The sequence below is a fragment of the Thermovenabulum sp. genome (assembly GCF_049723235.1).
Classification (GTDB): Bacteria; Bacillota; Thermosediminibacteria; order Thermosediminibacterales; family Thermosediminibacteraceae; genus Thermovenabulum.
On record NZ_JBNARB010000001.1, the window covers coordinates 57,672 to 115,342 of the forward strand.

The 57,671-nt window shown below is 41.2% G+C and carries 55 protein-coding genes, 1 tRNA gene, 1 pseudogene and 1 riboswitch (1 of these 58 only partly in view); of the genes and pseudogenes, 43 read left to right on the plus strand and 14 right to left on the minus strand.

The window, feature by feature from the left end; translation table 11 throughout:
* The first annotated feature begins 89 nt into the window (after positions 1–89).
* Positions 90–1,514 (plus strand): transcription termination factor Rho, encoded by a 1,425-nt coding sequence (gene rho / locus ACPLOV_RS00280; RefSeq protein WP_424908503.1) that lies wholly within the window; start codon positions 90–92, stop codon positions 1,512–1,514.
* 19 nt (positions 1,515–1,533) lie between these two features.
* On the opposite strand, the gene ACPLOV_RS00285 is transcribed toward rho, so the two are convergent.
* Genes ACPLOV_RS00285 through ACPLOV_RS00295 form a run of 3 tightly spaced genes read right to left on the minus strand, consistent with a single transcriptional unit; the run spans position 1,534 to position 2,784 of the window.
* Positions 1,534–1,863, minus strand: a complete 330-nt coding sequence (locus ACPLOV_RS00285; RefSeq protein WP_424908483.1) for a MazG-like family protein — start codon at positions 1,861–1,863, stop codon at positions 1,534–1,536.
* Positions 1,860–2,324: a nucleoside recognition domain-containing protein gene (locus tag ACPLOV_RS00290; protein ID WP_424908484.1), complete on the minus strand. Its 465-nt coding sequence runs from the start codon at positions 2,322–2,324 to the stop codon at positions 1,860–1,862. The genes ACPLOV_RS00285 and ACPLOV_RS00290 overlap by 4 nt, the downstream gene beginning before the upstream one ends.
* 19 nt (positions 2,325–2,343) lie before the next feature.
* Positions 2,344–2,784 carry a nucleoside recognition domain-containing protein gene (locus tag ACPLOV_RS00295; RefSeq protein ID WP_424908485.1) on the minus strand — a complete coding sequence of 147 codons (441 nt, stop codon included), beginning with the start codon at positions 2,782–2,784 and terminating at the stop codon, positions 2,344–2,346.
* 172 nt (positions 2,785–2,956) lie between these two features.
* On the opposite strand from ACPLOV_RS00295, the gene ACPLOV_RS00300 reads away from it, so the two are divergent.
* The 4 genes from ACPLOV_RS00300 to ACPLOV_RS00315 all read left to right on the plus strand — a co-directional run bounded on the left by ACPLOV_RS00300 (position 2,957) and on the right by ACPLOV_RS00315 (position 5,882).
* Positions 2,957–3,145: a ferredoxin gene (locus ACPLOV_RS00300; protein WP_068747522.1), complete on the plus strand. Its 189-nt coding sequence runs from the start codon at positions 2,957–2,959 to the stop codon at positions 3,143–3,145.
* Between the two features lie 245 nt (positions 3,146–3,390).
* The gene (locus tag ACPLOV_RS00305; protein WP_424908486.1) at positions 3,391–4,038 is read left to right on the plus strand and encodes a bifunctional 2-keto-4-hydroxyglutarate aldolase/2-keto-3-deoxy-6-phosphogluconate aldolase; all 648 of its coding nucleotides are present in this window, start codon (positions 3,391–3,393) and stop codon (positions 4,036–4,038) included.
* A gap of 27 nt (positions 4,039–4,065) precedes the next feature.
* Positions 4,066–5,091, plus strand: a complete 1,026-nt coding sequence (locus ACPLOV_RS00310) for a PfkB family carbohydrate kinase (RefSeq protein ID WP_424908487.1) — start codon at positions 4,066–4,068, stop codon at positions 5,089–5,091.
* A gap of 17 nt (positions 5,092–5,108) precedes the next feature.
* Entirely contained in the window at positions 5,109–5,882 is a 774-nt protein-coding gene (locus ACPLOV_RS00315) for an IclR family transcriptional regulator (protein ID WP_424910261.1), read from the plus strand.
* A 19-nt stretch (positions 5,883–5,901) separates the two neighbouring features.
* On the opposite strand, the gene ACPLOV_RS00320 is transcribed toward ACPLOV_RS00315, so the two are convergent.
* Positions 5,902–6,993 carry a D-alanine--D-alanine ligase family protein gene (locus ACPLOV_RS00320; RefSeq protein WP_424908489.1) on the minus strand — a complete coding sequence of 364 codons (1,092 nt, stop codon included), beginning with the start codon at positions 6,991–6,993 and terminating at the stop codon, positions 5,902–5,904.
* A gap of 177 nt (positions 6,994–7,170) precedes the next feature.
* Between ACPLOV_RS00320 and ACPLOV_RS00325 the strand changes: the two genes are divergently transcribed.
* The 11 genes from ACPLOV_RS00325 to ACPLOV_RS00375 all read left to right on the plus strand — a co-directional run bounded on the left by ACPLOV_RS00325 (position 7,171) and on the right by ACPLOV_RS00375 (position 17,440).
* On the plus strand, positions 7,171–8,037 hold the full coding sequence (locus ACPLOV_RS00325; RefSeq protein WP_424908490.1) for an amino acid ABC transporter substrate-binding protein: 867 nt from the start codon (positions 7,171–7,173) through the stop codon (positions 8,035–8,037).
* Positions 8,038–8,128: 91 nt separating this feature from the next.
* Positions 8,129–8,779, plus strand: coding sequence for an amino acid ABC transporter permease (locus ACPLOV_RS00330; protein WP_424908491.1), 651 nt, complete (start codon positions 8,129–8,131; stop codon positions 8,777–8,779).
* A gap of 4 nt (positions 8,780–8,783) precedes the next feature.
* On the plus strand, positions 8,784–9,509 hold the full coding sequence (locus ACPLOV_RS00335) for an amino acid ABC transporter ATP-binding protein (protein ID WP_424908504.1): 726 nt from the start codon (positions 8,784–8,786) through the stop codon (positions 9,507–9,509).
* A gap of 151 nt (positions 9,510–9,660) precedes the next feature.
* Positions 9,661–10,893, plus strand: a complete 1,233-nt coding sequence (locus ACPLOV_RS00340) for an MFS transporter (RefSeq protein WP_424908492.1) — start codon at positions 9,661–9,663, stop codon at positions 10,891–10,893.
* Positions 10,890–12,047: an iron-containing alcohol dehydrogenase gene (locus tag ACPLOV_RS00345; RefSeq protein WP_424910262.1), complete on the plus strand. Its 1,158-nt coding sequence runs from the start codon at positions 10,890–10,892 to the stop codon at positions 12,045–12,047. Before ACPLOV_RS00340 ends, ACPLOV_RS00345 begins: the two co-directional genes overlap by 4 nt.
* A 42-nt stretch (positions 12,048–12,089) precedes the next feature.
* A complete protein-coding gene (locus tag ACPLOV_RS00350; protein ID WP_424910263.1) occupies positions 12,090–12,590 on the plus strand; it encodes a methylated-DNA--[protein]-cysteine S-methyltransferase in 501 nt (166 codons plus the stop codon).
* A gap of 210 nt (positions 12,591–12,800) precedes the next feature.
* Positions 12,801–12,965: riboswitch (cyclic di-AMP (ydaO/yuaA leader) on the plus strand.
* 91 nt (positions 12,966–13,056) lie between these two features.
* Positions 13,057–14,184 (plus strand): NAD/NADP octopine/nopaline dehydrogenase family protein, encoded by a 1,128-nt coding sequence (locus ACPLOV_RS00355; protein WP_424908495.1) that lies wholly within the window; start codon positions 13,057–13,059, stop codon positions 14,182–14,184.
* The gene (locus ACPLOV_RS00360) at positions 14,184–15,815 is read left to right on the plus strand and encodes a cobalamin B12-binding domain-containing protein (RefSeq protein ID WP_424910264.1); all 1,632 of its coding nucleotides are present in this window, start codon (positions 14,184–14,186) and stop codon (positions 15,813–15,815) included. Before ACPLOV_RS00355 ends, ACPLOV_RS00360 begins: the two co-directional genes overlap by 1 nt.
* Before the next feature lie 302 nt (positions 15,816–16,117).
* A complete protein-coding gene (locus ACPLOV_RS00365; RefSeq protein WP_424910265.1) occupies positions 16,118–16,540 on the plus strand; it encodes a PaaI family thioesterase in 423 nt (140 codons plus the stop codon).
* A 19-nt stretch (positions 16,541–16,559) separates the two neighbouring features.
* Positions 16,560–17,312, plus strand: a complete 753-nt coding sequence (locus ACPLOV_RS00370) for a prolipoprotein diacylglyceryl transferase (RefSeq protein WP_424910343.1) — start codon at positions 16,560–16,562, stop codon at positions 17,310–17,312.
* A 50-nt stretch (positions 17,313–17,362) separates the two neighbouring features.
* Positions 17,363–17,440 (plus strand) — tRNA-Arg (locus ACPLOV_RS00375).
* Between the two features lie 63 nt (positions 17,441–17,503).
* Here ACPLOV_RS00375 and oxlT read toward each other — a convergent pair.
* The 6 genes from oxlT to ACPLOV_RS00405 all read right to left on the minus strand — a co-directional run bounded on the left by oxlT (position 17,504) and on the right by ACPLOV_RS00405 (position 25,037).
* Positions 17,504–18,760 (minus strand): oxalate/formate MFS antiporter, encoded by a 1,257-nt coding sequence (oxlT, locus tag ACPLOV_RS00380; RefSeq protein ID WP_424910266.1) that lies wholly within the window; start codon positions 18,758–18,760, stop codon positions 17,504–17,506.
* A 153-nt stretch (positions 18,761–18,913) separates the two neighbouring features.
* The gene (locus ACPLOV_RS00385) at positions 18,914–19,852 is read right to left on the minus strand and encodes an oxalate oxidoreductase subunit beta (protein ID WP_424910267.1); all 939 of its coding nucleotides are present in this window, start codon (positions 19,850–19,852) and stop codon (positions 18,914–18,916) included.
* Between the two features lie 24 nt (positions 19,853–19,876).
* Positions 19,877–21,064, minus strand: a complete 1,188-nt coding sequence (locus tag ACPLOV_RS00390; protein ID WP_424908501.1) for an oxalate oxidoreductase subunit alpha — start codon at positions 21,062–21,064, stop codon at positions 19,877–19,879.
* Positions 21,065–21,084: 20 nt separating this feature from the next.
* A complete protein-coding gene (locus tag ACPLOV_RS00395) occupies positions 21,085–22,032 on the minus strand; it encodes an oxalate oxidoreductase subunit delta (RefSeq protein ID WP_424910268.1) in 948 nt (315 codons plus the stop codon).
* A 216-nt stretch (positions 22,033–22,248) separates the two neighbouring features.
* Complete coding sequence (locus ACPLOV_RS00400) at positions 22,249–24,354, minus strand: CDC48 family AAA ATPase (RefSeq protein WP_424910269.1); 2,106 nt, start codon at positions 24,352–24,354, stop codon at positions 22,249–22,251.
* On the minus strand, positions 24,351–25,037 hold the full coding sequence (locus tag ACPLOV_RS00405) for a GntR family transcriptional regulator (RefSeq protein WP_424910270.1): 687 nt from the start codon (positions 25,035–25,037) through the stop codon (positions 24,351–24,353). The genes ACPLOV_RS00400 and ACPLOV_RS00405 overlap by 4 nt, the downstream gene beginning before the upstream one ends.
* Before the next feature lie 154 nt (positions 25,038–25,191).
* Here ACPLOV_RS00405 and ACPLOV_RS00410 point away from each other — a divergent pair, with 154 nt between their 5' ends.
* The 14 genes from ACPLOV_RS00410 to ACPLOV_RS00475 all read left to right on the plus strand — a co-directional run bounded on the left by ACPLOV_RS00410 (position 25,192) and on the right by ACPLOV_RS00475 (position 42,111).
* Positions 25,192–25,329, plus strand: a complete 138-nt coding sequence (locus ACPLOV_RS00410; protein WP_424910271.1) for a hypothetical protein — start codon at positions 25,192–25,194, stop codon at positions 25,327–25,329.
* A complete protein-coding gene (locus tag ACPLOV_RS00415) occupies positions 25,316–26,437 on the plus strand; it encodes an S-layer homology domain-containing protein (RefSeq protein ID WP_424910272.1) in 1,122 nt (373 codons plus the stop codon). The genes ACPLOV_RS00410 and ACPLOV_RS00415 overlap by 14 nt, the downstream gene beginning before the upstream one ends.
* A 32-nt stretch (positions 26,438–26,469) precedes the next feature.
* Positions 26,470–27,891, plus strand: coding sequence for a stalk domain-containing protein (locus tag ACPLOV_RS00420; protein ID WP_424909855.1), 1,422 nt, complete (start codon positions 26,470–26,472; stop codon positions 27,889–27,891).
* A gap of 81 nt (positions 27,892–27,972) precedes the next feature.
* Positions 27,973–28,779, plus strand: coding sequence for an Asp23/Gls24 family envelope stress response protein (locus tag ACPLOV_RS00425; RefSeq protein WP_424910273.1), 807 nt, complete (start codon positions 27,973–27,975; stop codon positions 28,777–28,779).
* Between the two features lie 115 nt (positions 28,780–28,894).
* A complete protein-coding gene (gene nuoE, locus ACPLOV_RS00430) occupies positions 28,895–29,419 on the plus strand; it encodes an NADH-quinone oxidoreductase subunit NuoE (protein WP_424908758.1) in 525 nt (174 codons plus the stop codon).
* 20 nt (positions 29,420–29,439) lie between these two features.
* Entirely contained in the window at positions 29,440–31,191 is a 1,752-nt protein-coding gene (gene nuoF, locus ACPLOV_RS00435) for an NADH-quinone oxidoreductase subunit NuoF (RefSeq protein WP_424910274.1), read from the plus strand.
* 16 nt (positions 31,192–31,207) lie between these two features.
* Complete coding sequence (locus ACPLOV_RS00440; protein WP_424910275.1) at positions 31,208–34,768, plus strand: NAD(P)-binding protein; 3,561 nt, start codon at positions 31,208–31,210, stop codon at positions 34,766–34,768.
* A gap of 142 nt (positions 34,769–34,910) precedes the next feature.
* A complete protein-coding gene (locus ACPLOV_RS00445) occupies positions 34,911–35,870 on the plus strand; it encodes an acyl-CoA dehydratase activase-related protein (RefSeq protein WP_424910276.1) in 960 nt (319 codons plus the stop codon).
* Positions 35,867–36,994 carry a CoA protein activase gene (locus tag ACPLOV_RS00450; RefSeq protein WP_424908762.1) on the plus strand — a complete coding sequence of 376 codons (1,128 nt, stop codon included), beginning with the start codon at positions 35,867–35,869 and terminating at the stop codon, positions 36,992–36,994. Before ACPLOV_RS00445 ends, ACPLOV_RS00450 begins: the two co-directional genes overlap by 4 nt.
* Positions 36,972–37,928: an acyl-CoA dehydratase activase gene (locus tag ACPLOV_RS00455; RefSeq protein ID WP_424908763.1), complete on the plus strand. Its 957-nt coding sequence runs from the start codon at positions 36,972–36,974 to the stop codon at positions 37,926–37,928. Before ACPLOV_RS00450 ends, ACPLOV_RS00455 begins: the two co-directional genes overlap by 23 nt.
* Positions 37,929–38,152: 224 nt before the next feature.
* Positions 38,153–38,578, plus strand: a complete 426-nt coding sequence (locus ACPLOV_RS00460; RefSeq protein WP_424908764.1) for an FHA domain-containing protein — start codon at positions 38,153–38,155, stop codon at positions 38,576–38,578.
* Positions 38,562–39,788: an FtsW/RodA/SpoVE family cell cycle protein gene (locus ACPLOV_RS00465; RefSeq protein ID WP_424910277.1), complete on the plus strand. Its 1,227-nt coding sequence runs from the start codon at positions 38,562–38,564 to the stop codon at positions 39,786–39,788. Before ACPLOV_RS00460 ends, ACPLOV_RS00465 begins: the two co-directional genes overlap by 17 nt.
* Positions 39,752–41,209, plus strand: a complete 1,458-nt coding sequence (locus ACPLOV_RS00470) for a peptidoglycan D,D-transpeptidase FtsI family protein (protein ID WP_424910278.1) — start codon at positions 39,752–39,754, stop codon at positions 41,207–41,209. Before ACPLOV_RS00465 ends, ACPLOV_RS00470 begins: the two co-directional genes overlap by 37 nt.
* 20 nt (positions 41,210–41,229) lie before the next feature.
* Positions 41,230–42,111 (plus strand): DMT family transporter, encoded by an 882-nt coding sequence (locus ACPLOV_RS00475; RefSeq protein ID WP_424910279.1) that lies wholly within the window; start codon positions 41,230–41,232, stop codon positions 42,109–42,111.
* Here ACPLOV_RS00475 and ACPLOV_RS00480 read toward each other — a convergent pair.
* Positions 42,108–43,385, minus strand: a complete 1,278-nt coding sequence (locus ACPLOV_RS00480; RefSeq protein ID WP_424908768.1) for an MFS transporter — start codon at positions 43,383–43,385, stop codon at positions 42,108–42,110. The two genes, ACPLOV_RS00475 and ACPLOV_RS00480, sit on opposite strands and share 4 nt — an antisense overlap.
* Positions 43,386–43,518: 133 nt before the next feature.
* Here ACPLOV_RS00480 and glp point away from each other — a divergent pair, with 133 nt between their 5' ends.
* The 8 genes from glp (at position 43,519) to groL (ending at position 51,299) form a co-directional block, all read left to right on the plus strand.
* Positions 43,519–44,751 carry a gephyrin-like molybdotransferase Glp gene (gene glp, locus ACPLOV_RS00485; protein WP_424910280.1) on the plus strand — a complete coding sequence of 411 codons (1,233 nt, stop codon included), beginning with the start codon at positions 43,519–43,521 and terminating at the stop codon, positions 44,749–44,751.
* Positions 44,752–44,792: 41 nt separating this feature from the next.
* Positions 44,793–46,715, plus strand: coding sequence for a molybdopterin biosynthesis protein (locus tag ACPLOV_RS00490; protein ID WP_424908771.1), 1,923 nt, complete (start codon positions 44,793–44,795; stop codon positions 46,713–46,715).
* Positions 46,716–47,696, plus strand: a complete 981-nt coding sequence (gene moaA, locus ACPLOV_RS00495) for a GTP 3',8-cyclase MoaA (RefSeq protein ID WP_424908772.1) — start codon at positions 46,716–46,718, stop codon at positions 47,694–47,696.
* A gap of 4 nt (positions 47,697–47,700) precedes the next feature.
* Entirely contained in the window at positions 47,701–48,195 is a 495-nt protein-coding gene (moaC, locus tag ACPLOV_RS00500) for a cyclic pyranopterin monophosphate synthase MoaC (protein WP_424908773.1), read from the plus strand.
* The gene (locus ACPLOV_RS00505; RefSeq protein WP_424908774.1) at positions 48,183–48,620 is read left to right on the plus strand and encodes an MOSC domain-containing protein; all 438 of its coding nucleotides are present in this window, start codon (positions 48,183–48,185) and stop codon (positions 48,618–48,620) included. The genes moaC and ACPLOV_RS00505 overlap by 13 nt, the downstream gene beginning before the upstream one ends.
* Positions 48,613–49,098, plus strand: a complete 486-nt coding sequence (locus ACPLOV_RS00510) for a MogA/MoaB family molybdenum cofactor biosynthesis protein (protein ID WP_424908775.1) — start codon at positions 48,613–48,615, stop codon at positions 49,096–49,098. The genes ACPLOV_RS00505 and ACPLOV_RS00510 overlap by 8 nt, the downstream gene beginning before the upstream one ends.
* A gap of 284 nt (positions 49,099–49,382) precedes the next feature.
* Positions 49,383–49,667, plus strand: coding sequence for a co-chaperone GroES (gene groES, locus ACPLOV_RS00515; protein ID WP_068747487.1), 285 nt, complete (start codon positions 49,383–49,385; stop codon positions 49,665–49,667).
* Positions 49,668–49,688: 21 nt separating this feature from the next.
* The gene (gene groL / locus ACPLOV_RS00520; protein WP_424908776.1) at positions 49,689–51,299 is read left to right on the plus strand and encodes a chaperonin GroEL; all 1,611 of its coding nucleotides are present in this window, start codon (positions 49,689–49,691) and stop codon (positions 51,297–51,299) included.
* Positions 51,300–51,353: 54 nt separating this feature from the next.
* Here groL and ACPLOV_RS00525 read toward each other — a convergent pair whose 3' ends face one another.
* The 3 genes and pseudogenes from ACPLOV_RS00525 to ACPLOV_RS00535 form a co-directional block, all read right to left on the minus strand.
* Positions 51,354–51,971 (minus strand): ATP-binding protein, encoded by a 618-nt coding sequence (locus ACPLOV_RS00525; protein WP_424910281.1) that lies wholly within the window; start codon positions 51,969–51,971, stop codon positions 51,354–51,356.
* 167 nt (positions 51,972–52,138) lie between these two features.
* A pseudogene (locus tag ACPLOV_RS00530) lies at positions 52,139–52,885 on the minus strand (RNA-guided endonuclease TnpB family protein); the annotation flags it as partial.
* 58 nt (positions 52,886–52,943) lie between these two features.
* Positions 52,944–53,288, minus strand: coding sequence for an ArsR/SmtB family transcription factor (locus ACPLOV_RS00535; RefSeq protein ID WP_424908448.1), 345 nt, complete (start codon positions 53,286–53,288; stop codon positions 52,944–52,946).
* A gap of 306 nt (positions 53,289–53,594) precedes the next feature.
* Here ACPLOV_RS00535 and ACPLOV_RS00540 point away from each other — a divergent pair, with 306 nt between their 5' ends.
* From ACPLOV_RS00540 to ACPLOV_RS00560, 5 genes are all read left to right on the plus strand, one after another.
* Positions 53,595–54,317, plus strand: coding sequence for a GntR family transcriptional regulator (locus tag ACPLOV_RS00540; protein WP_424908449.1), 723 nt, complete (start codon positions 53,595–53,597; stop codon positions 54,315–54,317).
* 5 nt (positions 54,318–54,322) lie between these two features.
* Positions 54,323–55,063 (plus strand): glucosamine-6-phosphate deaminase, encoded by a 741-nt coding sequence (nagB, locus tag ACPLOV_RS00545; protein WP_424908450.1) that lies wholly within the window; start codon positions 54,323–54,325, stop codon positions 55,061–55,063.
* Between the two features lie 75 nt (positions 55,064–55,138).
* Positions 55,139–55,732: a 5-formyltetrahydrofolate cyclo-ligase gene (locus ACPLOV_RS00550; protein WP_424908451.1), complete on the plus strand. Its 594-nt coding sequence runs from the start codon at positions 55,139–55,141 to the stop codon at positions 55,730–55,732.
* A complete protein-coding gene (gene guaA / locus ACPLOV_RS00555) occupies positions 55,732–57,264 on the plus strand; it encodes a glutamine-hydrolyzing GMP synthase (protein ID WP_424910282.1) in 1,533 nt (510 codons plus the stop codon). Before ACPLOV_RS00550 ends, guaA begins: the two co-directional genes overlap by 1 nt.
* Before the next feature lie 117 nt (positions 57,265–57,381).
* Positions 57,382–57,671, plus strand: partial view of a phosphate ABC transporter substrate-binding protein gene (locus tag ACPLOV_RS00560; protein ID WP_424910283.1) — the start only. Its footprint extends 574 nt past the window's final position; 290 of the gene's 864 nt are visible here — the first part of the coding sequence; it begins with the start codon at positions 57,382–57,384; its stop codon lies off the right edge, out of view.

Consider the following 57,671-nt stretch of genomic DNA (forward strand, 5'->3'; position numbering starts at 1 on the left):
GCGGTTTTTTAAATGACATTTGAAGTATTCAAATAAAAGCCTTATACTATAAATATACATAAAAGGAATACCTTTCTTGGGATGGAGGGATATTTTTGCAGATAGAAAATTTAGAAGATATGACCTTGAGTCAGTTGCAGGAGATTGCAAAGGAATTGAAGATTCCGGGCTATTATAAGTTCAGAAAGGCCGAGTTAATAGAAAAAATTTACGAAGAGATTGGGAAGAAAGAAAAAGAAGGTAGTGAAAGACAAAATCCAAAAGAATCAGCAGGATTAAACAAAGTGGAAAGTACAAGTATTATGGATAATAAATCTATTGATTTAAAGGAAATTAACAACGGGTATTTTAATGAAGCTTCAGCAGTAATCAAAAAAGATGAAATCGAGTATTTCGGTGAGGGCGTACTGGAGGTAATGCCCGACGGCTACGGATTTTTAAGGGGCAAGAATTTATTACCTTCGGAAGAGGATATCTACATTTCTCCTTCCCAGATAAGAAAGTTCCACCTGAAAACGGGAGATTTGGTCAGCGGCAAGGTAAGGCTGCCCAAGGAAGGAGAAAAGTACAGGGCGCTTTTACAGGTGAGAGCCGTAAACGGGCTTCCTCCTGAACATGCCATTTCGAGAAAGGAATTTGACCTTCTCACACCTATTTTCCCTCAGCCCCGTTTCAAATTAGAATACGACCCTTCGGATATGCCCACCAGGATAATAGATATTATAGCCCCCATTGGTAAAGGACAAAGGGCACTTATAGTTTCACCTCCCAAAGCGGGTAAGACAATGATGCTGAAAAAGATTGCCAATAGCCTTTCCGTGAATCACCCCGAGGTAGAGCTGATTGTGCTTCTTATTGATGAAAGGCCCGAAGAGGTTACGGACATGAAGCGGTCGGTGAAAGGAGAGGTAATAAGCTCTACCTTTGACGAACTGCCCGAGAACCATATAAGGGTTGCGGACATGGTACTGGAAAGGGCGCAAAGGCTAGTAGAAAGCAAGAAGGATGTGGTCATTCTTTTAGACAGTATTACGAGGCTTGCAAGAGCTAATAACCTGGTGGTTCCTCCAACGGGCAGGACCCTTTCGGGAGGGCTTGATACCGCCGCTCTCCACAAGCCCAAGAGGTTTTTCGGAGCCGCACGGAACATTGAAGAAGGGGGCAGCCTAACAATTATCGCTACAGCCCTGGTAGAAACCGGGAGCAGGATGGACGATGTGATATACGAGGAGTTCAAAGGTACCGGAAACATGGAGGTCCACCTCGACAGAAGGCTTGCGGAAAGAAGAATATACCCTGCCATAGACATAAAAAAATCCGGCACGCGCCGGGAAGAACTTTTATTTTCAAAAGACGAGCTGGAAGCCATATGGATTTTAAGAAAAGCCCTGGCCAATTACGATACGGTGGAAGCGGCCTCCCTCTTAATAAACCGCCTGAAAAGAACCAAAACCAACTTGGAATTCCTGCAGAATATCGCCTCTTTTGTAAGCGAAATGGGATCGGAAAGGTAAAATTAATTTAAATATAAAATTAATTTACTATATAACCTTTTGCTTTCAGTTTTTCTATGTGCTGCCGGATTTTTTCATTGGTGTCTATGTTATAATTTTCTTCCAGAACGAACATCATGGAGACGGCTACCTGTGCCACGTCTAAAAGCTCTCGGGCTATTCTGTCAAGAACTTCTTTTTCTTCCATCGTGACCTTCTCGCCGCTTTGACCCCGGAATTTTCCTATTGCCTGGGCCAGCTCTCCCGCTTCTTCCATCAACTTTAATGCCGTAGATTCCAGGGTGGGTTTTAAGCCGTTAAGTTTTGGCAAACTTATCACCTTATAGGGGTTTTTATCATTTCCGTTCATAAATTCACCTCGTTTTGAGCCTTTTTATCAAACCATTTCGATGCGGCATAGGTAAGTAAAGCTGCTGCGATGAGCCTTACGGATAAAATCAAAAAACCGTTGGCGCCGATAGCAGCGATAATGGCGGTATCCTCGAATATGGCATGGGCGCAAATTAAAAAGTAGGTCACCAGGTATAAATCTTTTTTCGGCAGGGAAAATTCCTTGGATGCCTTGAAAATAACTCCCGCTCCGTAAGATATTCCTATTATTACTCCTATTACCAAAGGAAAACCCGATTCCTTCTTCATGCCGTATACCTTTACAAGGGGCGAAAAGAGTTCGGCTATCCTATCTATTATTCCTATGTCTTTTAGAATTTCTAAAAACATCATTATGGGGATGACGATTATTGCTATCTGCTTTACCGAAGACAGGGAACCGAGAAAGGCTTCTTTTAAAATTTTTAAAATAAAAAACATGAGACCACCTTCTTTATATTCATTTTAAAATAAGGTTAAACAATATTCCCGAAGCTATGGCAAGACTTGCCCGGACAAGGATGACGTTTAGAGGGGAAAGCCCTATTTTCTTTGCCAGAGCGGTTTCCACCGGCAGGCTATGGCAGAAGGATAGCATTATTCCCAGGATGGTTATTTCCTTTGGTGTTAAAGAAAGGGATACCATTGCACCGATGGCGGCGTACAAATTTACCAGGTTTCCCAGGACCAGTGCAATTGCGGCTTTTCCGGGAAGTCCAAATATACCCATTAATGGTGAAAAAATACTGGTAATAAAATTCATCAATGGGGTATACTTTAAAAAAGTGACAATAAAGTAAATCGGGACAACTATCCTGGCAAGCTGCCATGTAACCTCTAACCCGGAAAAAAATCCGCGCTTTATAGTGTCAGCGTCGAGTTTACCCCTGTAGATATTCATGGCAATATCCTCCCGAAAAACAATATTCTAAGCATAAATTTAAATCAATTCAAATCATTTCAATTATATCGTACGCCCGATTTTTTAAAAAGTATTGAACAAAAAACCTTTGCATAAGTTAAGGTAATTGTGGTAAAATATACGAGGAAAATTTTAGAAGGAGGTATTATCCTTGAAGGTATTTGTTGATCAAGATTTATGCATAAGCTGCGGGCTTTGCATTGATACCTGCCCGGAAGTTTACAGCTGGAATGATGACGGCAAAGCTCAGGCCATTGATTCGGAAGTACCTGCTGATTTAGAAGATGAAGCAAGAGAAGCATTGGAAAATTGCCCATCAGAGGCTATAAAGGAAGAGTAATTCGGAAAAAGTAAAATAGCAAAAAGCCAGGTGAATTAGCCTGGCTTTTTGCTTTGTAATGAGCCATTGTTTTTACCTGACTTTTATATAAATTTACTACTAAGTTTTTTTCCACATCAAATTCTAATTTAATTTTTATGCAATATACACAATAGAAAAAGAGGAATATCTTTTTGAGTGTCGTATATATATTATATCACAAAATAAAACTAAATTTCACAATATAAAACAAAGGGGTGATTTTGTTGGATAAGTGGGATGTAATTAAGAGAATTATTGATACGGGAATAGTGGCCGTGGTAAGGGCGGAAAGTCCGGAACAGGCGATAAAAATTGCGGAAGCGGTTAAGGCGGGCGGAATAGATGCCATAGAAATCACCATGACCGTCCCGGGAGCAATAGATGTAATAAAGGAAATGAAAAAAGCTTATCCGAATAATGAGATATTAATAGGTGCGGGTACGGTTTTGGATGCAGAGACTGCGAGACTCGCCATGCTTGCCGGTGCGGAGTTTTTCGTAAGCCCATACTTTAACCCCGATATGGTAAAATTGTGCAACCGCTACAGAAAGGTAACCATGCCGGGGGCGATGTCTATTAAAGAGATTGTAGAAGTTATGGAGTCCGGCGCGGATTTTGTGAAATTATTCCCCGGAAGTGCCTTTGGGCCATCCATGGTAAAGGCCGTATTGGGGCCCCTGCCCTATGCTCAAATAATACCTACCGGAGGCGTTAGCCTTGAAAATGCTGGGGAATGGATAAAAGCAGGTTGTCCTGCGGTGGGGGTCGGAGGAGAGCTTACGAAAGGGGCTAAAACCGGCAATTACAAAGAAGTAGAGGAGACCGCAAGGAAATTTGTGGAAGCTGTGAAAAAGGCAAAAGGGAAAATCTAAATATAAATAAATTTTGGAGGGGAGATAATGGCAAATAAGGTGGTTACTTTTGGCGAAATTATGTTGAGACTGACACCGCCTAATTTCTTAAGGTTTGTGCAGGCGGAGTCCTTCGATGTCACCTACGGTGGCGGTGAGGCAAATGTAGCGGTGAGTTTGGCCAATTTCGGTGAAGATGCTTACTTTGTAACAAAAGTTCCCGATAACCCGATCGGGCAGGCGGCGATAAATCATTTAAGGAGGTACGGGGTTAAAACCGATTATATTTTAAAGGGAGGAGAAAGACTGGGGATATATTTCAATGAGATAGGGGCATCTCAGAGGCCTTCGGTAGTTGTTTACGACAGGAGTCACTCCTCCATTTCTGAAGCAAAGCCCGAGGAATTTAACTGGGATAAAATTTTTGAAGGTGCAAAATGGTTTCACTTCACCGGTATTACGCCGGCACTTTCGGATAATATGGCGCAGGCCTGTTTGGATGCCGTAAAAAAGGCAAAGGAAAAGGGCATTACGGTAAGCTGCGATTTGAACTACAGAAAAAAGCTGTGGTCAAAGGAAAAAGCAAACAAAGTTATGTCCGAACTTATAAAATATGTGGATTACGCCATCGGAAACGAAGAGGACGCTGAAATGGTTTTTGGTATAAAAGCTTCTTCCTCGGATGTTACTAAAGGTGAACTAAATGAAGAAGGTTATAAAGAGGTAGCAAAGGAGCTTCTTGAGAGGTTTTCTCTTAAAGGCGTCGCCATTACCCTGCGCGAGAGTTTTTCCGCATTTGACAACGGATGGTCAGCCCTTTATTATGATGGGAAGGATTATTACAGATCCCGGAGGTATATGATACACATAATTGACCGGGTAGGCGGAGGAGATTCCTTTGCAGGAGGGCTTATTTACGCATTGCTGAATAACTATTCTCCAAAAGATGCGGTGGAATTTGCCGTTGCAGCCTCATGCTTGAAACACAGCGTGGTAGGAGACTTTAACCATGTTACTTTAAGCGAAGTCACCGCTTTGATGAAGGGTGATGCTTCGGGAAGGGTTCAAAGATAAAAAGATAGGGGTATTATATGGATAAAGAGCTAAGGGTTCAGTCGCTGGAGAGGGCGTTTAAAATTTTAGAAATATTATCGGAAGAAAAAGAGGGGCTGGGCGTAACGGAAATTTCCAGGATAACCTCCCTTCATAAGAGCACTGTACACAGATTTTTAAGGGATCTGGAAATACTAAATTACGTCGAAAAGGACGAAAAGACGGATAAATATAAGCTGGGGATAAAAATTCTTCAGTTAGCCGGAAGGTTCCTCGATCACATGGATATTCGAGATCAGGCCAAGGATTCCATTAAGGAGTTAGCGGATATTACAGGGGAAACGGTACATCTCGTGATATACAACAAAAAGGAAGCGGTTTATATAGATAAGATTGACAGCAAAAAAACCATCAGGATGCACTCGCAGATAGGGAAAACTATTCCAATGCATGCTTCGGCGGTAGGTAAAGCAATTCTGTCGCATCTTTCGGAAGAAGAAAAGGAGAAAATAATAAAAAGGGGATTACCTGCCTTTACACCGAACACCTTGGTGGACCCAGAAAGGTTGAGGGAAGAACTGGAAAAAGTAAGAAGACGGGGTTTTGCCTTTGACAATGAAGAGAATGAAGAAGGAATAAGGTGTATAGCTGCTCCGATTTTTGATTATACCGGAAGCGTCGTAGCTGCGGTGAGCATTTCGGGACCCAAATTTTCCATTACCCAGGACAGGATTGAGGAACTTTCAAAACTTGTTAAAAACTGTGCTGAAAGGATTTCTGAAAAATTAGGTTTTACTAAAAAAAAGCAGTAGCAAAAAGCTACTGCTTTTTTTAATAGAGTTTAAGCGCTTGTTTTTGCCGGTGTTTTTCAAAGGCAAGTTCTATCAGCCTTTCTATAAGTTCCTTATAGGGGATCCCGGAAATTTCCCATAATTTGGGATACATACTAATTTTGGTGAATCCGGGGATGGTGTTTAATTCATTGATATAAAATATTCCGTCCAACTTGCTGTAAAGGAAATCCACCCGGGCCATGCCCGAGCAATCCAAAGCCTTGAAGGCCTTTACCGCAAGGCTCATTACCTTTTCGGTTTCTTCTTTTGCTAAAGGAGCGGGAATTAATAGTTTTGATTTGCCGCCATCGAAGTACTTTGCCGTATAATCGTAAAACTCATTGCTGGGTATAATTTCCCCCGGTAAAGAAGCAACCGGATCCTCATTTCCCAGCACCGAAACTTCTATTTCCCTTGCAGGGATAAATTTTTCTACAATAATTTTGGTATCGTATTCGCCGGCTAAAAATAGGGCATCCTTTAATTGATCGCTGTTATGGGCTTTTGTAATACCGATACTGGAACCCAGATTGGCAGGTTTTACGAAGCAGGGAAATCCAAGGGCTTCTTCTACTTCCCTGACAATTGTATGTACTTTTAAAGGCAGGTCTTTTTTGTAATAAACCTTGAAGTCCGCTACCGGAAGCCCTTCGTGTTTTAATATTTTTTTAGTAAATACCTTATCCATGCAAAGGGCAGAAGAAGTGACTCCACAGCTAACATAAGGTACATTCATAAGCTCAAAAATACTCTGTATTGTGCCATCCTCTCCCCTGGGACCGTGAAGGACGGGGAAAAACACATCTACGGGGTAACGGGTTTCAATACCATTTTCCAGCGTAATCAGGAATTTCCGTCCGGGATCCGGAGAAATAAAAGCCGGTATGGACTTTTTAATCCATTCACCGTTTTCAATATTTTCCACTTCTCCAAAATAAAGATGCCATTTTCCTTCTTTGGTAATACCGATTTTCAAAATATCAAACTTCTCCTTATCTATAACTTTTATTATAGAGCTTGCCGACATCAGAGAAATTTCATGCTCTGCTGATTCTCCACCGAAAATAATCCCAACCTTCATTTTCTCCATTCAAATTCTCCCCTTTACCATCGCTTTATATATAATATTTATTACTTTATGACTAAATTATAATACTTTGAGAGAATTTTTTTATGCATTTAGTAAAAAAAATTATCAATTTCATTATTTACTAATTTAACAAATTAAAGTATAATATATTCAGACCAAAAATGAGGAGGAAGAGGGATGAAAGTATTTTTTAAAAAAACAATTGCCGTTATATTGATTTTATTTTTTATTCTAACATTGAGCGCATGCTCGAGCAAATCAAACAATATGGTTCAGCCGTCAAATAATAGCAACAAGGGCGATGCATCCGGAGAAACCGACGACTCCTGGGAAAGAATTAAAAAAACCGGTAAGATTACCATTGGTATAGATGATGCCTTTCCGCCTTTGGAGTTCAGGGATGAAAAAAACAATTTGGTGGGATACGATATTGACCTGGCGGCTGAGGCGGCAAAAAGACTGGGAATCCAGGTGGAATGGATTCCTACGGACTGGAACGGGGTAATCTTAGCTTTAAATTCCGGAAAATTTGATATTATCTGGTCCGGTATGAGCATGACGAAAGAGAGGGCACAGCAGGTGGATTTCAGTCCTGCTTATCTAAATGAATCCCAGGTAATAGTTGTAAGAGGAGATGAAGAATCCATTAAAACAAAGGACGACCTTAAAGGCAAGGTGGTGGGAACACAGCTGGGCAGTACCAGCGAAGAAGCGGCAAAGACCCTTGAGGGCATAAAAGAGCTGAAAAAGTATTCCAAGTTCACGGAGGCCTTTTTAGATCTGGCAAATAAAAGGGTGGATGCAATTGTGGTGGATGAACTGGTAGGGAGGTACTATATGACCAAAAGGCCGGGGCAGTTCAAGGTGCTGTTCCCTCTTGTAAAGGAGCCCGTAGGGATTGCCTTCAGGAAGCAGGACAAGGCGCTTAGAGAGGCGATTACTAAGGTTTTAAAGGAAATGAAAGAGGACGGAACCATGGCAAAGATTTCTCAAAAATGGTTTGGTGAAGATATATCGGTCTTTGAGGAGATCAAATTCGAATAACTGAAAAGAATTAAGAAAAAATTGAAGAATTAAATTAAGACGTGGAAAATGATAAAAATCTAAATAAAACAAAAGGGGAAAAAAATACAAAATGGATGCCAGGTATATGCTTTCTCTTGTTCCCGTTCTTACGAAAGGGGCAATTGTTACAATTGAGCTTACGGTTATATCGGTGGTTCTTGGTACCGCCTGGGGTTTAGTACTTTCTTTAATGAAAATATCTAAGAATAGTATAATCAAGGAAGTTTCCTCTTTTTACATTTACGTCATTAGAGGAACTCCACTTTTACTTCAGCTTTTTGCAATCTATTACGGCCTGCCCTTTTTTGGCATTAACCTTTCTCCTTTTTTGTCGGCAGTATGCGGAATGAGCCTTAATTCTGCGGCGTATATAGCCGAAATAATCCGTGCGGGCATTGAATCCATTGATAAAGGGCAGATGGAAGCAGCTAAAGCTCTCGGTATGACGTATTCCCAGGCTATGAGAAGGATAATCCTTCCTCAGGCTTTTAAGAGGATAATTCCACCCATGGGAAACGAATTTATTGCACTATTAAAAGATTCTTCGTTGGTTTCTTCCATAGCTATGACGGACTTAATGAGGGCGGCCCTGCAAATGTATTCAAACTCTTTCAGACCAGTGGAAGTATTTTTAACTGCGGGTATACTTTACCTCGTATTGACAACGCTTTTTACCTTGATTTTCGGAAGGGTTGAGAGGAGAATGTCCGTATATGAATAATGCGGTGCTTGAAATAAAGAGGCTTTATAAATCCTTTGGGAAGTTGAAGGTCTTAAATGATATTAATTTGAATGTAAAAAAAGGAGAAGTGGTTGCTGTTATAGGACCCAGCGGTTCCGGGAAAAGCACACTTTTAAGGTGTATTAAAGGGCTGGAAAGGTATGAAAAAGGGGAAATATACTTTAACGGCTGTAAACTTATGGAAAAGGACAGGAATTTTAGAAAAATGCAGCAGGATATTGGGCTGGTATTTCAGCATTTTAATCTTTTCCCGCATATGACCGCCCTCCAAAATGTGATGGAAGGTCTGGTTACTGTTAAAAGGATGGATAAAAAAGATGCTGAAAAAATTGCCCTGAGTTTACTGAAAAAAGTGGGACTTGAAGAAAAAAAGGATGAGTATCCTTCGCGTCTTTCCGGAGGACAAAAACAGAGGGTGGCAATTGCCCGGGCTCTTGCTATGGAACCAAAATTAATGCTTTTTGACGAGCCCACCTCGGCCCTGGACCCCGAGCTGGTTGGAGAAGTGCTAAATGTAATAAGGGACCTGGCCGGAGAAGGAATGACTATGATAATTGTTACCCACGAGATGGGATTTGCAAAGGAGATTGCCGATAATATCGTATTTATGGATAAGGGGGTTATACTGGAACAGGGGAAAGTGGAGGAGATCTTTAAAAATCCCCGTCACGAGAGGACTAAGATGTTCCTGGAAAAGATTATAGCATAAGTTTTAAATCAGTAAAAAATATACTCAAAGAATCCCTCTATTAAAGGGGATTCTTTTTTTATGCAGTAAATTTTTTACATTTTGTAATAAAAATATCGATATCCATTATTATATTGTGTTATAATGGTTTTTGCGGGGAGGGGGAAAGATTTTGATAAAGGAATATACAAATTTACCCAGGCCATTATACGTAATAATTTTTGCTTTCATGATTAATTCCTTCGGAAATTTTGTCAGGCCTTTTTTAACTTTTTTATTAACGGATAAATACGGATTTTCAAAAGATTATACGGGTTTTATAGTATCTCTGGTTACTTTTATAATTGTTCCGGGTTCGCTCATTGGCGGAAGGCTTGTGGACACCCTGGGAAGAAAGAGAATTATGATTATTTTTCACCTGATTTCCGCCCTTTGCTTGATTATCTGCGCTTTTATAGAAAAACCCCGGCTTATTATATACCTTCTTTTAGCTTCCAGCCTTTCCCTATCAATAGCCAGTCCCGGTTTTAATTCCATGATCACCGATATTTCTAAGGAGGATCTGAGAAAAACGGCCTTTTCGTTGAGCTATCTGGGAGTAAATTTTGGCTTTGCCTTGGGTTCCATGATTGCCGGTTTTCTTTATAAAAACTATACCAAACTGCTTTTTCTCGGGAATGCAATAACCACAATTATAGCAATGATATTAATATACTTTTTTGTAGAGGAAACCCTGCCAAAAAAAGAAGATTTAAAAATGCTAAAACTTTCACCGAAAGAAAGCTATGAGGAAGGCAGCACTTTAAAAGCTTTGATGAAAAGGCCCGTTCTCTTAGCCTTTGGTTTTATCTACATAATATTCAGCCTGGTTTACAATCAATGCGCTTTTGCTTTGCCGATTCATTTAAATCAGCTTTTTAATTCCGAAGGAGCCAAATTATACGGCATGGTGATGGCCCTGAATGCCTTTACGGTGGTAATTTTTACACCGCTTATAAATTCGTTTACCGAAAGATACCCGAGTCTATTTTGTGTGGGAATAGCGGGTATGCTTTTTGCGTTTGGATTCGGACTCAATTTTTTTGCGAGAGTGCCTTGGATGTTTTTTATTTCAACATTTATATGGACGATGGGCGAAATAATTGATGCTGTTAATAACAGGGCTTTTATAGCGGAAAATTCGCCGGTTTCCCACAGGGGAAGGTTTAATTCCGTGATGCAGATTATAATGGGCTCTGGGCATACTTTAAGCCCTTATATAGCTGGTAAGTTTTTAAGAAATAACAGTGTGGAAACCATATGGGTATATACTTTTTACCTTGCACTGGTAGGGTCGTTTATGATGTTTGCCTTGAATTACTATTACTGTAAAGGAAAACTTATAAAGTGGAGGGCAAAGATATGAAAATGGACTTCCAGTATTTTTTCCCTTCAAGGTTGATCTTTGGAACCGGAAAAGTTAAAGAAGTGGGGATTTATGCAAAGGAATATGGTAAAAAAGCTTTAATTGTAACTGGAAAATCCAGTGCAAAAAATTCGGGAGCACTGGACAAGATAACGGAGAGCCTCAGGCGGGAAGGTATAAGCTGGGAAATTTACGATAGGGTGGTATCCAATCCGACTTTTGAAGATATTGAAGAGGCGGCGGCTTTTGTTTTAGATTTTTCCGCCCAGGTTATAATAGGATTGGGCGGAGGAAGCGCTATGGATACCGCCAAGGGAATAGCCCTGAGGATAAAAAATGAAGGAGAACTGGAAGAATACTTTGAAGGCAAGAAATCCACAAAGGAAGCAGCCCCGTTGATTTTAATTCCTACAACCTCGGGAACGGGAAGCGAGGGAAATAACATTGCCGTAATGACCAACACTAAAAATGGGGTGAAAAAAGGATTGAGAAGCCCCCACATTTACTCTAAGGTATCCATAATCGATCCCGAACTCACAGTAACCTTACCGAAGAGAATCACCGCTTTTACGGGTATGGATGCTTTCTTCCATGCACTGGAATCTTTTATCGGCCTTCGGTGTCAGCCTTTCACCGAGATGTATTCTTTAAAAGCCATTGAGTTAATCGTGAAAAATATCGAAGACGCATATAAAAACGGGGACGATATAGAAAAAAGGGCTAATATGGCCCTTGCAAGCACCCTTGCGGGGATTTCCATTGGAATTTCCGGAGTTTGCGCCCTGCACGCAATGGAACATCCTTTAAGCAGTTTCTTCGGAGCAAATCACGGAGAAGGGCTGTGCCCTATTGCGGTACCCTTCTTAAAATATATAAAACCCCATGTGACAAAAAAATTAGCCTCCTTGGCTCCAATTTTTAATATCGATGATTTTCTTTCCGAGGAAGAAAAGGCAAAAAGGGTTATAGAATGGATCGTTGAGATAATAGATAAACTGAATCTCCCTAAAAGCATCGGCTATTTTGGAGTGAAAAAGGAGGATATTGAAACTCTGGCAAGACATGTGGAAGAACACATGACCCACAATTTATCCACCACTCCGGGGCACTTAAAATACGAAGATATCTACTCAATTTACCTTGCTTCCCTTTGATTTGGGCGGCGGAAAGTATAAAAAATATAAAGGAGAAGGGTTATGAAAATATATTATGATTATTTCGATTCCCCTGTAGGGCAATTGACCATTTTTTCTTCAGGAGAATATATCGTAAAAATCTCCTTTGAAGGAGAAGATTTTGACGAAGGATTTTTCGGCAAATATTTTCTTTCTCCTTCCTTTATAAATAAAGACGATGGGGTAATAAAAAGAGCAAAGGAGGAGCTTTACCTTTATTTTAAAAAAAGTCTAAAAAAATTTGATTTACCTCTTCTCCTTCTTGGCACCGAATTCCAAAAAAAGGTTTGGGAAGAGCTTTTAAAAATACCCTACGGAGAATTAAGATCCTATAAGGATATTGCAGAAAATATTGGTATTCCTGAAGGTGCAAGGGCGGTAGGGCAGGCCAACAATAAAAATCCCATACCCATTGTAGTTCCATGCCACAGGGTAATAGGTAAAAGGGGAGAGCTGGTAGGATATGGAGGGGGCTTGAACATAAAAAAATATCTGATTGAACTGGAAAAGGGCAATCCCTGAATTAATTTTAATAGACAAAAAAATTTATGAATATTTGTCATTGGAATTAATTATAAATTAACTATAAATAATTTTAACAGTAATAAAGCTTTTTCGGAATATTATAAAATTATTAGAAAAAAATAAAAATTTTTTAGAATATATTGTTGACAAAAGCCGGTATTTTATGTATAATTAATTTTACAATTTAACATTTTTTCTGGGCTATTATCCTTTGGAACGCTGAATTCCTTCTGCAGATTCAAGCAGAAGGAAACGGGGGACCCAATTTTTGGGGTGAATCCCCTTCTGAATTGATTTTTGAGTAAGAAGGGGTAGGGTCACCTCACGACCCGAACCCGTCAGCTAACCTCGTAAGCGTGGTAGAGGGAGGTAATGGCTTGTGAGTACTTTTGTCTAATGAAAACAAGCTATGGACCTCCATAGCTTATTTTATTTGCCAAAAAAAGAAAGAGGGGGGTAATCGATGAAAAGAAAAGCGATTTCCTATGCGGTTATAGGAGCGGGTAACGGTGGGCTTGCAATGGCAGGTTATTTAGGGCTTAAAGGCTATAAGGTAAGCCTTTACAACAGGTCCCATGACAAATTGGTGGACCTTATAAAAGATCCGGTAATTTACCTGACGGGAGCTTACGAAGGTGAAGGAAGGCTCTACAGGGTTACGAGCGATATAAAAGAGGCCATAGAGGGGGTTGATGTAATTATGGTGACCACCCCGGCCACGGCTCATAAGGAGTTAGCTGTTTTGATGGCTCCGTATTTGCAAAAGGGGCAGATAATAATTTTGAATCCGGGAAGAACCTGCGGAGCCTTTGAGGTCCTTGAAATATTAAAGAAACATGAAGCGGATGAGGGTGTAATCGTTGCAGAAGCTCAGACCTTCATTTATGCCTGCAGGGCCTTATCCGGCAACAGAGTGAAAATTTTCAGTGTAAAAAATGAGGTAAAGCTGGCTGCCATACCATCGGAAAAAACCGAAAAAGTTATTAGGACAATTTCCGATGCCTTCCCTCAATTCAAAAGAGCGGCGGATGTCTTAGAGACCAGTTTAAACAACTTCGGGGCAATTTTTCACCCGGCGCCTACTCTTTTAAACAGCGGTCATATTGAAAGATGCCAGCCTTTTGAGTATTACCTGGAAGGCATCACTCCTACCATTGGTAAAATGCTGGAAAGACTTGATGAGGAACGAATGAGGGTTGCAAAAGCTCTTGGAGTTAAAACCCTTTCTGCTATAGAATGGTTATTCGAGTCTTACGGGGCTACGGGAGATACCCTTTACGAAGCCATTCAAAATAATACAGCATACAAGGGACTTACGGCACCGAAGGGATTAAATACAAGATATATCTATGAGGATGTGCCTTATAGCCTCGTTCCCATTTCTTCGCTGGGTAAACAATTGGGAGTGGAAACTCCTGCAATCGATACAATAATAGGTCTTGCCTGCATGATGACCGGTGTTAATTTCTGGAAAGAAGGAAGAACCTCTGAAAAATTGGGTTTAGCAGGGCTAACACCTGCTGAAATCCATCTTTTCGCTCAAAAAGGGTATATTCTCAAAAAATCTCTGGAAGAGGGGGTGGTCGCTTGATGAAAAGGAAAATAGTGGCGTGCACCATTGGGAATTGCGTGCACGTGGCAGGGGTCATGAACTTTTTATCCATTGCTGAACAGGAAGGATACGATACGGAATTTTTGGGATTGACCTTATCGGTGGATGAGCTGTTAAAAGAGGTTAAAATTAAAAAGCCCGATTATGTCGGTGTGAGTTTTCGTTTAACTCCGGAACCACTCAATAATATTTTAAAGGAATTGAAGGAAAAAATAGAGAAAGAGGGTTTAAGGGACATAAAATGGATTTTTGGCGGGAATGAACCGGCAGCACTGGTGGCAAAGGAATCGGGAATTTTTTACAAAGTTTTTGACGGTACCGAGGATTTGGATGAAGTAATTGCCTTTTTAAGGGGTAATGAGAAAGAGGAATTTGAATACTATCCGGGGTATTTAATTTCAAGAATTAATTCCAAGTACCCCTATCCTATTATAAGGCATCATTTAGGGCTTCCCAGCGTAGAGGATACCGTGGAAGCTATTAAAAAAATTGCAGAATCAAAGGTTCTGGATGTTATTTCCATAGCCCCGGATCAAAATGCGCAGAGCTTTTTCTTTGAACCGGAAAAGATGGATAAACGATTGGATGGCGCGGGAGGCGTACCGGTGAGAAAGAAAGAGGATTTTATCAAAATGTATGAGGCAGCTCAGAGGGGGAACTTCCCTCTGCTTCGCTGCTACAGCGGTACCAGCAATTTAATAAAATTTGCCGAGCTTTTAAAAGAAACGATAAACAACGCCTGGGCTGCCATACCTCTTTGCTGGTACAGCGAACTGGACGGAAGGGGCCCGAGGAGCGTACGGGATGCTATTTATGAAAATCAGCAAGCCATGAAATGGCACGGTGAAAGGGGTATACCGGTAGAAGTAAATGAAGCGCACCACTGGAGTTTGAGGGATGCACATGATGCAGTGGGAGTAGCGGCCTTTTACCTTGCAGCGTACAATGCCAAGAAGGCCGGGGTTAAAGATTTTATTGGTCAATTCATGTTTAATGTTCCACCTACCCTTTCACCAAAAATGGATATTGCCAAAATGCTTGCAAAAATTGAACTCGTAAGGGAATTGGAGGACGCCAATTTCAGAGTTTACCGACAGGTAAGAGCCGGTCTTGCAAGTTTCCCCTCGGACCTTTTAATGGCAAAAGGGCAGCTCGCCTATTCGGCTTATATTTCCATGGCTTTAAAACCCCATATTTACCATGTGGTAGGATACTGTGAGGCACATCATGCTGCCGGGGCTGAAGAGATAATAGAAAGCTGTAAAATAGCCAGGCAGATAATAAAAAACTCCTTCCTGGGTATGCCCGATTTTGAAAAGGATAAAGAAGTAATTGACAGGAAAGAAAGATTGAAAGAGGATGCGATGCTGATAATCGATGCCATTAAGGAATTGGGGAAAGGCGTGGAAGACCCCCTTTCTTCTCCGGACTGCATCGCCGAGGCTATAAAAATTGGGATTCTGGATGCTCCTCACCTGAAGGGAAATAAAGCGGCAAAAGGCACTCTTGCTACCAAGATGTACAATGGCGCTCTTTATCCCTATGACCCGGTGGAAAAGAGGATTATATCGGAAAAGGAAAGGATAGAAAGATTATTCTGCAGAATTTGAGAAAATACCCTCCCTTCAATTCGATCCTGAAATTGTGAAGTTGTTTGTGGAAAAAGCTTAGAAAAATTTTTGATAGTATACATTGACAATAGGCTTTTTCTGGTAATACAATCAAAAGGTATATGCCAACACCGCATTAGTATTTATACTAATTGCGGTGTTTATTAATTTTATTAGATTGAAAAGTTTTTTGTAAATTGTTATGATATTTTTCATATAATTGTTAAAATCTAATTTAAATTTAAACCCTATAAGAGATTATGGTAAAATAAAAATAATAAAGTAAACAAGAGGTGACTTTTGTGGAAGTAATAAATAAGGGACTTGAAGATGAAATATTCCGGGAAATAATAGAAAACTTCTTATCCTCCCCTTTTATAAACTTGATGGGTTACAGGATTGTTGAGATTGGAAAGGGAGAAATAGTAATAGAATATAATCCCGGAAAAGAAATGCTCAATGCCCTTGGCATTGTTCATGGTGGGTCAACTGCTGCCCTTTGCGATACGGCAATGGGCTTTGCGGTAAGGAGCCTTGGGAAGATACCCACAACCGTAGAAATGAAAATCAACTATCTTTTCCCGGTGAATTTGAACGATAAAATTTTGGCAAGGGGAAAGGTAATTAAAGAAGGAGAAAACATCTGCGTAGCGGAATGTGATTTAATTAGAGGGGATAAAGTTGTGGTTAAGTCCATAGGAACCTATTTCAATCTAAAAAAATAAATTATCACTGGAGGTTGCAATTATGCTTCTTGATTTAAGTCCTTATGCTTTTAAAATTGGACCAATAGCAGTACATTGGTACGGAATATTTATGGCGATATCCTTTCTGGTGGGCACCTATTATTTATACGTTAAAGGGAAAAGCAGGGGTATAGATGAGGACTTTATATTAAACCTTGCGATGTTAGTAATCCTTTCGGGAATTATCGGGGCAAGGCTTATGTTTGTCCTTACAAATTATCCCGAATGGTTTATAAAAGAACCCCTGCAGGTGGTAAAGATATGGGAAGGTGGACTTTCGTGGCACGGTGCGCTCCTCGGAGGGTTTTTAAGCGGTTGGTGGTATTGCAGGAGAAATAACGTCAATCCAAATGAAATGGCAGATTTAACGGTACTGGGGCTTTCGTTTGGCTATATAATAGTTAGAATAGGGAATATCTTTAACCAGGAAGTCCTGGGAAGGATGACCGAGTTTTCCTTTGGAAGATGGCCTGCGCAGCTCGTGGGTTCCTCTATTGGGCTAATACTGCTAATAAGGTTTTTATATCTGGAAAAGAAAAATCTAAAAAAGGGTTATCAGTTCTGGTCTTTTATCTGGTATCATCAATTGCTGCGGGCTGTGTTTGAAGAGACGGTCAGGGATAATCCCCTTTATCTTGTGCATTATGTCAATACGCGATGGGGAATAGGATTTTTAACAATGACTCAGCTTATGACACCCTTTATCCTGCTTTTTGCCTATTTCATGTATAAAATTACCTCTGAGGATTAGACCATTTTTCTTGTGGAAAAATAATTGTTTATGTTATAATTAAATAAAACGCGCCTATAGCTCAGCGGATAGAGCACCGGCCTCCGGAGCCGGGTTTTGCGGGGGTTCGATTCCCTCTAGGCGCGCCATAGAAAGAAAAAAACCTGCAAAAATGCAGGTTTTTATATTATTAAGCTTTTAATTAAGCTATTTCATATAGTCACTTTTTTGTCGGGGGGCACGGGTTTTGGCATACGAAGGAGCACGAGGGCGCCACAACCTGCCAAAATAGACATTAGGGCACCGGTGAAGAAAACGGGGGACCAGCCGCTGAGCTGTGCTACCAGTGCCGCAACGAAACTGCCGATGATGCCCCCCACTCCTTTTGCACTGTACATAAAACCGTAGTTAGTAGCGGCGTATTTTGTTCCAAAAATATCGGCATTTACCGCAGGGAATAATGCATAAAGTTCACCCCATGTAAACATTATCATGGCAAACAGAAATACAAACATAAAAGGATTTTTACCTAAGTAAGGTACTAAAGCCATTGCAAGGCCGTTTAAAGTAAAGGCAAGAAACATAGTCTGATATCGTCCTAATTTGTCGGAAACGATTCCCCAGAAAATCCTTCCTGCTCCGTTGGCTATGGTGTTGATGGTAGCCGCCAGCACTATTATATTAGCCGGGATTCCCGCATCCTGTCCGAAGGGCTTGGTTTGAGCGGTTACCACCATACCGCCGGTTACTATAAAGAGGAACATTATATAAATTAACCAGAAATGCAGAGTTTTGAACATTTCCACAGTAGTGAACTGATGCTGCTGGGTGCCGGCGGATTTACCTGCGCCCGAATCTTTTTTCGAAGGAACCCTCATTAATTGGGCCGCTACTATTATTAAAATGCTTTGAGAGATGCCCGTTGAGACAAAAGCCATTTTATAACCTTGATTTTTTAAAGCTGAGGCAATGAAGGGAATAAAAAGGGCTGCTCCTGAACCGAAGGCTGCGGATACCAGTCCTGAAGCGAGTCCGCGGCGGGAAGGTTCAAACCAGCGCACACCGGCAGCTACGGCACCGCTGTATATAAACGCAGCACCGATACCGGCCAAACTGTAAGCGATGTATAGGCCGTTTAAGGTTTTTACAAGACCCATTGCAGTCCAGCCGATCCCAACCATAAATGAGGCAATGGTAAGAAGCAGTCGAGGGCTATATTGATCTATAAAAAAGCCTGCAATGGGTTGCCCCCAGCTTTCCAGCGCAATAAAGAGGGAGAACGCAAGCTGTACGGCTGCTCGAGAGGCATTGAATCCTTTTTGAAGTTCTGGTACAAATAGTGTCCATGCGTATTGAAGGTTTGCGATCATTATCATGCCCGTCATTGCTAATATTAATTGGGTCCATTTATTGTAAATTATCGAACCGTTAGTAGATTTTTCCGGGGTATCCGGTGTAAGGGATATCATGTTAACCCCTCCTTATTACTTTAACTTATTAATTTAAAAAATATGAAAAATCAGAAAATAAAATACAGAAAAATACTTATTTTGTTTATAAAACTGGACAAGTGAAACCTGCCCCAGGCTTAAAGCCTGGGGCAGAGGTTTTGATTGTTATTATTATAGAGTTACTACCGGTACGGTGATACCCACTTCGGCACAGCGGGCATCTACAAAGGCCTGCATTTTTTCAATATGTTCAGGTTTCAGATGTTTGAACCTGCCTTGCAGGCGCATGTATTCACTGACGGGTTTTCTCTTTTCAATTTTTACCGATAGCTTATATTCTCCATTTTCGTATTCATAAAGCTGGAACATTCCCGTTTCCACGGCCAATTTAGCCATTTCGACGGTTTTGTTGGCGGGGAACTGCCAGCCTTTGGGACACGGTGCATGGATGTGAAGGTAAGCAGGGCCTTTTTGGTTAAGACCTTTGCGTACCTTGTTCATAAGGTCTACGGGCCAGCCTATTGAAGCGGTTGCGACGTATTTTAATTCGGGGTGGCCGTGAGCAACTACTTTTGGATTGTCTTTCGGGAATAATTTTTTTCCTTCAGGCACTACGGGTCCCGGTGGTGTAAAGGTGGTGGCTGCACCGTAAGGTGTGCTGGGAGATGTTTGTATACCGGTGTTGGCGTAAGATTCGTTGTCGTAGCAGATGAATAACACATCGTGACCTCTATAGAGCATTCCGGATAAAGCCTGCAGGCCTATATCGACAGCGCCGCCGTCTCCGGCCATGACTATGATATTCGGGAATTCGGCATCGGCCTTTTTTTTGCGAATTAACGCTTTATATGCTGCTTCAATGCCGGAAGCTACAGCACCGCCGTTGGTAATCTGGGCGTGAATCCAGGGTACCTTCCAGGGACCGCACCCGTAACTGGTATTGGCTACATACATGCAACCGGTAGGACCTACAAAAATTGTATTGGGCCCGGCAGCTTTTGCTACTAAACGGTAACACAGGGCGGGACCGCATCCTGCACAGGTCCTGTGACCGGGAACATAATATTCTTCTTCAGGGGCTTTACGCAAGGATGTAATTGTTTCCAGCATTTTTCTCCCTCCTTCCAGACACTTTTATAACTCAAAGGGCAACCAGTAGGCGGTTTTTTCCACTTTACCGGTTTTGGAGATTTCTTTGATTTTTTGGAACATCCTGTAGAACTCATCATGGGTAACCACTTCACCGCCCAGTCCTGCGACGAAGCCTACGGTTTTTACCTTATCGCCCAGGTCATAAAGTGCGGCACGCACTTCGGAAAGCAGCACGCCGCCTCCGCAGGAAATACCGAAGTTGGTAGAGTTGTCAAGGACGCCTACAGCTTTGAAGCGAGACAAACGCTCTTTCACCTGTTCGGTGGGGAAGGGACGGAAGGTGCGCAGGCGAACTGCCCCGACTTTTTCTCCAAGATTGCGTAATCTTCTCACTACGGCCTTTGCAGTTTCCATGTGGGCACCCTGCCCGAAGATTACTACTTCAGCGTCATCGGTATAATATTCTTCCATGTAGGGATCGTAACGGCGCCCGAAAATTCGTGCAAAATCATCACAGGCTTCTTCCAGAACTTTAAACACGTTCTTTATTACCTGATAGCGCTGATACTGCAGAGGCGGACCCATAGCCGGTTCGATTTGTGGGCCAATTATTTGAGGCTTTCTGGGATCAAGAATGTGGTGGTTCTTATAGGGTGGCAGGAATTCTTTTACCTGCTCTTTTTCCGGTATATCCACTGGACCCAGAATATGACTTACAAAATAACCATCCATGCAGGAGAATTGAGGCAGCAATACCCTGGGATCTTCTCCCACACGGTAGAAAATGAGGGTATTGTCCAGGGCCTCCTGGGGTGTGGAAGCCCATCCCTGAATCCATCCCTGGTCTCTACAGCATTCGGCGTCGGTGTGCTCCGAACCGAAATCTCCAGGCGGGTCTAAGGTACGGTCTGCAATTGCCATCTGTACCGGCAAGCGTTCACCGGAGATGGGGGAGTAGACTTCAAAGGCGTAAGTAACGCCTACCCCGGAACTACCGGTAAATACGCGAGCCCCAGCTGCGGAAGCTCCGTATACTACACTCAGCTGAGCGTGCTCGCCTTCCCCGTGTACGAATTCGGCATCCAATTCACCATCGGCAACCATACGGGCAAGTTCGGACATAATCCCCGTATAAGGACGGATGGGATAGGAGCAGATGACATCCACATCCGCTAAGCGAACTCCATTGGCCACCGCTACGCATCCGGAAATATTTTTTACTTTACCCATTTTTTCACCTCCTGAAACTACTAATCCTCAAAATCTAATTCTGGCACCTGGGTAATGGCCCCGGTCGGGCATACCGCTGCACATAAACCGCATCCTTTGCAGTACTTCAGATTGAAGAGAGGTCCATCTTCACCTTTTTTAATGCAGGAGTCCGGGCAATAGATCCAGCAGGTCCAGCACTGGGTACAGGTGTCTGTATTTAAAACGGGTCTTTTCATACGCCAATTTCCGGTAATCATACCTTCGTTTTCTTCCTGAGGAGAAGGAACGGTTCCGGCAAAGGGCATCTGCTTTAAAAGTTCCTTGGCTTCTAATTTTGTCTCTTCTATGGCGGGTTTAGGAGGCAATGTCTTAACCTGAACTTCCTCGTATCCGCGACGCATTGCAGCAGGGTTTTTAACCACCTTAGCTAAATTTTCTACATCTACGATACCCGTGACTTTAGCAACAGCCCCAACTATAGGTGCGGCAATGCCCGCGCCAATACCCGTGGCATCGGTAGCACCTTCAGCACCGGAAAGGGTGATTACGGCTTCAGCCATGCTGCTGGCGTCTACCGTCGCGATCTGAGCCAAATTACCGGTGTCTCCTAAGAACTTTAATATGGTGTCTATGCTGCGGCGAGTATTTACTATTAATGTGCTCCCGGGTTTGATGCCTTTGAGTATTGGTACACCTTTGACCAGTGTCTCTTCCAGCACCACCACTATATCGGGGCTTTCGTTTTCATACACATACCTGCTGGCAATTGGATCACTGCTTATGCGCGCATAGGCGCGTACAGGTACATTGATTCGGTCCGGCAGGTCTACGTAATTTTCCCAGGCTTGAACGTATTTTCCTTCTTTTGCTGCTGCTTCGGTGAGGGCTACTACTACGTCCCTGGCGTCTTTATTCATAATGACGCCCCGGGACCATACGGTAATTTGTTTTAAATTGGGTTCTTTAAAAAGATCGGCAGAAGACATTGACATTCCTCCTCTCTTAGATTTTTTATTTAAAATATTGAAAAAAATGTTCACCTCCCTTAAAAGTTTTAATTATATGAAAACTTAATTTTCTTATGTGGCATACGGTATACCAATTACCTGCATTAAAAATAAGTTTTTTTGTCCTTTCCTTCTTCTACAATAAAGTTATGATGCAAATTTTGAATTTATGACATGTAGTTTAAAAATTAATTTTCATTTTTTCTTTTTTAATTCATCTATGGCATTTATAAGGTGCTTCTGCCTGATTAATCCTGCCTCCTGTGATATAGGGCGATTTGAAACAAACTCTAAAGCCGCTGCAAAAGCTGCCCTGCGGCAAACCGCTTCAATTTCTGCTCCTGTAAAACCTTCGGACTTTAGAGATAATTCTTCCAGGTTTAAGTCATCTGCAAGAGGACGGGAACGCAGATGAATTTCAAAGATCGCCCGCCTGTCGAGCCTATCGGGATAAGGGAATTCTATAACTTCGTCGAATCTACCCGGCCTTAAAAGTGCTTTGTCAATAAGGTCGATTCGATTTGTAGCTCCAATTACAATTACCTGATGAATCTCTTCGAGAGCATCAAACTCTAACAGGAACTGGGAAACTAAATGCCCGTTTGTTTCTTCACCCCCGCGTCTCACCGGGACGAGGGCGTCCAATTCGTCGAAAAATAATATACAGGGAGAAACCTGCCGGGCTTTTCGGAAAACCTCATGGAGCATTTTTTCAGCTTGCCCTTTCCATCGGGAAAATAATAGAGAAGTGTTTACGGGAATAAAGTTAATCCTGCTTTCCCTGGCTAAAGCCCTTACAGTAAGGGTTTTTCCAGTGCCGGGAGGCCCAAAAAGCAAAATGCCTTTTGGAGGATTAAGGTGAAATTTTTCAATGAGTTCTGGGAGGGTCAATGGCCACTGAACCAATGACTTTAACCGTTCCTTTATAGGGTTTAAGCCTCCGATATCCTCCCATCCTACGGAAGGAAGCTCTACGGCAAATTCCCGCGTTGCGGAGGGGTCTACTTCCTCAAGAGCGTTCAGAAAATCGTTCATGGTCACTTTTAATTCGGTTATATCCAGGGGAGCCGAATCGGAAGGTAATTTTTCCAGCACTCTCTGAAGTGCATGCATTCCTGCTTCCCGGCACAGGGCTGCAAGATCGGCACCCACAAAACCGTGAGTTACAGCGGCTAAGCGATCCAAGGAAACATCTTCCGAAAGGGCCATACCGCGAGTATGGATTTCTAAAATTTCCCGGCGGCCGCGCTGATCGGGTACATCTATGAGAATTTCTCTATCGAACCTTCCCGGACGGCGCAGGGCCGGGTCTATTAAATCCGGCACATTGGTAGCTGCAAGAACTATGACATTACCCCTTGCCTCCAAGCCGTCCATCAATGCCAGTAACTGAGCCACCACCCTTTTTTCCACATCTCCATGCACTTCGGTACGCCGGGGGGCTATAGCATCGATTTCGTCTAAGAATATTATGGTGGGGGCCTTTTTTTTAGCTTCCTCAAATACCTGCCTGAGCTTTGCTTCGCTTTCACCGTAGTATTTGTTCATTATTTCCTGACCGTTAACCAGTATAAAGTGAGCTTCCGTTTCTGCAGCGATGGCTCGAGCAATAAGGGTTTTTCCGGTACCCGGCGGACCGTATAAGAGTATACCCTTTGGAGGCTCTATTCCCAGCTCGTGAAAAATGTGAGGGTATTTTAACGGGAGTTCCACAATTTCTCGAATTTTTTTAATCTCTTTTTCCAATCCGCCGATATCCTCATAGGTGATATTTTCCCTGCGGCTCTGGGAACTTTCGGTTCCTTTTATTCGCACGATGGTTTCACGGGTTATTATTACTGCTCCTCTTGGAGAGGTACCTTCTATGGTAAACGCTTCATCTGTTCCGCTGAACTGGGGTATGGACACCTGATCCCCTGCGATGACTGCCCTGCCCATAAGAAATTTTTTTATAACCTGAACTTCCTTATCTGCCCCCTGCCACCCGGTTAAAACCGGAGAAAGAACGATGACTTTGGCTTCCAGGGCTTCGCATGGAGCTAATTCCACCAGGTCCCCAATTCCTGCCCCGGAATTCAACCTTATTACACCATCCATCTGAATGCAGCCGGGAAGACAGCTTTCGGGAAAGCCGGGGACTACCCTTGCTACTGTAGTGCGCTTTCCTGTAATTGCCACTACATCATTTGGCTTTAGTCCTAAGGCAGACATTGCATCGGCAGGTATTCTGACCATACCCTTTCTTGCATCCTGAATTTCCGCCTCTATTACCTTAAGCCTGAAATTTTCAGTTAATGTCAAATTTTACTCACCCCCTGATTTTTTTTGAGGAAATAAGCCTCCCGGGATTTCTCAATATGTTTCCGGGCAATTTCTTCTGCAAGCACGGAATCGCCTTTGGCTATGGCTTTTACAAGATTTTTATGTTCTTCGGTAGCTACCTGCATACGCCCCGGGACGCTGTATCCTATTTTTGTAAAGGCGGCAATGTAGTCCACCAGAAGGTTTATCATTTGATAAAGCCGTGGGCATTCTGCTGCTTCGTAAATGATATTATTGAATTCTAAGTGAAGGACCTGTAAAGTCTTTTCATCCTTTTGCTCTAAGGCTTTTTCCATTTCTGTGATAATTTCGTTAAGCCTGTTTAGTTTTTTAGGACTTATTCTTTCTGCTGCAAGCCTCGCCGCCAGCCCTTCTAAAACCGCCCGAATAGCATAGATATCCTGGATATCCCGCTCGGAGATATTAGATACAATTACGCCCTTTCTGGGGATATGGCGGACAAGTCCTTCCTGCTCGAGTTTGCGAATGGCTTCCCTGACGGGTGTACGGCTCACACCCAGCTGCCGGGCAATATCCCGCTCCACAAGTTTAAGACCCTGCGGCAATTTGGCGTTTAAAATGTTTTCTCTTAAGATTCTATAAACTTCTCTGCTGATAGGTGGGTATTCCTGAAGCTCTATGGGGTCTAATAGATTTTCCATTTTTTCACCCCTTTTCTCAGCTTTTCAAAAGTTGCAGGTTGTCTTACAAACCCAGTACAATTTATACTGAATATAAGACTCTGATATTCCAGGAAATAATCAAATAAAAATGGAATAATATTACATCGTTATGCAGGAGGATTTTATAAGAGCAATGTCGAAAAAAATTAAAATAATAAATGTGGAAAGGAGAATTTTTGCTGAAATTAAAAAATATTTATCGAATTTTGGTCTTTTTTGTGATATTTATAGCTTTATTATCGTACTCGATATCGTCGATGGCCGGGGATGAAAAGGGAAATTTATATATCTCAAGAGGAGAATTTGCCAAAATACTTGTTCAGGCGGCTTTTCCCGAAGCAAACTCTATAAACGGGGGAAATATTATTTTCAGGGATTTAGAGATGAATTCGATAAATGCTCCTTTCATTTTATTCCTTTACCAGAAGGGAATTATAAAGGGGTACCCCGATGGCACGGTAAAACCTGAAAAACTCATTACATACCCTGAGACCCTTGCTCTGATTTTAAGAACGCTGGGGATAAGGGATTTGGAGGGGAAAAATGTAAATTGGGAAAAATCCTGTGTGGAATTGTCGGTAAAAGAAGGCTTAATAAAAAGCGGGACGTATAATAGCGAAAGAAAAATATTAAGCCGAAAGGATGGGGAAGAATTAGTAAAAAATATTTTCTTGCAAAACGGTAATGCAAAAACCACGGTAATGGAAGTATTGAAAAAGAAAAACGCCCTGGAAAATTATAAAAGAAGAGATGTAATGGATTTGGTCTATATAAAAGGAAGGGAAGAGTTTTCTCTTGAAAATGAGGTACATACAACCCTGATAAATAATGTTTTTCACCAGAAAATGATGACAAGGGCTAAAAACGGCAATGATGGCATCAATGGTACGGAGATATATATTGATGAAAATTACAATTATATTAATCTAAGCAATACGGCGAATAAGGAAAGTAATAAATGGATCAGGGTCAAAACAAGTTTAAATGATTTTAATATTCCTGTTTTCATTGAATATTTCAATTTTCAGGAGGGCTTTTTTATTTTAGAAGACTGGCCTTACGAAGGTGTTTCAAGGATTAAATATTACCTGCCTTCTTTTGACAATAAGAATGGGATAAAGGATTTAGAAAAAATCGGCATACTGCCTTCCTCTATTTTACAGTCCCAAAAGGATTATACCGTTGAAAAAATAAAAGGGGAACTTTTTATAGATGAAAATAGGAACCTTTTAAAGGAGATTTTCGAAATAAAGATAATTATAAATTCTACCGATAGTATTACATTAAATGGATTTAATGAATATTTTAATACAGGGGAAGAGGAGCAAATAATTATTCCTGATGAAGCTAAAAATGCTCCTTATATAGATATGAATTAGCTAATATTCTTGGGGCTGAAAGGGGATAAAATATGAAAAAAACCATAGGGAAATTTAAGTACATATTGACAACTCTTATAATATTAATTTTTTGCTTTTTTACCTATACCCCGTCCTATGCAGCTACCGCCAGCGTGAAATTGGATGGGAGCCTTTTGAAATTTGATGTAAATCCAATTTTAAAAAATAACAGGGTTTTCGTCCCTTTCAGGGCAATAAGTGAAAAAGTGGGGGTAACCGTGAACTGGGATAATAGGGAAAGAAAGGTTACAGCTTTTAACAACGATGTTACGGTGGAGTTGAAGCTAAACAGTAAGGTTGCTTTAGTGAACAATAAAACCTACAATATGGATGTGTCTCCAATACTGTATCAGGGGAGGGTGCTTGTCCCGTTGAGATTTTTTTCCGAAGCCTTTGGCGCTACTGTGAACTGGGATGAAAAAAGCAGAACGGTTAATATAATTTCAAAGCAGAAGGTTTTAAAACACATCCTGGGGTATTATTACTCGTATTCATTTCAGGATTTTTTAAACAACGCTGACAAATTAACCTCCATAGCTGTAAAATGGTACACCTTGGATGACAACGCCAAGTTGACCAATTACGATAACAAAAGGTTTATAATGACTCCCCAGGACTATCAGGAAGTATTCCGAATAGCAAAAGAGAAAGGGATATACGTTTACGCCCTCGTCTTTGAGAGTGACAGGCAAAAACTTTCCCAAGCCCTTGCCACAGCGGAAAAAAGAAAGGAAATTGTCCAAAGCATAGTGTATGAAGTTCAAAAAGAAGGATATGATGGGGTAAATTTAGACTTTGAATACTTAAGTCCCTCCGACAAGGATAATTTCAATGAGTTTGTTAAATCCCTTTATAATGCTTTGAAAGAAAAGAATAAATCTTTAAATCTCTCATTACCCGTGAAGACTGAGGAAAGGGACTGGTGGCCCGGCTACGATTACGAGACTCTCGGTAAATATTCCGATTTTGTTGTGCTCATGGCTTACGATAAAAACCCAGCAAATCCGGAACCTCAGGCAGGAGTGGACTGGGTAGAGCAAATACTCGATTACACATTAAAAAGAATCCCCGCAGAAAAGGTGGTTCTGGGTATAGGTTATTACGGATACGCCTGGGCTAATGGAAAAAAATACACGGTGCTGCCTTCCAGGATGGGATTAAATTACACCGGTATCCTTTATGCCGATGAGCTACAGTCGAAATACGGGCTGAAGTTTAGTATTGATGAAAAAACTTTAATGGCTTATGGAAAATTTACCGATGAAAACAATGTAACCTATCAAATATGGATGGAAAGCGACGTGGCGGTAAAGAACAAAGTAATAAGTGCGGTGTCCAGAGGGCTAAAGGGAATTGCGGTTTGGAGGCTGGGTTATACAACAAATGGTTTCTGGGATGCGGTTGGGGAGAAAATGGTGCCGTTGAAAAAGTAAATTTATCCCGCTTTTGGCGGGATTTTTTTTATATAAAAAAATGCCTTTTTGTGATATTATTTACTTTAAGGGTGATCTTATATGGTTATTGCTCTTATAGGGAAAAGTGGAACTGGAAAAAGTTATAAAGCCCTGATGATTGCAGCTTTAAATAACGCGGAAATAATCATCGATGACGGTCTTGTTATATACAATAACAGCGTTGTAGCGGGAACCTCGGCAAAAAAAGAGAAAACCAGGATTGCGGCGATAAAAAGGGCGCTGTTTAAAGATCCTGCCCATGCCAAAGAGGCAAGGGAAAAATTGCGGGAAATAAGCCCGGGTAAAAATATTCTGGTTATTGGCACTTCCGAGAATATGGTCAAGGAAATTTGCAGGACTCTTTCGCTGGACTTTCCCGATAAAACCCTTTACATTGAGGAAATATCTTCGGATAAGGAAATTGAAACAGCAAGGTTTTTAAGGAGCAAGGAGGGAAAACACGCTATTCCCGCTCCCACTCTTGAGGTGAAAAAGTATTTTTCCGGATATCTCTTAGATCCGATGAAGATATTTTTTAGAAGGGGAAAGGTAGAATTTGAAAAGGAAAGTACGGTGGTCAGGCCTACTTACAGCTACCTCGGAAAGTATACCATCTCCAATGTGGCGGTGGAGCAGTTAGCGCTTTTTACAGCTAATAGCATCAGCGGTGTCGCAAAAGGTGGAAGGGCTATTCTGGAAAATTATGAAAGCGGCATTGTGATAAATTTGGAACTAAATTTAGAATACGGATATAAAATTGATGAGCTGCTTTCAAAGGTTCAAGAAGAGGTAAAAAAAATAGTGGAATACTGCACCGCTTTAAATGTGTTAAAGGTGAATGTAACGGCTAAAAAACTAATTATATAAATATTATTACTTCAATAGAAGGAATCTTCCATTTGTGTGTAGAATATTTTTTTGTATTTTGTATATAGTATGTATTTTTCAAAGTATATATTTTATTTACGAAAGGGTGAAAAGAATGAAATGCCATAACTGTGAAGAACAGGGCCTGGAAAAAAGATTTAAGGATGACGAAGTGGACCTTTCGGTTTTAAAAGAGGCATTGAAGGATTACAGAGATTCCAGAAACAATTTAATTACAGCCCTTCAAATAGCCCAGGAAATTTACGGGTATTTACCCAGGAAGGCCTTATACTTCATTGCCGAAGAGATGAAGGTAAAGCCGGCAAAGGTTTTCGGGGTTGCTACTTTTTACACCCAGTTTCGTTTAAAGCCTATCGGTAAGCATTTAATTTTACTGTGCCAGGGTACCGCCTGCCATGTAAATGGTTCGGAATTTATTTTGAACGCTCTTTGCGATGAATTAAAGATTGAAGAGGGAGAAACCACCGAAGATGGATTGTTTACTCTTCAAAATGTAGCTTGCCTGGGGTGTTGCAGTTTGGCCCCCGTCATGATGATAGATGGAGAGGCCTATGGCAAGCTGACACCGGACAAAGCCAGGGAAATTATACGGGAAATTTACAGTAAAGAAAAGGTTTGAAAAATTTGGAGGTGTGCAGGGTGAAGGTATTGGTAGGCCTTGGAAGCTGCGGAATAGCAGCCGGGGGGAATAAGGTTTTACAGGTGCTGGAAGAGGAAGTAAAAAATTCGGGGATTGATCTTGAGATAAAAAAAGTCGGTTGCATAGGTCTTTGTTATTTGGAACCCATAGTAGAAGTTATTGACGAGGAAGGTAAAAAGACCACCTATGTCAGGGTTACTCCCGAAGTTATGAAGGGCATTTTCAAAGAACACATTTTAAACAATAAGGTAGTAGAAAATAATGTGATATCCGGAGAGGATATCGTATACCTGACGGGTCAAAAAAGAATAGCTTTGAGAAACTGCGGAATTATCAATCCCGAATCTATCGATGAGTATATAGAAAGCGGCGGTTATAAAGCCTTAGAAAAGGTTCTGAAAGACATGAACCCCGAAAGGGTAATAGAAGAAATGAAAATTTCCGGTCTAAGGGGCAGGGGAGGGGCCGGTTTCCCCACATGGTTTAAGTGGAATGCTGCAAGGCAGGCACCGGGATCTCCCAAATATATTGTCTGCAATGCGGATGAAGGAGACCCGGGCGCTTTTATGGATAGGAGCATTCTGGAGGGCGATCCCCATTCGGTTATAGAAGGTATGGCCATTGCCGGTTATGCCATCGGAGCGGAACAGGGCTATATTTACGTAAGGGCCGAATATCCTTTAGCTATCAAAAGACTCCAGATAGCTTTAAAACAGGCAAAGGAAAAGGGGTTTCTCGGGAAAAACCTTTTCGGAACGGATTTTTCTTTTGAAATAAAGATTAAAGCAGGAGCCGGTGCTTTTGTCTGCGGGGAAGAAACCGCGCTTATTGCTTCCTTGGAAGGGGAAAGGGGTATGCCGCGATTAAAGCCGCCTTTCCCGGCTCAGAAGGGTTATCTGGGTAAACCAACGAACATTAATAACGTGGAAACCTTTGCTAATGTGCCCTGGATAATACTCAACGGTGGAAGCGCCTTTGCAAAAATTGGGACGGAAAAAAGTAAAGGGACGAAGGTATTTGCTCTCGCCGGTAAAATTAAAAAGGGCGGACTGGTTGAGGTCCCCATGGGAATTTCCCTCAGGGAAGTTATATTTAACATAGGAGGCGGCATAAAAGGAGACAGGAAGATAAAGGCTGTTCAGCTGGGTGGCCCGTCCGGAGGATGTATACCCGAGGCTTTGCTGGATACCCCGGTGGATTACGAATCCATTGTAAAAACGGGTGCCATCATGGGATCGGGTGGTATGATTGTTATGGATGAAACCACCTGCATGGTGGATATGGCAAGATATTTCCTTGCTTTTACGCAGAAGGAGTCCTGCGGAAAATGCACCCACTGCCGAATCGGAACAAAGCGAATGCTGGAAATCCTTGAAAGAATTACTAATGGTAACGGAAAAGAGGGAGATATTGAGAAGCTCGAGGAATTAGCCCTTAACGTTAAAGAAGGTTCCCTTTGCGGTTTAGGCCAAACGGCTCCCAATCCGGTGCTTACTACCCTGAAGTATTTCAGGGACGAATATGAAGCTCACATTTACGATAAAAAATGCCCTGCTAAGCAGTGTAAAGCTCTTATAAGTTTCATTGTAGATGAAGAGAAGTGTAAGTTCTGCGGGTTGTGCGCCCGTAAATGCCCTGCAAATGCCATCGAGGGAGAAAAGGGGAAGCCTTATAAAATTATCCCCGAAAAATGTGTAAAATGCGGCACATGCATTCAGGTCTGCCGTTTCAACGCAATTAGAGTAGAATAGGTTTGGAGGGGGAAAAATGGAAGAAATCAGGCTTAATATAAATGGACGGGAAGTGAAGGGTCGTAAAGGTCAAACCATCGTTGAGGTGGCACGGGAAAACGGCATTGAAATTCCTACCATGTGCTACGATAAAAGGGTAAAAATTTACGGCTCCTGCGGAGTATGCCTTGTGGAAGTGGAAGGAGCCCCGAAGCTTTTAAGGGGTTGCGCTACAGAAATTTCCGAAGGCATGATAGTCAGGACGAATACCGAGAGGGTAAGAAAGGCGAGGAAAATAGCCTTTGAACTTCTGCTGTCAAACCATATAGGAGATTGCCGGCCACCATGCCAGCAGGCATGTCCTGCCCGCACGGATTGCCAGGGTTATGTAGGGTTAATTGCCAACGGCCAATACGAGGAAGCGGTTAAACTCATAAAAGAACAGCTGCCGCTGCCTGCCAGTATCGGAAGGGTTTGTCCTCATCCCTGCGAGGATGCTTGTCGCAGGCAGCTTCTCGAAGAACCCGTTGCTATCGCATGGTTGAAACGGTTTGTGGCGGATGTAGACCTATCCTTGGATAGCCCTTACATGCCGGAGATTGATCCACCTACCGGTAAGAAGGTAGCGATAGTGGGTGGAGGTCCGGCGGGACTGAGTGCCGCATATTACCTTGCAAAGGCCGGTCATAAGGTCGTTATATATGAAGCAATGGAAAAACTGGGCGGAATGTTGAGATACGGCATACCCCAGTACAGGCTTCCAAAAGAAGTGCTGGATAAAGAGATAGAACTCATTTCCCGAATGGGAGTTGAGTTTGTTACAAACTGCAGGATAGGAAAGGATGTTTCGCTGGATTATTTAAGGAAAAATTTTGATGCCGTATTTGTAGCAATTGGAGCATGGAAAAGCTCCAAACTGGGCTGCCCGGGGGAAGAGCTGGAAGGTGTGCTCGGCGGTATAGAATTTTTAAGGGCTGTAACAAAGGGCGAGCCTATTGAAATTGGTAATAGAGTAGCCGTTGTAGGTGGCGGTAATACCGCAATGGATGCAGCAAGAACCGCACTGCGTTTGGGAGCAAAAGAGGTCTATGTGCTGTACAGGCGAACAAAAGAGGAAATGCCCGCAAATGAAGTGGAAATTGTCGAAGCTGAAGAAGAAGGAGTAAAGTTTATATTCCTGGTAGCACCCAAGGAAATAATCGGAGAAAACGGTAAGGTTACTGCAATAAAACTTCAAAAAATGAGGCTTGGAGAACCGGATGCCTCGGGCAGGAGAAAACCCGAACCGATTCCCGGAGAAGAAATGATTCTGGAAGTGGAGACGATAGTTGCTGCCATAGGTCAGGAGGTAAATGCCGAAGGCTTTGAAGGACTTTCTGTAACCCGCAGGAAAACCATAAGTGCCGATGAAAAAACTTTTGCTACCAATTTACCGGGTGTATTCGCCGGCGGAGATGCCATTAACGAAGGCCCGGGCATTGCAATTGAAGCAATAGCCGATGGTAAAAATGCAGCGGAGGTTATAAAAACTTATCTGGAAGGCCAAATTATACCCATCAAAGAAAGCTATATAGTAAAAAGGGAAGGCTTGACCAGGGAAAATTTTGCCGATAGGGAAATAGAAAACCGGGTGCATATGCCCCATTTATCACCCGAAGAAAGAAAAGGAAACTTCCTGGAAATAGTGAAAGGCTTTACTGAGGAAGAAGCACAGAAAGAGGCAATGCGGTGTTTGGAATGCGGGTGCAAGGATTACTTTGAATGTAAATTAATAAAATATGCCAATGAGTACGAGGTAAATCCCGAAAGGTTTAGCGGTGAGGCCAAAAAATACAACTATAAAGACGAGCATCCCTTTATAATCAGGGACCCTCAAAAATGTATACTTTGCGGCTTATGTGTAAGGGTTTGCGAAGAGGTAATGGGCGTTACTGCCCTGGGGTTTGTAAACAGAGGATTTGAAACGGTAATAAAACCCGAATTTGAACTACCCTTAAAGGATACCTCCTGCATTTCCTGCGGTCAATGCGTGGCCGTTTGCCCGACGGGAGCACTTCAGGAGAGATTTTTCGTTAAAAAACCGGTGCCAGTAAAGACTGAAAAGAAGGAAGCGGTATGTTCTTTCTGCGGTGTGGGATGCGGCACTTTGCTTGATATGTCAGGAGAAAAGGTGTTGAGGGTCCTACCCGATAAGGAAAGCAAGGTGGATGAAGGGCATCTTTGCGTTAAAGGGCGTTTTGGCTTTGACGCATTGTTAAAGCAAGAATTAATTAAAACCCCGATGGTCAGGCTAAAGGATGGAATTAAAGAAATAAGCATTGATGACGCCGTAAATTTTGTAAACAGAAAAATTCAAGGCATAAAAGCCCGATATGGTGAAGACAGCATTGCAATTTTTGCATCACCCAGGATGACCAATGAAGAATTGTATTTAATAAAAGAACTGGCTCAAACAATTAAAACTCCTTATGTGGATTCTTTTGGAAATCCTCCCGGGGGAATTAAAGAAGTTCTCGGTTTTGATGGTTCGACAGTAACCCTGGAAGAGGTTGCCGTAGCGGATGTAATACTTTTAACCGGGTGTCATTTAATGGAAGATTATGCCGTTGCGGGGGTTAAGGTAAGGAAGGCGCTGGGTCGTGGCGGAAAACTAATTGTGGTAAACGAAGAAAGGACAATAGCCGATGATTGGGCTGAACTTGTAGTAAGACCGCAAAACAACACCGAATTTATCAAAGCGGTGATTAAAGGCTTATTAGAAGAAGGAGTGAATCCCGGTATTTCCTCCCTTGAAGGTTTTGAGGAATTGAAAAAATCCGTGGAAGATGCTCCCATCACCGATGAGGTAAAAGAAGTTGTCAAACTCTTTGGGAAGGCAAAAAATGCCGTAGTTATTTTTGATCACGACAGATTAACCAGAGAAGCTGAAAAACTTCTCGCTCAGTTAGCGGTAATTTCCGGACATTTGGGTAGACCCAGGAACGGATTGTTGATGTTGAGGAGCAAAAACAATTCTCAGGGAATCTCCGATCTGGGATTGAATTTGGATAAGGAATTCATATTGAAATTAATAGAAGATGATAAAATAAAAGCCGCGCTTATTTTTGGGGAAGATCCGGTAGCTGAAGATGGTTCATTGAAAGATATTTTTGGAAGACTTGAATTTTTAATGGTGCAGGACTCAACCCTTACGGAAACTGCGAAACTTGCAGAAGTCGTGGTGCCGGCCCAATCGATTCTTTCCAAAAAAGGAACCTTCACCAGTTTTGAGGGCAGGATTCAATGGTACGAAGGACCGAATAAGGTGGAAAATATTGAGGACTGGAAATTCATACTGAAGCTTGCTAATTCTTTGGGTTACAGTAAAAACTTCTCTAAGGTAGAGGATATAGATTTTGAAATTTCATATCAGGTGCCGGTTTATAAGGATATTAGGCTTGCAGCTTTGGGAAAGGGCGGAGTGATGAAAAAAGCTGGGATTGACGGTATAAGGCTTTCGGCAGCTCAAAATGCACAAATGTTTAAAGAAAGGAAATTAACCGATGCCCTTGAGAGAAAATTTATTAACAAATTAATTGAAACCGGAATTCTCAAATAGTATAATTTTGTAAAAAAAGAGCCCGTATTTTTACAAAAAAATACGGGCTCTCCTTGTTAATTTTTTGTAAAAAAAGAGGAATTCTTCAAAAGCCGTTGAATATTAATATGTTATGAAATTAAGCTGGGAAAGGGATGTTACTATGAAGGTCGGGGTACCAAGGACACTCTTTTATTATGCTTATTCGCCGTTTATTTGTAGTTTCTTCGAAGAACTCGGCGTGGAAGTGGTGGTCTCCGAGCTGACTTCAAAAAAAATAATAGATGAAGGAGTTGAGGATGCGGTTTCCGATGCATGCGTTCCAATTAAACTTTTCCACGGTCATGTGAAGAATTTGTTAAATAAAGTCGATTTCGTTCTGGTCCCCAGACTCGTCAGTGTAAACGATGAGTCGACTTTTTGTCCAAAATTTTTAGGGCTGCCCGATATGCTGGAAAGTTCCATACCTGGCTTTGATAACATGCTGGAAGTCAGGGTAAATACGAAAGGTAAAAGAAGTGAACTTTTCAAAACCTGCTTAAAAACTGCCGGTACTCTGGGAAGGGGTTTTTTTAAAACTTTAAAAGCTTTCAATAAGGCCTTAAAAAATTATGAAGAATACAAAAGGAAATTTCAGCAGGGAGCCATACCCTATCTTGGTGTGGAATCTCAGGACAAAAATAGCGACGTAAGCATCGGGGTGGTAGGTTATCCTTACATATTATACGATTCCTATCTCAGTCTTGATATAATAAAGAAATTAATTTTAATGGGATGCCATGTGGTAACTCCCGAAATGCTTTCAGAAGAAGAAAAAAGGCGGGAAGATTTGAAATTAAGAAAACTGCTTTTCTGGACTTTAAGCAACGGGGTATTAAGGGCTTCCTACAATTTTATAAGGGAAAAGAAGGTAGATGGAATTATACATGTGACAGCTTTCGGGTGCGGTCCTGACTTTATAGTGGATAAGCTTTTAGAATTTGAATGCAAGGAAAAAAATGTTCCTTTTCTTACCGTTACCTTAGACGAACACACCGGACAGGAGGGCGTAAATACCCGATTGGAAGCTTTCGTCGATATGATGAGAATTAAAAAGGCAAGAAAAGAGGCGGCAGTATCATGAGAAAGGTTTCTTTCCCTTTTGTGGGAACGGCGAATATTCCCTTTGAAAATCTTATGAAAGCCTTCGGCAATGATGTTATATTGCCTTCAAGGCCAACAAAAGAAACATTGAGCCTTGGGACAAAGTACGCGCCGGAATTTGCCTGTCTTCCCTTTAAAATAGTTCTGGGTACATACATCGAGGTTTTGGAAAAGGGGGCAAATACCCTTGTCTCCACCGGGGGCGTTGGACCATGCAGGGCCGGACTATATACCGCATTACAGGAAAAAATTTTAAAAAGCCTTGGATATGAATTTGAGATGATTACTCTGGAACCTCCAAGCCGTTATCTTAAAGATTTAATTCAAAATATAAAAAAATTAATAAATGTAAAATTGAGCTTTAAAGATTATATAAGAATAGCAAAATTTATCTGGAAAGAGCTCCAGTTACTCGATAAAGCCGAAAGGCTAAGCCATCGGGTCAGGCCTTTAGAGGTGAAAAAAGGGGAGGCTTCTCTTGCCTATAAAAAAGCCGTGGATCTGGTGAGAGAGGCAAAGGATTTGAAAGACCTTTTAGAAGTGGAAAGGGAGATTGAAAACCTTTTTGATAAAATTGATAAAAAAGATATTGACCCGATAAAAATTGGCATAGTGGGAGAAATTTACGTACTTCTTGAGCCTTCGGCGAATTTAGAGATAGAAGAAATGCTCGGAGATCTGGGAGTATATGCCGAAAGATCCATGTTTCTTGCGGGATACACCTTTTATAATGCAATTATGGATTTATTTAGAAGGCCCGGAGAAATGGATGTAAAAAAGGAGGCTATGCCCTATTTCAAAGAAATGTGTGGAGGGCATGGGAGGGAATCGGTAGGAAATGCGATTATTTTTGCAAAAAGGGGATTTGATGGAGTTATTCAACTTTCACCTTTCACATGTATTCCTGAAATAGTTGCAAAGAGCATCTTACCCAGGGTGTGCGAAAAATACAACATAGGTTTTTTGCCCGTTACTTTGGATGAACAAACCGGCAAGGAAGGGTTAAGAACCAGAATAGAAGCTTTTGTGGATCTACTATCGGCCAGGAGAAAGAAAAATTTCATAAAAGGAGATGCTAAAAATGGCGCATTATTTGGGTATTGATGTGGGCTCGGTTAGCACAAATATTGTAATAATTGATGACAATGGAGAGGTAAGGGAAGCCATATATCTCAGGACCCAGGGACAGCCTATAAAAGCTGTCCAGGAAGGACTCAGAATGCTTGCCAATAAGGAAGAGGAGTACTGTATTAAGGGTGTGGGTACTACGGGCAGCGGAAGGCAATTGGCAGCGGTAATAGTAGGTGCGGATGTGGTTAAAAACGAAATTACAGCCCATGCGGTGGCTGCCCAAAAGGAAGTTCCTGATGTACAAACGGTAATAGAAATTGGCGGACAGGATTCAAAAATTATAATTTTAAGGGATGGGGTTGTAACGGATTTCGCAATGAACACAGTATGTGCGGCGGGCACCGGATCCTTTTTGGACCAGCAAGCTAACAGGCTCGGAATACCTATAGAAGAATTTGGTAGTTTGGCGCTAAAATCTCAAAATCCTGTAAGGATTGCAGGAAGATGTGCCGTTTTTGCCGAATCGGATATGATACACAAACAACAATTAGGACATAAATTAGAGGATATTATAAGGGGTTTATGCCAGGCATTGGTTAGAAATTACTTAAACAATGTGGGAAAGGGGAAGGAAATACTGCCGAGGGTGGTATTTCAGGGAGGGGTAGCTGCGAATTGCGGTATGAAAGCTGCTTTTGAAGAAGCCCTTCAAATGGAGGTATACGTCCCAAAATACCATCACGTAATGGGTGCTATAGGTGCAGCCCTCCTGGCAAAGGATGCCGGACTAAAAAATACGAATTTCAGAGGGTTCAGAGCCAGTGAATTATTCTTTACAGCGGATAGTTTTGAGTGCAGAGGTTGTTCCAATCGCTGTGAAGTAGTAAACATCAAGATGGATGGTAAGATAATTGCCCGCTGGGGGGACAGATGCAATAAATGGAAGACAATGGAAAATAGCTTCTAAAAGCAATAGTGCCTGCTGATGGTTAACTATCGATACCCATGCTTTACGGTACCTTGCTAATCATCAGCAGGCATTTATATTTTTCCTCCTTGGGCTTTGAGTTATAAAAGTAAATTTTAGCAATTCTGTAGAAAGTCGACAGGAAAATTAAATACTAAAAAAAGGAAATAATAAAAAAAAGTCAAATACTAATAATAACCCCTTTTACATAAAATTTAGAGGTGATGATACCGGTGTATGAATTATTGGCCCAATTAGCAAAGTACCTGATTATTGGGCTTTTATATTACTTATTGTATAATTTTTTAAAGATAATGATTATGGATATAAGAGAATACGATCAGGAAGGACCGGGATATTTTTTACAAACCGAAGAGGGAAAAGAGATTCCTTTATTAAAGGTTACAACTATCGGCAGGGCTGTGGATTCCGATATTGTGATTGATGATCCTTATTTATCCAGCAAGCACGCTTTAATATACAAAAAAGGCAATTCGCTTTATATTCAGGATTTAAAAAGTACAAACGGCACTTTTTTGAACGGAGTAAAAATTAGAAAACCGGTGAAATTAAAAGAGAATGACGTGCTGGTCCTGGGCAGTAAAAAGTACATCTTAAAGAGGAGGGAGTTAAATGAGCCCTCAGATTGAAAATATTTATAATAAATCTGCTGCAGTATTTGCAATCACCGGTATAGTGAATTTTTTACTTCTGTCTTATTTCAATAAAACCCTGGGACTGGGGATTTTTTACAGTGCGTTAATTTTTTTAGCGGCTTTTTTCTTTTGCTATATTGTAAATTATAAATTTATTGAAAGTTCGGATACTTATTTATTTCTGATTCCAAGTCTTTTAGTAGAGCTGGGACTTACAATGCTTTGCAGGATAAATCCAGACCTGTTTAAAAGGCAGTTATTGTTTTATATAGCCGGGAGTTTTCTTTTTATTTTTTCTACATTGCTTACTAAATATTTTATTAAAAGAATAAAAAGCCCAATGTTATTTTTTATTCTAACTTTTATTTTTTTACTATTACCCGTATTGTTTGGTGTGGAAAGGGGTGGAGCCAGAAACTGGATTTTGATTAAAGGATATTTTTCTTTTCAACCTTCCGAAATAGCCAAATTATTTTTTGTATTTTACCTGGCTTCAAATCTAAAGGAGGGAAGGTTGGAAAAATTACATAGATTCATATTGGAAATATTTTCAATAATAGTATTATTGATTTTAACCAGGGATTTAGGAGGAGCAATGCTGTTTTACTTAACGGCTTTATTTATGATATTTATAGCCACATCCCGATATGATTACTTTTTATTGGGGGTCATAGTAATTATACTGCTGGGAGGAGCAAGCTTTTACCTTCTGCCTTATGTCAGAGCAAGGGTTCTTGCATGGCTGGATCCCTGGCAGGATGTTCCGGGAAGGGGTTACCAGATAGCCCAGTCCCTGTTTGCCATCGCTCAAGGAGGTTTTTTCGGCACGGGGCTGGGGTTGGGACATCCCGATTATATTCCGGCGGTAGCTACCGATTTTATATTTTCGGCTTTCACCGAGGAGTTCGGATTCTTGGGCGGGCAGGCCCTTATATTATTGTATTTTTTGCTGGTATATAGAGGAATAAGGATATCCCTTTTTTCCAGGGATCCGTATTTGTCCTTGATATCAGCGGGATTGACAATATTCTTTGGTTTACAGGTTTTTACCATTATAGGCGGGGTGATAAAGCTTATCCCGGTAACGGGGGTTACACTTCCTTTTATGAGTTATGGCGGCAGTTCAATGGTCATTAGCTTTACGGCCTTCGGAGTATTAAATGGAGTTTGGATATCTACAAGACAGGAGGAGGTGATGGAATAATAAAAATGAATAATCTTAAAAAAAATATCAAAACTACCTTTTTTATATTCTGTTTATTATTTTTATCATTAATGTCTTATTTAACCTATTTTCAGCTCTACGAAAGGCAAAAACTCATAGAAAGCTCCTACAACAGAAGGCTGTGGGAGCAGGAGGCAAAAATTAAAAGGGGTACAATTTATGATAGAAACGGTGTTACCCTTGCAGAGACCGTAGATTTGGGTACTGAGAAAAAGAGAATATATATAAGCGGTGAAGCTTTTGGTCCTTTACTGGGTTATTCCTCAATGAAGATAGGGCGCTCGGGGCTTGAAAGCGCATTAAATGGAGAGCTTCTCGGGATTTCCCAGAAGGAACCTTTATCTTTGTTGAGACAAAAAATATACGGTTTGTCTCAGGGGAATGATGTGTACCTAACCTTAGATGCAGAGCTTCAAAGAAAGGCTTATAATCTATTGGAAGGGAAAAAGGGGGCGGTAGTGGCTTTAGAACCTAAAACGGGAGCCGTACTTATAATGGTAAGTTCACCCGGTTTTGACTCAAATAAAGTAGAGGAACAATGGGAAAAACTGAAAAGCGATAGGAACCTTCCCTTGTTGAACAGGGCTTTGACCGGACTTTATCCTCCTGGCTCTGCTTTCAAGGTGGTTACCCTATGCGGGGTACTTGAGAATTTTACCGGTCTAGAAAAGGAAAAATTTGAGACAAAGGGTTATATAAAAGTAGGTGGCAGGGTTATAAAGGATGATGATTCGATTAAACCGGGAGAATACAGCCTTAAGGAGGCTTTTGCAGTATCCAGCAACGCTATTTTTGCAGAGCTGGGATTGCGGCTGGGGAGGGATAAGCTTTTAAAGATAGCCGGGGATTTCGGGTTTAATTCAAAAATACCTTTTGAAATGTATGTAAAAAAGAGTCAATTTCCCGGGCATTCCCTCATGGATAGCGATGTACAGTTAGTAGAGGATTCCATAGGACAGGGGAAAGTTCTGGCCACTCCGCTGTTAATGGCATCGATAGCTCAGATAATTGCAAATCACGGGGTTTACCACAGCCCATATATAATTGAAAAGGTAAAAACCCCCTTGGGGCAGGTGAAGGTAAATAATTTAAGGGCTATAAGGAAAACCGTGATTTCACCTGATACCGCAGATATTGTGAGAGATTATATGGTGGAAGTAGTGGAAAAGGGCACGGGTAAAGCGGCAAAAATAAAGGATATTAAAGTGGCGGGTAAAACGGGCACGGCGGAGAATCCCCATGGAGAACCTCATTCCTGGTTTATTGGATTTGCTCCGGCCCAGGATCCGGCTATAGCCATAGCCGTTATAGTAGAAAACGGCGGTTCGGGGGGCAAAGTTGCTGCTCCCATAGCAAGGGAAATTATAGAGGATTATTTTAAAATTAGAAATAGAAAATAGTTTTTCAGGAGGTATTTTGTATGAAGAAAAGCCTGCTGGCTGACGGCGCTCTCCTGTTGGTAACGATTGGGTGGGGGCTCAATTTCGTAGTAATGAAAAATGTATTTTTGAAATTAACGCCTTTTATGTATTTAGCGGTGAGGTTTCTTATTGCCTTTCTTATACTTTCGGGGATTTTCAATGAAAACCTTTGCAATTTTTCAAAGGAAGATATCAAGGGGGGGCTTTTGGCAGGATTATTCTTATTCTTTGGTTTTGCTTCCCAGGCAGTGGGGCTTTTATACACCACACCCGCAAAATCCGGGTTTATTACGGGGAGCAGTGTGGTGATGGTACCCTTTTTTGCCTATTTTGTAACCAAAAAATTTCCCGGGTGGTCTCAGGTCACCGGAGCCTTACTGGTATTTCTCGGGCTTGCGGTAATTTCCGTTGAAGGTAACCTTAAAATAAACCTAGGGGATTTAATAACGGTTTTTTGTGCCGTTTTTTTTGCATTGCAGATAGTTATAATAGAGTATTATGCAAGGATAGCCGGTTCCGTAAACCTTGCTATCCTTGAAACCGGCATTGCGGGAATACTTTCCCTTATAACCGGTGCTATCTATGAGCCCATGCCTGCCAAACTCGATATAATGAGCTGGGCAGCAATTCTATACGCATCGATTTTCTGCACTGCCGGGGCTTTCGTAATTCAAAATATCGCGCAGAAGTACACCACTTCTACCCATGCTGCCGTGATTATGTGTATGGAATCGGTTTTTGCAGGGATTTTTTCTTATATTTTCTGGCACGAGCCCATTACATTAAAAACCCTGTCGGGATTTTTTTTGATTCTGACCGGTGTTTTAATTACTGAACTTTTACCCTCAGGAAAAATGAAGAAGGCTGACCTGCCGGGCTAATCTCTGTCGATATGCCTAAGGGAAAAGGATGAGATAAGCCCGCATACCAGGAAAATTTCGGCAAAAAGGAACATATGTATATATGAAAAATTTTCGATTATTACCCCTCCCAGCAGAGGGAGAAAAGTAGTGGGAGCGGTAAGGGTATTCATCAATCCTATATAAAGGGGTCTTTTCTCCTCGGGGGCTATCTTAAGTAAGTAATTGAAAATACCTACCCATATTCCGCTGTTTGTGGCGCCGACGAGCATAAAGATCATAATGTAAAGCGGTATATATGGCAAATGGTTTAAAAATAGCAAATTTGATAATAGTGCCAGAACGGGCGGAAGGGTAATGAGGTAACCGGTAGTTTTTATAACCTTTTTACTCCCGAATATATCGTTGACCCTGCCGAAAATTAACCCGGCGATAATGAAGCCCACCATCTGGAAAGAAACAAAGATTCCCACCATATCCTCAGAAAGACCAAGATTTGACCTCGCATAGGTAATATAAAAGGGAAGCGGTAAAAAGAAAAACCTGAAAAGTGTGTTAACTATGATAAGCATGGAAAAGTCCTTATCGCTTTTAAAAACCAACGGAATGCCTTTCAGATATTCTACTAAGCTCGGCGCATTGTTTGTTTTACTTTTTTCATCCTCTATTAAGCGGGAAAAGGAAAAAAATGAAAGAAGTGCAAAAAATAGCGCTAAGGAGAAAATTATTATGTAATTATAGGGGAAAATTATCGTTTTAACGTTTAATATCCCTTTTATGATAAAACCTGTTAAAAATGAAAGGCTACCGCTTAAAAACTGCGTTTTTGAATAGTAGCGCCCCCTCATAGGTACCGGTATGGATTTAGCAAAAAGGTCAATCCACGGGACCCCTGTTATTCCATCGGCAAAGGACATAAGGGTAAAAAATAAGAAAAATAAGATAAGAGCCAAGTTGGGGCTTTTTACTGCCAGAAATGCCGATAATATTATTGAAAATAGAGCAAACCTATATAAAATTGCACCAATTAAGACCAGCGGTTTTTTGTAAGGGAGGCCCTCGGCCCTCCTTGCTACCAGCAGCTGGGGCAAAAACCATCCGCAGTTTCTTATGGTGGTAGTAAGTCCTATAAGAACCGGAGAAGAGGTCAGCATGCTAACAAAAGAAGGTATAATGGTGCCCGGGTCTATAAAGGATGTAGAGATATTAAAAAAAATTGAATCATAGCTTAATGCATTGAAGTTATTTTTTACTTTTTTTTCCTGAAGATTGTATTGTTCCTGTAGATTTTGCAATTTTTATCCCCCCGATATTTCAGTATAACATAAATTAAAAGGGGTGGATACTCTAATTATTTTTTTATTATTGAAGGATAAAGGTTTTTTTTGTAGAATATTAAAACTAAGGATTATTACGGGAGTGAGCAGGGTGTTATTTGAAGTAAAAAGTGTTAAGGAAGCGGTTAATATCATAGAAGAGAATATAAATATAACCGATAAAGGTTTTGAAGAAGTGGATTTATTTGAAGCAGCAGGCAGGGTGGTTTATTCGGAAGTACAGGCCGGAGAAGATGTCCCTGCCTTTAATAGATCCACGGTGGACGGTTATGCGGTAATTGCTAAGGATACCTTCGGCGCTAGCGAAGCCGTACCCGCCATACTGGAAGTGATCGGGGAAGTAAAGATGGGCGAAAAAACGGAATTAAAAATAAACCAGGGGCAGGCTGTAAGGATTTATACCGGAGGAATGCTTCCGGTGAATTCGGATGCGGTCGTTATGCTTGAATATGCACATCCCCTTGATGATAAAACACTGCTTATCGAAAAACCGGTAGCTCCCTTTGAAAACGTAATAAAAAAAGGTGAGGACATGGCAGCGGGGGAGGTTCTATTTAGAAAAGGTCATACCCTGAGAACCCAGGATGTGGGAGCATTAGCGGCACTGGGAATCACCAGGGTCAAAGTGTTTAAAAAGCCAAAAATTGGCATTATTTCTTCCGGGGATGAGGTAAAAAAACCCGATGAAAAAGTAGATATGGGAGAGATAAGGGATGTCAACACCTATACCGTGTTTTCCGCTTTAAAAGCCCTTGGTGCTGCGGGAATACCTTTTGGGATTGTGAGGGATGATTTTGATCAAATAAAAAACACCTTGAAACTTGCTCTGAAAAACTGCGATGCCGTAATTATTTCAGGTGGAAGTTCCGTAGGTGCCAGGGACCTCACTTTAAAAGCTATAAACAGTTTGGGAGAGCCGGGATTAATTTTTCACGGTTTGTCGGTAAAACCGGGGAAACCCACGATTTTTGCTGTTGTTAAAGGAATTCCTATCCTTGGACTTCCCGGACATCCGGTATCTGCTCTGGTGATTTTTGAACTCATTGGAAGGCCTCTGGTAAATTTACTCATGGGCAGGGACAAAGATTATGGCTCGTATGAAATTTTAGCAAAATGCGACAAAGATTTATCATCGGCTGCAGGAAGGGAGGACTATATAAGGGTAAGGCTGGAAAAAAGGGGAGATGGGCTTTGGGCTGTCCCGGTTCTCGGAAAGTCGGGAATGATTTGCACGATGTCGAAATCCGACGGTCTTTTAAAGATTCCTTCAGAAAGGGTAGGCGTATCGAAAGGAGAAATGGTGGAAGTAATTTTATTAAAATAAAGTAAAATATTTTTTATGCTATTTTTAAAGAGGTGTTTACTGTGAAGAAAAAAGATATATATTTGGATGCCATTCCATTGGAAGAAGCTAAAAGCATTTTTTTTGGAGAACTGGAAAGAGCAGGCATTTTTTCAAAAAAATCTGTAGAAGAAATTAATGTATCGGAATCCTTAGGGAGAATTACCGCTGAACCGATTTTTGCCAGGATATCGTCTCCCCATTACAATGCCGCGGCTGTAGATGGAATTGCCGTTTTATCGGAAAGGACTTACGGGGCATCGGAAACAACACCGGTTATTTTATCAAAAGGCGAATTTGAAGTAGTGGATACAGGGGACCCGCTCCCGCCCAATACGGACAGCGTAATTATGATGGAGGATGTGAATTTTATCTCCGATGAGAAAGTTGAAATAATCTTTCCCGCATTACCCTGGCAAAATGTAAGGCTGATAGGGGAAGACGTGGTGGCAACAGAACTTATAGTTCCGGAAAACCACCGACTTCGGCCTCAAGATATAGGGGCTATACTTGCAGGGGGACATGTAAACATAAAGGTTTACAAAAAACCGGTTTTTGCCATAATCCCTACCGGTACGGAACTTGTTAATCCGGGGGAGGAGCTAAAGCCGGGCGATATTATAGAATACAATTCAAAGGTATTTAAAGCCCTTTTGGCCGAGTGGGGAGCGGAGGCTCTGATATTCGAAAAGCATAAGGATGATTATTACCGAATAAAAGAAACGGTAGAAAAAGCTTTAAAGATCGCCGACGGGGTAATAATAAATGCCGGCTCTTCCGCAGGCAGGGAAGATTTTACTGCAAATATAATAAAGGATCTGGGCAAACTCCTGGTTCATGGAGTTTCCATAAAACCGGGTAAACCCGTTATCCTGGGGCTGGTGGAGAATAAACCCGTTCTCGGCATACCCGGGTATCCCGTTTCGGCTTTTTTAACCATGGAGCTTTTTGCAAAGCCCTTAGTTTTAAGGATGCAAGGACAGTCCTTCACGGAAAGAGAAAAAATACGGGCTATATGTACAAGAAGAATTGTTTCCAGCATAGGAAGCGAAGAGTTTATCAGGGTAAAAATAGGGAAAATCGGCGATGAGTTTGTTGTATCTCCTTTGCACAGGGGGGCCGGGACTATTACCTCATTGGTCAGGGCAGATGGAATTTTGAGGATTCCCGCAAATAAAGAAGGAATAGATGCGGGGGATTGCGTTGAAGTTGAACTTTTAAAAGATAAAAAGGAAATAGAAAATACCGTTGTGATAATTGGAAGCCACGATGTGGCGATTGATATACTTGCCAATGAGGTAAAGAGGCGGTATCCGGAGATTAATTTATCTTCTGCAAATGTAGGAAGTATGGGCGGAATAATGGCGCTGAAAAGAAAGGAAGCCCACGCAGCAGGAATGCATTTGCTCGATGTGGATACGGGAGAGTATAATATTCCTTATATAAGGCGTTATCTCAAGGATGAAAAAATAGTCCTTGTAAACCTTGCTTTTAGAGAACAGGGATTAATTGTTATGAAAGGCAATCCCAAAAATATAAAAGGGATAGAGGACTTAAAGAGAAAAGATATTACCTTTGTTAACCGGCAAAAAGGGGCAGGGACCAGGCTCCTTTTGGACTTGAAATTAAAACAGCTGAATATTTCACCGGAAGAAATAAAGGGTTACGATAGAGAAGAATTTACCCATTTGGCGGTGGCTGCCCAGGTAGCGGGAGGAACCGCGGACTGCGGGCTTGGTATCCTGTCGGCGGCAAAGGCATTGGACTTAGATTTTATTCCCGTTTCACCGGAAAGATACGATCTGGCTATTTTATACGAATATTTCGAGATGGAGGCGGTTCAAAAAGTACTGGAAGTATTAAGAAGCAGTGAATTTAAGGAAAAATTAAAAGCCTTAGGGGGGTATGACACTTCTCTTACAGGTGAGATTATTGGGGGCGATTAAATGATAGATAATTGCGGTAGAAAAATAAATTACCTGAGAATATCGGTTACGGACAGATGCAATTTCCGGTGCCGTTACTGTATGCCGGTAGAAGGTGTAAAAGCTTTAAGACACGAAGAAATAATGAGTTTCGAAGAAATTCTTCGATTTGTAGAGGCTGTGGCTCCCCTTGGGATTGAAAAGGTCAGGGTTACCGGAGGTGAGCCGCTTGTCCGAAAAGGAATAGTCGAATTTATTTCTGCTCTTTCCTCGATTGAGGGTATATCGGATATTTCAATGACCACCAACGGTTCGCTTTTTAAAGAAGTTTCGTATGACCTTAAAAAAGCAGGTTTGAAGAGGGTAAATTTTAGCCTTGATACGCTGAATCCCGAAAAATTTTCCTATATAACGCGATGGGGTAAATTAAAGGACGTGTGGGAGGGCATAGAAGAGGCACTGCGCTTAGGTTTTAATCCCGTAAAGATAAATACGGTAGTAGCTCGGGGTTTTAACGATGATGAAGTTGAAGATTTCGCAAAACTTACCTTAGAATTTCCCGTTGTGATACGCTTCATTGAACTGATGCCGCTGGGAGATGGAGGATGGACAAAAGGAAGATTTATTTCAGCCCAGGATATAAAGGCAAGGATAAAAAGCGAGCTACTAAAGGTAAATAATATCGAGGGCAATGGACCCGCCGAGTACTTCCAATTGCAAAATGCAAAAGGTGTAATTGGTTTTATTACCCCTATAAGCCGGCATTTCTGCGAAAGGTGCAACAGGGTCAGGCTTACCGCCGATGGAAAGTTAAAACCCTGTCTTGCTTCTTCAGCGGAGCTGGATGTAAAGGGATTGATGAGAGGCGGTGCCGGTGTTGCAGAAATTCAAAAGGTTTATAAAGAAGCCCTATCCATAAAGCCTTACGGCCACAATATGAGTTATGATAAAAATGATGATGGCCGGGATATAAAAAGAAAAATGTGGCAAATAGGAGGTTAGCAGGGTGGAGTTTACACATTTTAACGAACAGGGCCGGGCTAAAATGGTGGATATTAGCGAAAAAGATGTAAGTTTCCGGGAAGCTTTTGCCTGCGGATATGTTTACATGAAACGGGAAACCTTAAATATGATTGTAGAGGGCAGGATAAAAAAAGGCGATGTGCTTGCGGTAGCTCAGGTAGCCGGAATCATGGGTGCCAAGGAGACATCAAGGTTAATACCCATGTGCCATAATATTTTGCTTACCGGTGTAGACATAAATTTTCAAATAATGGAACAAGAAAGCGCCATAAGGGTAGAAGCACGGGTAAAATGCATCGGAAGAACTGGCGCGGAAATGGAAGCCTTGACTGCGGTATCCATCGCATGTTTAACAATTTACGATATGTGCAAAGCTGTGGACAAAGGTATGGTAATTAAAAACATCCAGCTATTGGAGAAAACCGGTGGAAAATCCGGAAATTATAAAAGGGAGGAAGAAAAACCATGGGAAAAGTAGTGGCGGTTTCTTTAAGTGAGAAAAAAGGCGAAAAAAAGAGGAATGTGGAATTTGTGAATATCTTAGAAGATTACGGTATAGAGGGAGATGCCCATGCTGGGGGCTGGCACCGCCAGATAAGCCTGCTTGCATTAGAAAGTATAAAGAAAATGAGGGAGAAGGGGCTTGATGTAAATCCGGGAGATTTTGCCGAGAATATAACCACTGAAGGTATAGATTTTTCAAAAATTGAAATCGGCACCAGGTTAAAGGTGGGAGAGGTCCTCCTGGAGATCACCCAGAAGGGCAAGGTCTGTCATGAGAGATGTGCGATTTACTATCAGGCCGGTGATTGTATAATGCCGAAAGAAGGTGTTTTTGCAAAGGTCCTGAAAGGTGGGAAGGTATATCCGGGAGATTCCATAGAGGTGATTAAAAATGCTTAGAGTTGGTGTGATTACAGCCAGCGACAGGGGATACAGGGGAGAAAGGGAGGATTTAAGCGGCAAGGTTATCGAAGAAATGGTAAAGGAAATTAATGGAGTTGTGGAAGAATACAAGGTTTTACCCGATGATTTAGAAGTTATCAAAAAAGAGCTTATTAATATGTCCGATAAAGGCCTTGATTTGATTTTGACAACCGGGGGGACGGGTCTATCTCCAAGGGATAATACGCCCGAGGCTACTCTTGCGGTAGTGGAAAAACTTGTCCCTGGAATTCCTGAGGCAATGAGGATGGCAAGCCTGGCAAAAACCCCCCATGCGATGCTATCGAGGGCTGTAGCCGGCATCAGGGGAAAAACCCTTATTGTTAACCTCCCCGGAAGCCCGAAGGGGGTAAGGGAGAACCTATCGGTAATTTTACCCGCCCTTCCTCATGCTGTAGAGGTATTAAGGGGAGAAGTAAAGGACTGCGGAAAATAGTATAATAGCTTGTATTTTTTTGCTAAAAATGGATATTATAAATTTAAGATAATTAAAACATGAGATTTAATAAGCTAAAAATATAAAGAGAAATTTAAAAATAAGAGAAGAAAGAAAATAAAAAAATTACAAATTGAACTTTTTCAGCCCGAAATTCTTAAAAAAATTTGAGAGGGGGGATTGATTTTTATACATAAATTGGTTATTATTTGAATTGTAATTAGCACTCATTAATGTTGAGTGCTAATAAAGCTATTAAAAGCCAAGACGAAGGAGGGTTTAGAATGGCTTTAAGACCTCTCGGAGATAGAATAGTTGTTAAGGTGCTTGACAAAGAGGAAAAGACAAAGGGTGGAATCGTTATTCCCGATACCGCAAAAGAAAAGCCCCAGAAGGGAGAAGTTATTGCAGTAGGTACAGGGGAAATAGTAGATGGTCAGAGGGTACCCCTGGAAGTGAAAGTGGGAGACAAGATAATCTTCTCGAAATATGCGGGTACCGAAGTAAAAATTGATGAACAGGAGTACTTAATATTAAGACAAAGCGATGTCCTGGCGGTAATAGAATAATTTTAACAGGGGGGAAGAAAAATGGCAAAACAGATTTTATTTGATGAAGAAGCCCGCAGGGCTCTTTTAAGGGGAATTGATAAACTGGCCAATACCGTTAAAGTCACCCTTGGACCAAAAGGTCGCAATGTGGTTTTGGACAAGAAGTTCGGCACACCCACTATTACCAATGATGGTGTTACAATTGCAAGGGAAATTGAATTAGAAGATCCCTTTGAAAATATGGGAGCCCAGCTTATTAAAGAAGTAGCTACAAAGACCCAGGATGTAGCGGGTGATGGTACCACTACCGCAACACTGCTTGCTCAGGCGATAATCCATGAGGGCATGAAAAACGTCGTTGCCGGGGCAAATCCCATGCTCATAAAGAAAGGAATTGAAAAAGCGGTTAAAGCTGTGGTAGAAGAACTCAAAACCTTCAGCAAACCCGTAGAAACAAAAGAAGCTATTGCTCAGGTAGCTTCCATTTCGGCAGCTGACGAAGAAATTGGAAACCTCATTGCCGAAGCGATGGAAAAGGTAGGAAAAGATGGCGTAATTACAGTAGAAGAATCCAAAACCATGGGCACCACCCTGGAAGTTGTAGAAGGAATGGAATTTGACAGGGGTTACATATCCCCCTACATGGTAACCGACACGGAGAAGATGGAAGCAGTTCTTGATGAACCTTTCATATTGATTACCGATAAAAAACTTTCCAATGTTCAGGATTTGATCCCCATTTTGGAAAAAGTAGTACAGAACGGCGGAAAACTCTTGATCATTGCCGAAGACGTAGAGGGCGAAGCCTTAGCAACCTTGATAGTCAACAAACTCCGCGGAACGCTGCTTTCGGTAGCGGTAAAAGCTCCCGGCTTTGGTGACAGGAGAAAGGCAATGCTGCAGGATATCGCCATTTTGACCGGCGGTCAGGTAATCTCTGAAGAACTCGGATTTGATATTAAGAATGCCACAATTGATATGCTCGGAAGGGCAAGACAGGTAAAAGTTGGCAAGGAAAACACCATTATTGTTGATGGATACGGCGATAAGGAAGAAATCAAAAAGAGAATTAATTCCATTAAAGCTCAGATTGAGGAAACTACTTCCGACTTCGATAGAGAAAAACTACAGGAAAGACTTGCAAAACTTGCCGGCGGCGTAGCCGTAATAAAGGTCGGCGCAGCTACCGAAACCGAGCTGAAAGAAAAGAAACACAGGATTGAAGATGCTCTTTCTGCTACAAAGGCTGCTGTGGAAGAAGGTATTGTACCCGGCGGCGGCACCGCTTTCATCAATGCTTTACCCGTACTTGACAAGGTAGAAGCCGAAGGCGATGAAAAGATAGGTGTGGATATCATAAGAAGAGCTTTGGAAGCACCTGTAAGGCAAATTGCTTACAACGCCGGTAAAGACGGCTCTGTAATTGTTGAAAAACTGAAGACTATGGAAAAAGGTATCGGTTTTGATGCCTTCCGTGAAGAGTTCTGCAACATGATTGAAAGGGGTATAGTGGATCCGACAAAAGTAACCCGCTCTACCCTCCAGAATGCCGCAAGTGTTGCCGCAATGGTTCTTACCACTGAAGCTGTTGTTGCAGAAATCCCTGAAAAGGAAAAGAACCCTCCGATGCCCAATCCTGATATGTATTAATGAAAAAGAGCCCGCTAAAAGCGGGCTCTTAAAATATTATGATCAGCATACTTATTAATTAATTATTTCACCATCGATAGAAACCGTGACTTCCGAATAAGGGATTATTTTATCCGAGAGGGCCATTGCTTTTCTCACGGCGTAGCTCATGCCGTTACAACAGGGCACCTCCATTTTTATCACCGTGATACTTTTTATATCGTTATTTAATAATATATCCTTAAATTTCTCTATATAGCTTTCTAAGTCATCCAATTTCGGACATCCTATCAGAACCACCCGGTTTTTTAAAAAATCCTTATGAAAATTGGAATAGGCAAAGGCGGTGCAGTCCGAAGCTATAAGCAGGTCGGCATTTGAAAGAAATTTTGCTTTTGGATGAATAAGGTGTATTTGTACCGGCCAGGAATTAAGACTAATCTTATCATTACTTATTTCATTATTTATTGATTCATTATCTAATGACTTTCCTTGAGCTTCGGTTTCCACTTCTATTATTTCTATTGCATTTTCAGGGCAAATTAGACAGCTTCCCATACCATCACAAAGGTCTCTACTTACGAGTCTTGCCTTACCGTCGATAACTTTTATTGCTCCTTCATGGCAGGCTTTTTCACAGAGCCCGCATCCGTTGCACTTTTCTTCGTTTATCCTTACTATTTTGCGCTTCATATCCTTCCTCCTGAAATTTAATATTTTTATTTATATTATATTCGTGAACTACCATCCACCTAAAGAGGTGGAGGCTTCCTACTTCATCGACCGGACTTGCTACTGGGACTGTATCCCCAGTAGTAGAGGTCCAATCTCCACAGGCGTAAATTCGGGTGGTTCCCACCCTACTGATTGCTTATACAAAAAATTCCATAGTTTCTCAGGTTCTTTGCAGCATTTTCATCTCTATCATGGACTGTTCCGCATTTCGGACATCTCCACACTCTATCTTTTAACTTTAGCTCTTTGTTGCTGTATCCACATCTGCTACACATTTTCGAAGATGGAAATGACCTGTCTGCCGCTATGACTCTCCTGCCATACCAATCTGCCTTGTATTTAAGATATCTCAAAAACTTTGACCATGAACTATCAAGAATGTATTTCGATAACCTTGTTTTTGATAGTCCCTTTACATTCAAATTTTCAATCACCACGACTTGGTTCTCGTCTATGATGGTCTTAGATATCTTGTGCAAAAAGTCTTCCCTTGAGTTCTTTACATATTCATATTCCTTTGCAAGTCTTTCGCTTGCTTTCTCCCAGTTTTTAGAACCTTTTTTCTTCCTTGACAATTGCCTCTGCAGTCTTTTGAGTCTCTTTTCAGCTTTAATAAGATATTTCGGATATTCAATCTTCAAAGTCACTGTATCACTTTCAATTGTTATAAAGCTCTTCAAACCTAAATCTACTCCACAAACAAAATTCTTTGGCTCTTTTACATCATTTCTTGGGTCTTGTAAATCTACAAGTATACTTACATAATACTTGCCTGCTTTTGTTTTCACAACTGTTGCAGATTTTATTTTCCCTTCAAACTTTCTGTGAAATACTGCTTTTATTCCATCTTTCATCTTTGGTAAATAAAAAAAATAAGTAACCTGTGTTACCAAAATAAAAAACTTTTACCGGGGCGGTAAAAGTTCAGGATTAATATTCAACTTGCTCTTTTAGAATTTCGTCTATGGAATTTAATACCTGGTGATTTTCCTCTAAATTGAGAAGGATTTTTATTATTTTTTTTACATCTTCGTTAACTACGGAATAGATGACCTCAACACCAGCTCTTTTCCCTTTTATAATCCCTTTTGATTTTAATGCGGCAAGATGCTGGGAAACCGTAGACTGAGGTAAATCCAAACAATCCTGAAGCTCGGTTACGTTGCAGTCTTTACACAGTAATTTGCAGACAATACATAGCCTTGCCGGATGTCCTAACGCTTTAAAAATCTCAGCGGTTTTTTCAATCTTTTTTTTGAATTCCTGCTTATCCATGTCGTCCTCCATAAATAAATTATTTTATATTATTATAATATTATTATATATCAATAGAGAGAAATTAAGTAAAGGGTTAGTGAAAATAATAATATTAACAAGAACCCAAATTTTTATAATTTTTAAATCAAACCGAAAATAATAAAACAAAATATAACTTTAATATAGACTTATACGTACAACAATATATTAATATTATACATCCTGTTTATTCACAAGACAAGACAGTTTTATTTTTTTAAGAAAAAATTTATAATGTATAGACAACTATATATTATAATGATAAAATAATTCTGGTGATGCAATATGATAGATAAAAAAAGTCCGATACCCGTTTACTTTCAATTAATGAATTATATAAAGGATGAGATTAAAACAAAGAAATTAAAGCCCGGAGACCTTTTACCTTCGGAAAGGGAGTACTGTGAAAGATTTAATATAAGCCGTATGACGGTCAGACAGGCACTGAAAGAACTGGAAAGAGAAGGCATTATAAAAAGGGAAAGGGGCAGGGGCAGTTTTATAGCTTCCTACCCCATAGAACAGGAAGGGATAATGAGCTTTACCGAAATAGCCCAGAAGGAAGGATTGGTGGCTACTACCAGAGTGCTGGAATTTACCAGGGAGAAGGCAAAAAATTGTGCTAAGTTTTTAAATATAGACGAACAGGAAGATGTGATTAAAGCCACAAGACTAAGAATAGCCGATGGGATTCCCGTTGCTCTTGAGACAGTTTATCTATGGGAGAAAAAGGTACCCAGTATAAATATGGACAAATTGACGGGGTCACTGCACAGGGTTTTAAGAGAAGATTACGGTATTAATATTACGAAATCAAAACTTACCTTTTCCGCCATTTTCCCGACTCTTGAATTAATGAAGACCCTGGATATGAAAGAAACGATTCCATTGTTGAAAATCGAGAGTGTTTATTACAGAGAAGAGCCGGTATATTATGAAGTATCCTTTTATAGATCCGACCTCTTCAAAGTAACGGTAAATTTGACAAAAAATCTGAAAGGGGAGTGATGGACGTGAAAGTAATAGTTGTAAAAGACTATACAGAATTGAGCAAAAAAGCGGCATTTTTTGTTGCGGAGGAAATAAAGAAAAAACCTGACCTGGTTCTGGGGCTGGCTACTGGGTCTACTCCTCTTGGAATGTACAGAGAACTGGTTAAGCTTTTTCAAAACGGGGAAGTGGATTTTTCAAGGGTTATCACTTTCAATTTAGATGAATACGTCGGGCTTTCTCCTGAGGATAAAAACAGTTACCATTACTATATGTTTGAGAATTTTTTCAAACATATAAACATTCCACCGGAAAACATACATATTCCCAATGGAATTGCTGATGATATTGAGGAGGAATGCAGAAGGTACGATGAGGAAATTTTAAAATACGAAAGGATAGACCTTCAAATTCTGGGTATAGGAATTAACGGGCATATAGGCTTTAACGAGCCCGGGGATGAATTGATTACTTCTACTCATGTTACGGAACTTTCTGAAGAGACGAGAAAAGCCAATTCTAAGTTTTTTGAAAGCCCGGATGAGGTACCGAGATTTGCCATTACTATGGGACTCGGCACGATTATGAAAGCAAGGAAAATTCTTTTGCTGGCGAGTGGTAAAGAAAAGGCAAAAATTATTTTTGAATTCTTAGGGGAAGAATCGGTTTCAACAAAAGTTCCGGCGTCTTTCCTTCTTATTCATCCCGATGTTACCTGTATAATTGATGAAAAAGCAGCTCAATTGATTAAAGGGCAGGGGTAATAATCCTTGCCCTTTTTAAATTTAAATGGTATAAAAATTTTATAAAGGAAAAAACACAGCAGGGAGAATAAAGCTATGGAAAAGAAGGAAATAAGGAGAAAAATGATAGAAATGAGGGATACCCTACCGAAGGATATCATTGAAGAAAAAAGCAGGGTAATCCAAGAAAAACTTTATGAATTAAATTACTATAAAAAAGCAAAAAACATAATGTTTTACGTAAATACGAGAAATGAGGTAAGGACCCTGGATGCAATAAAAAAAAGCATATATTTGGGTAAGAAGGTTTTTGTACCGAAGGTTATTAATAAATGTGATATGCTGGCGGTAAGAATAAAGAACCTGGATGAATTAAAACAAGGGCATTTTGGTATTTTAGAGCCCGTTTCCGGGGAAATAATAAACCCAAAAGAGCTGGAAGCTGTGGTTATACCCGGAGTGGCTTTTGATAAAAGGGGTTGCAGGCTCGGTTACGGGGGAGGGTATTACGATAGATTCCTGCAAAACCTCAAGGCCGATGCGATTAAAATTGCCCTTGCCTTTGAATTTCAAATTTTAGATGAACTTCCCAAAGAAGAATATGATATACTTATGGATATTATAATAACCGAAAAACGGATTTATTTCATAAATAAAAAAGACCAATATTATTTAGAGGAGGTTTATTGATGGATTTGAGGGAAAACGTTATCATTCTTGATTTTGGCGGGCAATACAGTCAGCTTATTGCAAGAAGGGTAAGGGAGTCACAGATTTACTGCGAGATATTGTCTTATAAAACTCCTGTAGAAGATATAATCCGAAAAAGCCCCAAAGCCATTATCTTTTCTGGCGGACCGGCCAGCGTATACTCGGAAAATGCCCCTGCCTGTGATAAAAAAATTTTTGATCTGGGGATACCTGTACTTGGGATATGCTACGGGATGCAGCTAATGTGTCATATGCTGGGCGGTAAGGTAAAAAGAGCGGGAGTAAGGGAATATGGAAGGGCAAGGCTTTATGTGGAGGAAGAAGATGGAATTTTTTACGGTTTGGAAGATAGTTTTGACGTATGGATGAGCCATGGCGATTCCATTGAAGTACTTCCTCCTGGTTTTAAGACCCTTGCGAGGACGGAAAATACTCCTCATGCGGCGGTAAGTAACGGTAAAAACCTTTTCGGTGTTCAATTTCATCCTGAAGTTGTACACACAACCAGGGGCAGGGAGATATTGAACAACTTCTTGTTTGGTGTGGCAGGATGTAAGGGTACGTGGACCATGAAGGCTTTCATAGACGAACAGGTGGAAAAAATAAAGGAAAGGGTAAAGGATAAAAAAGCCCTTTGCGCTTTGAGCGGGGGAGTTGACTCATCGGTAGCGGCTGTTTTAACCCATAAGGCTATAGGCGATAACCTTGTATGCATTTTTGTTGACCACGGCCTTTTGAGGAAAAATGAAGCTGAAAATGTGGTAAAGATTTTTAAAGAGAAGTTTAACATAAATCTCATCGCTGTGGATGCAAAAGAAAGGTTTTTGAAAAGGCTAAAAGGAGTTACCGATCCGGAACAAAAGAGAAAAATAATTGGGGAAGAGTTTATAAAAGTATTCGAGGATGAAGCGAAAAAGCTCGGCAGCATAGATTTCCTCGTGCAGGGGACCCTTTATCCTGACGTGATAGAAAGCGGCACCGAAACCGCGGCCGTAATAAAAAGCCATCACAATGTGGGAGGACTCCCCAAGGATTTAAAATTTGAGCTTATAGAACCTCTGAGAGATCTTTTCAAGGATGAAGTGAGGAAAGTGGGATTAAAACTCGGACTCCCAGAAGAGATAATTTTCCGTCATCCCTTTCCGGGCCCCGGCCTTGCAATAAGGGTTATCGGGGAAGTAACTGAAGAAAAATTGAATATCCTCAGGGAAGCCGATGCAATTGTAATGGAAGAGATGAAAAAAAGCGGTCTTTACAAAGACTTATGGCAGGCTTTTGCGGTTTTAACGGATATAAAAAGTGTGGGAGTAATGGGAGATGAGAGGACATATTCTTATACTGTCGCTGTTCGGGCCGTAAACAGTGAAGATGGGATGACCGCCGACTGGGCGAGATTACCTTATGATGTTCTCGACAGAATTTCCGCAAGAATAGTGAATGAGGTATGGGGTGTAAACCGGGTGGTTTACGATATTACATCAAAACCACCGGCGACTATCGAGTGGGAATAGGAATTAACATAAAGTTAATACTTATTTAGCAGAGACTTTACAATGCACCTTTATTATATTAATTGAAGGAAATTTTTCAGTATAAAAGGGATAATAAAGATGGAGGTGCATTGTAAAATGCAAAAGAAAAAAATTGCGACCATTATTACCCTGTGTTTAGTTACCGCACTGATTTTATCCGCCTGCTCTGGTAGGGAGAAACAGGGTGAGCAGCAAAAGGTTACCGGAACGATAATTGCAGCAGGGTCTACCGCAATGCAGCCCTTAGTGGAAGAAGCGGCAAACCAGTTTATGGAAAAAAATCCGGGAATTCAGATTCAGGTGCAGGGTGGAGGAAGCGGAACGGGTCTTAAACTTGTGTCCGATGGGACGGTTCAAATTGGAAACTCGGATGTGCCTGCAGAGGA

What these genes read in the sequence shown, in the direction of transcription:
- ACPLOV_RS00330 (WP_424908491.1), top strand. Translation starts at nt 8,129, where the DNA reads ATGGATGCCAGGTATATGCTTTCTCTTGTTCCCGTTCTTACGAAAGGG.
- ACPLOV_RS00320 (WP_424908489.1), bottom strand. Translation starts at nt 6,993, where the DNA reads ATGGAGAAAATGAAGGTTGGGATTATTTTCGGTGGAGAATCAGCAGAG.
- ACPLOV_RS00460 (WP_424908764.1), top strand. Translation starts at nt 38,153, where the DNA reads ATGATACCGGTGTATGAATTATTGGCCCAATTAGCAAAGTACCTGATT.
- ACPLOV_RS00540 (WP_424908449.1), top strand. Translation starts at nt 53,595, where the DNA reads ATGATAGATAAAAAAAGTCCGATACCCGTTTACTTTCAATTAATGAAT.
- groES (WP_068747487.1), top strand. Translation starts at nt 49,383, where the DNA reads ATGGCTTTAAGACCTCTCGGAGATAGAATAGTTGTTAAGGTGCTTGAC.
- groL (WP_424908776.1), top strand. Translation starts at nt 49,689, where the DNA reads ATGGCAAAACAGATTTTATTTGATGAAGAAGCCCGCAGGGCTCTTTTA.
- ACPLOV_RS00285 (WP_424908483.1), bottom strand. Translation starts at nt 1,863, where the DNA reads ATGAACGGAAATGATAAAAACCCCTATAAGGTGATAAGTTTGCCAAAA.
- ACPLOV_RS00415 (WP_424910272.1), top strand. Translation starts at nt 25,316, where the DNA reads ATGGCCGGGGATGAAAAGGGAAATTTATATATCTCAAGAGGAGAATTT.
- ACPLOV_RS00410 (WP_424910271.1), top strand. Translation starts at nt 25,192, where the DNA reads ATGTCGAAAAAAATTAAAATAATAAATGTGGAAAGGAGAATTTTTGCT.
- ACPLOV_RS00310 (WP_424908487.1), top strand. Translation starts at nt 4,066, where the DNA reads ATGGCAAATAAGGTGGTTACTTTTGGCGAAATTATGTTGAGACTGACA.
- ACPLOV_RS00315 (WP_424910261.1), top strand. Translation starts at nt 5,109, where the DNA reads ATGGATAAAGAGCTAAGGGTTCAGTCGCTGGAGAGGGCGTTTAAAATT.
- ACPLOV_RS00390 (WP_424908501.1), bottom strand. Translation starts at nt 21,064, where the DNA reads ATGGGTAAAGTAAAAAATATTTCCGGATGCGTAGCGGTGGCCAATGGA.
- moaA (WP_424908772.1), top strand. Translation starts at nt 46,716, where the DNA reads ATGATAGATAATTGCGGTAGAAAAATAAATTACCTGAGAATATCGGTT.
- ACPLOV_RS00525 (WP_424910281.1), bottom strand. Translation starts at nt 51,971, where the DNA reads ATGAAGCGCAAAATAGTAAGGATAAACGAAGAAAAGTGCAACGGATGC.
- ACPLOV_RS00405 (WP_424910270.1), bottom strand. Translation starts at nt 25,037, where the DNA reads ATGGAAAATCTATTAGACCCCATAGAGCTTCAGGAATACCCACCTATC.
- ACPLOV_RS00510 (WP_424908775.1), top strand. Translation starts at nt 48,613, where the DNA reads ATGCTTAGAGTTGGTGTGATTACAGCCAGCGACAGGGGATACAGGGGA.
- ACPLOV_RS00295 (WP_424908485.1), bottom strand. Translation starts at nt 2,784, where the DNA reads ATGAATATCTACAGGGGTAAACTCGACGCTGACACTATAAAGCGCGGA.
- ACPLOV_RS00505 (WP_424908774.1), top strand. Translation starts at nt 48,183, where the DNA reads ATGGGAAAAGTAGTGGCGGTTTCTTTAAGTGAGAAAAAAGGCGAAAAA.
- ACPLOV_RS00535 (WP_424908448.1), bottom strand. Translation starts at nt 53,288, where the DNA reads ATGGATAAGCAGGAATTCAAAAAAAAGATTGAAAAAACCGCTGAGATT.
- ACPLOV_RS00445 (WP_424910276.1), top strand. Translation starts at nt 34,911, where the DNA reads ATGAAGGTCGGGGTACCAAGGACACTCTTTTATTATGCTTATTCGCCG.
- ACPLOV_RS00395 (WP_424910268.1), bottom strand. Translation starts at nt 22,032, where the DNA reads ATGTCTTCTGCCGATCTTTTTAAAGAACCCAATTTAAAACAAATTACC.
- ACPLOV_RS00425 (WP_424910273.1), top strand. Translation starts at nt 27,973, where the DNA reads ATGGTTATTGCTCTTATAGGGAAAAGTGGAACTGGAAAAAGTTATAAA.
- ACPLOV_RS00420 (WP_424909855.1), top strand. Translation starts at nt 26,470, where the DNA reads ATGAAAAAAACCATAGGGAAATTTAAGTACATATTGACAACTCTTATA.
- nuoE (WP_424908758.1), top strand. Translation starts at nt 28,895, where the DNA reads ATGAAATGCCATAACTGTGAAGAACAGGGCCTGGAAAAAAGATTTAAG.
- ACPLOV_RS00350 (WP_424910263.1), top strand. Translation starts at nt 12,090, where the DNA reads ATGAAAATATATTATGATTATTTCGATTCCCCTGTAGGGCAATTGACC.
- ACPLOV_RS00385 (WP_424910267.1), bottom strand. Translation starts at nt 19,852, where the DNA reads ATGCTGGAAACAATTACATCCTTGCGTAAAGCCCCTGAAGAAGAATAT.
- oxlT (WP_424910266.1), bottom strand. Translation starts at nt 18,760, where the DNA reads ATGATATCCCTTACACCGGATACCCCGGAAAAATCTACTAACGGTTCG.
- ACPLOV_RS00455 (WP_424908763.1), top strand. Translation starts at nt 36,972, where the DNA reads ATGGCGCATTATTTGGGTATTGATGTGGGCTCGGTTAGCACAAATATT.
- ACPLOV_RS00360 (WP_424910264.1), top strand. Translation starts at nt 14,184, where the DNA reads ATGAAAAGGAAAATAGTGGCGTGCACCATTGGGAATTGCGTGCACGTG.
- ACPLOV_RS00325 (WP_424908490.1), top strand. Translation starts at nt 7,171, where the DNA reads ATGAAAGTATTTTTTAAAAAAACAATTGCCGTTATATTGATTTTATTT.
- ACPLOV_RS00475 (WP_424910279.1), top strand. Translation starts at nt 41,230, where the DNA reads ATGAAGAAAAGCCTGCTGGCTGACGGCGCTCTCCTGTTGGTAACGATT.
- ACPLOV_RS00355 (WP_424908495.1), top strand. Translation starts at nt 13,057, where the DNA reads ATGAAAAGAAAAGCGATTTCCTATGCGGTTATAGGAGCGGGTAACGGT.
- ACPLOV_RS00290 (WP_424908484.1), bottom strand. Translation starts at nt 2,324, where the DNA reads ATGTTTTTTATTTTAAAAATTTTAAAAGAAGCCTTTCTCGGTTCCCTG.
- ACPLOV_RS00440 (WP_424910275.1), top strand. Translation starts at nt 31,208, where the DNA reads ATGGAAGAAATCAGGCTTAATATAAATGGACGGGAAGTGAAGGGTCGT.
- guaA (WP_424910282.1), top strand. Translation starts at nt 55,732, where the DNA reads ATGGATTTGAGGGAAAACGTTATCATTCTTGATTTTGGCGGGCAATAC.
- ACPLOV_RS00345 (WP_424910262.1), top strand. Translation starts at nt 10,890, where the DNA reads ATGAAAATGGACTTCCAGTATTTTTTCCCTTCAAGGTTGATCTTTGGA.
- ACPLOV_RS00550 (WP_424908451.1), top strand. Translation starts at nt 55,139, where the DNA reads ATGGAAAAGAAGGAAATAAGGAGAAAAATGATAGAAATGAGGGATACC.
- ACPLOV_RS00465 (WP_424910277.1), top strand. Translation starts at nt 38,562, where the DNA reads ATGAGCCCTCAGATTGAAAATATTTATAATAAATCTGCTGCAGTATTT.
- ACPLOV_RS00450 (WP_424908762.1), top strand. Translation starts at nt 35,867, where the DNA reads ATGAGAAAGGTTTCTTTCCCTTTTGTGGGAACGGCGAATATTCCCTTT.